Origin of the sequence: Mycolicibacterium pyrenivorans, from assembly GCF_025821625.1 — a bacterium.
GTDB classification, from domain to species: Bacteria; Actinomycetota; Actinomycetes; order Mycobacteriales; family Mycobacteriaceae; genus Mycobacterium; species Mycobacterium pyrenivorans.
The window spans coordinates 1-43638 of record NZ_JACKSH010000020.1 but is presented as its reverse complement, the minus strand read 5'-3'; the positions used below and the strand labels follow the sequence as shown (position 1 = coordinate 43638).

Sequence of the window (43638 nt, the reverse complement as noted above, 5' to 3'; positions counted from 1 at the left end):
TGACCCGCGAACACACCAAACCCGCCGTGGCACCCACGGCAACACCGACGCGCCCACACCCAGCGCACCTCACCTCTATTTTCGGATTAGCAGGAAAAGCGCGAGAGCGGGCCTGCTGGAATGCAATTCCGGCGGAAAGTCAGAGCCAGTTGTTGTGCCGGAATGTCCGGTACAACAGCGCGCACACGGTGACCATCAGCAGCAGCACGGCGGGGTAGCCCCACGCCCACTGCAATTCGGGCATGTGGTCGAAGTTCATCCCGTAGATGCCGGCCAACGCGGTGGGCACCGCGGCGATGGCGACCCACGCGGAGATCTTGCGCATGTCGACGTTCTGCTGCATCGCGACCTTGCCGAGCGCGGCCTGCACCAGGGAGCTGAGCAGTTCGTCGAAGCTGGCGATGCGGTCCGCGGCCTTGATGGTGTGATCGAGCACATCGCGCATGTACGTGCGGATCTCGATGTTGACGAGGTCGGCATGGTCGGTGCCGATGCGCTCGAGGTCGGTCGCCAGCGGGCTCACGGCGCGGCGCAGTTCCACGACCTCGCGCTTGAGGAGGTATATCGCCTCCATGTTGGTGTGCGACAGCGGCGAGAAGATGTCCTCCTCGATGCCGTCGATGTCGGTTTCGATGAGATCGGTGACGTCGAGATAGTTGTCCACCACGTTGTCGGCGATCGCGTGCATCACCGAGTACGGGCCGAGTCGAAGCGTCGACGGCGTGGCCTCGAGGCGTTTGCGTATCCCGGCCAGCCCGCCGTGCTCGCCGTGCCGCACGGTGACGACGAAGTCGGGTCCGACGAAGATCATGACCTCGCCGGTCTCCACGATCTCGCGGGCGTTGGCCATCGACTCGTGGTCGACGTATTTCACGGTCTTGAGCACCAGGAACAGCGTGCTGCCGTAGCGCTCGAGCTTGGGTCGCTGGTGGGCGTGCACGGCGTCCTCGACGGCGAGCGTGTGCAGGCCGAACACCTCGGCGACGGTCTGCATCTGGTGCTCGTCGGGTTCGTGCAGTCCGACCCAGACGAACGCGTCCCTGCCGTCGGCCTCGATCTCGTGCACCTTGTTCAGGGCCGCGGCGTGGGTGTACTTACCCGGCAGTCGGGTTCCGTCGCAGTAGACGCCGCAGTCGACCATCGCCCGGGCGACCGGAACGTGAATGCTCTTGGCGTCCGGGCCGCCGTGACGCAACCGCGACGGCGGCAGTGCGCGAAAAGACGGCATCTGCGGCCCTCCCTCCGGACGAGCTGGTCGATCGGGTCAGCCGATCGGTAGCAGGGATCGTACGCGCCTGGCCCGGTGCGGATTCCTCACCAAGGGGGAACCCATCGCTGTGAGTTTCGCCGGTCGGATAGATTGGCGGCGTGGCGGACAGTGTTGTTGATTCCTCGCGTGAGCGCTCGTCAGTGGCGCCCACAGCCCAGGTTGTCATCGAGAACAGCGAGATCTTCGAAGCCCATGAGGGCGGCAAGCTCTCGGTCGAGCTCAAGTCGCCACTGGACACCCAGCGGGCCTTGTCGATCGCGTACACGCCCGGGGTGGCGCAGGTCAGCCGTGCGATCGCCGGCGACGCCACCCTGGCGAAGCGGTACACGTGGGCCAACCGCCTGGTGGCGGTGATCAGCGACGGCACCGCCGTCCTCGGCCTCGGCGACATCGGGCCCGCGGCGTCGCTGCCGGTGATGGAGGGCAAGAGCGCGCTCTTCAAGACGTTCGGCGGACTGGACTCGATCCCGATCGTGCTCGACACCAAGGACACCGACGAGATCGTCGAGACGATCATCCGGCTGCGCCCGACGTTCGGCGCGGTCAACCTCGAGGACATCTCGGCGCCCCGCTGCTTCGAGATCGAGCGCCGCGTCATCGAGGCGCTGGACTGCCCGGTCATGCACGACGACCAGCACGGCACCGCGATCGTCGTGCTCGCCGCGCTGCTCGGCGCCAGCAAGGCGCTCGAGCGCGACATGCGCGCGCTCAAGATCGTCATCTCCGGCGCCGGCGCCGCCGGCATAGCCTGCGCGAACATCCTGCTGGCCGCGGGCGTCGGCGACATCACGGTACTCGACAGCAAGGGCATCGTCGGTGTGGGGCGCGACGACCTCAACGAGTTCAAGGCCGAGTTGGCCACCAGGACCAACCCGCGCGGGCTGACCGGCGGGCTCGCCGAAGCGCTGGCCGGTGCAGACGTGTTCATGGGTGTCTCGGCCGGCCTGGTCCCGGAGGAGTTGATCGCGACGATGGCGCCGGGAGGCATCGTGTTCGCGATGTCCAACCCCGACCCCGAGATCCATCCCGACCTGGCCCGCAAGTACGCGGCGGTGGTGGCCACCGGCCGCAGCGACTTCCCGAACCAGATCAACAACGTGCTGGCATTCCCCGGGGTGTTCCGCGGGGCGCTGGACGCCGGCGCACGTCGCATCACCGAGAAGATGAAGGTCGCCGCGGCCGAGGCGATCTTCTCCGTGGTCGGCGACGACCTCTCGGTCGACTACATCGTGCCGAGCGCGCTGGACCCGCGGGTGGGTCCCGCGGTGGCCGCCGCGGTCGCCGCAGCGTCCGAGGATTCAGTCGGCTGAGTCGCGCCCGTTTCGCGAGGCGCCTGGCATCCGTGCTGGTCGCCGCGCTGGTCGTCGCGGGTTGCGGCGGGCAGGATCCCGCGCCGTCGATCCCGGTCGGGGCGACCGCCGAGCCCGAGTCTCAATTGGTGGCCCACCTGTATGCGGCCGCGCTGCGGTTCTACGGCAACCCCGCCCATGTGACGACGGAAGAGGATCCGCTCGGTCGTCTCGACTCGGGCGAGACGCGGGTCGCACCGGGTTTCACCGGTCGACTTCTGCAGCGGTTCGATCCGGACACGCCGGCGAGATCCGATGTGCAGGTGTATCGCCGGTTGTTGTCGGTGTTGCCCGAGGGTGTCGCCGCGGGTGATTACACCACCTCAGCGGAGGACAAACCCGCGGTCGCAATCACCGAGAAGACGGCCGACAGCTGGGACGCCGCGGACGTGACAGCCCTGCTGCGACGGTGCGGAGACGTCGCGGTCGGTGCGGTCGACGGCACCGCGCCGCCGTCGCGGATCGGAACCTGCACGCTGCCCGCGGCGCGTGAATTCCCGGACGATGCAACGATGTTCGCGTCGCTGCGCGCCGGCGAGATCGACGTGGCGTGGACGACGACAGCGGCTCCGGATGTGCCGTCGGAGGTGGTGGTGCTGTCGGACAGGACCTCGCTGATCCGCGCCGAGAACCTGGTGCCGCTGTACCGGCGCAACGAGCTGACCGAGTCCCAGGTGCTCGCGCTCAACGAGGTCGCCGGGGTGCTCGACACCGGATCGCTGGCCGACATGCGTCGTGAGGTCGCCGAGGGCACCGACCCGGGCCTGGTGGCCGGACAGTGGCTCGACGCCCACCCGCTCGGCGTCGGCAACTAACCGCTGCGGCCGGCGCGCTCAGTGCGCCGGCGGAGTCAGCTTCGCGACGGCCTTCGGGAACAGCGACTGATAGTGCGCCCCGACGGCGCGGATCACGATGTCGAACACCTTGGCGTCGTTGCCCACCAACACCCTGGCCTTGTTCTTGCGGACCCCGTCGAGGATGATCTTGGCGGCCTTCTCCGGCGTGGTGCTGGCGAGCTTCTTGTCGAAGGTCTTGGCGAGTTCCTCGGCGTCCAGGCCTTCGGCTGCGGAGGCGTTGCGAGCGATCGCGGTCTTGATGCCGCCGGGATGCACACAGGTGACCTTCACCGTGTGATCGGCCAGCGCCATCTCCTGGCGCAGGGCCTCGGTGAAGCCGCGGACCGCGAACTTCGCCGCGTTGTAGGCGGCCTGGCCGGGCACCGCGAACAACCCGAAGACACTGGAGACGTTCACCACGTGGCCGTCCCCGGAGGCGATCAGGTGCGGGAGAAACGACTTGGTGCCGTTGACGACGCCCCAGAAGTCGACATCCATCACCCGTTCGATGTCCTTGTACTGGGAGACCTCGACGTCGCCGGTGAACGCGATGCCTGCGTTGTTGTAGATCTGGTTGACCTTGCCGAAGTGCCCGGCGACCCCGTCGGCGTACAGCTGGAAGGCTTCCCGCTCGGTGACGTTGAGGCGGTCGGTCTTGACCTGGGCGCCGATGGCCTTGAGGCGCTCCTCGGTGACGGCCAGCCCCTCGGTGTCGATGTCGCTGATCGCCACGTGGGCGCCGGAGCGTCCCAGCTCGACGGCCAGCGCCTGACCGATGCCCGAGCCGGCGCCGGTCACGACGGCCACCTTTCCGGCGAAGCCCTGCATATCCACTCCTCATGTCGGTTGAACCCGTGTCGAGGCTAACGGGTACCCGGGGTCCCGTGTATGTCAGGGCGGGTTCGGTACCCTCGCCGCGTAATACTGCGGGACCCGGGGACGACAGTCAGGTCATGAAGTTCATGTACCCGGCCGTTGCGGTGGCAGCGGTTGTCGCGGCGACGATGTCCGCGGCGCCCGCGCAGGCGGACACCGGAATCGACGTGTTCCTCGGGGCCCTCGACCACTACCGGCTCGGTGACATCGATCCGGCCACCGCGGTGCGGGTGGGTGAGTCCGTGTGTCCGATGCTCGCCGAACCCGGACAAGGCGTGGCCAACGTCGCCGCGCGCGTCGCCGACGAACTCGGCCGGCCGCTCGGGCCCGCGACGATGTTCACCGGCTTGGCGATCCAGATCCTGTGTCCGCGCGCGGTCGGGGCGCTGACCGACGGGCAGCCGTTCTCGTTCTTCTGACCGGGCCCCGCTCGCGGGGAATCAGCCGAACGCCTCGTCGATGATCTCCTGCTGCTCGACCGCGTGCACCTTCGACGAACCCGACGACGGCGCCGACATCGCCCGACGCGAGATGCGCTTGATACCGTCCAGCTTCTCGGGCAACACCTCGGGCAGCGTCAGGCCCAGCGTCGGCCACGCCCCCTGGTTGGCCGGCTCCTCCTGCACCCAGCGGTACTCGGTGGCCTTGGGATAGCGGTCCAGCGTCTCGGCCAGCCGCCGCTTCGGCAGCGGAGCCAGTTGCTCGAGCCGGATGATCGCGACGTCGTCGCGCTGCTCCTTGTTCTTGCGGGCAGCCAGCTCGTAGTACAGCTTGCCGCTGGTCAGCAGCACCCGCGTGACCTTGCTGCGGTCCCCGTCGCCGTCGGTGTAGGTGGGCTCCTCGAGCACCGACCGGAACTTCATCTCGGTGAAGTCCCGGATGTCGCTGACTGCTGCCTTGTTGCGCAGCATCGACTTCGGCGTGAAGACGATCAGCGGCCGGTGGATCCCGTCGAGGCCGTGACGGCGCAGCAGGTGGAAGTAGTTCGCCGGCGTCGACGGCATCGCGATCGTCATCGACCCCTCGGCCCACAGCAGCAGGAACCGTTCGATGCGGCCCGAGGTGTGGTCGGGACCCTGGCCCTCGTGGCCGTGCGGCAGCAGCAGCACCACGTCCGACAGCTGCCCCCACTTGGCCTCTCCGGAGCTGATGAACTCGTCGATGATCGACTGTGCCCCGTTGACGAAGTCGCCGAACTGCGCCTCCCACAGCACCAGCGCGTTCGGGTTGCCGACCGAGTATCCGTACTCGAACCCCACCGCCGCGAACTCCGACAGCGCGGAGTCGTAGACCATGAACTTGCCGCCGGTCGGGTTGCCGTCGGAGTCGACGGTCAGCAGGTCCAGCGGCGTGAATTCCTTGCCCGTCTTGCGGTCGATGATCACCGAGTGGCGCTGCGTGAACGTGCCGCGGCGGGTGTCCTGGCCGGTGAACCGGATGGTCTTGCCCTCGGCCAGGAAGGATCCCAGCGCCAGCAGCTCGCCGAACGCCCAGTCGACCTTGCCCTCGTAGGCCATCTCCCGGCGTTTCTCGAGCACGGGTTTGACGCGGGGGTGGACGTTGAAGTCCTCGCCGAAGGCCAGGTGTGCGTCACCGATGCGGGCCAGCAGCGACTTGTCCACGGCGGTGCTCATCCCGGCGGGCACCATCTGGTCGGACTCCACCGAGTGGCTGGGTTCGATCGCGTGCTTCTCCAGCTCGCGCACCTCGTTGAAGACCCGCTCGAGCTGGCCCTGATAGTCGCGCAGGGCGTCCTCGGCTTCCTTCATCGAGATGTCGCCGCGGCCGATCAGCGCCTCGGTGTAGGTCTTGCGCACGCCCCGCTTGGTGTCGATGACGTCGTACATGTTGGGCTGCGTCATCGACGGGTCGTCGCCCTCGTTGTGGCCCCGCCGCCGGTAGCAGAGCATGTCGATGATGACGTCCTTCTTGAACTTCTGCCGGAAGTCCATCGCCAGCTTGGCGACCCACACCGCGGCCTCGGGGTCGTCGCCGTTGACGTGGAAGATCGGCGCGCCGATCATCTTCGCGACGTCGGTGCAGTACTCCGAGGAGCGCGAGTCGCCCGGCGAGGTGGTGAACCCGATCTGGTTGTTGACGATGATGTGGATGGTCCCGCCGGTGCGGTATCCGCGCAGCAGCGCGAGGTTCAGCGTCTCGGCGACCACACCCTGACCGGCGAACGCGGCGTCGCCGTGCAGCATCATCGGCACGACGGTGAACCCGTCGGGTCCATTGCCCTTGTCGAGCAGGTCCTGCTTGGCGCGGACCAGACCCTCGAGCACCGGGTCCACCGCCTCGAGGTGGCTGGGGTTGGCGACGAGCGACACGTCGATGTCGTTGTCGCCGAACATCTGGATGTACGTCCCGGTCGCGCCGAGGTGGTACTTGACGTCGCCCGACCCGTGCGCCTGCGACGGGTTCAGGTTGCCCTCGAACTCGGTGAAGATCTGGCTGTACGGCTTGCCGACGATGTTGGCCAGCACGTTGAGCCGACCGCGGTGCGGCATCCCGATGACGACCTCGTCGAGGCCGTGTTCGGCCGCCTGATCGATCGCGGCGTCCATCATCGGGATGACGGTCTCGGCACCTTCGAGCGAGAACCGTTTCTGCCCAACGTATTTGGTCTGCAGGAAGGTCTCGAACGCCTCGGCCGCGTTGAGCTTGCTCAGGATGTACTTCTGCTCGGCGACTGTCGGCTTCTCGTGTTTGATCTCGATGCGCTCCTGCAGCCATTTCTGCTGCTCGGGTTCGAGGATGTGCGTGTACTCCACGCCGACGTGCCGGCAGTACGCGTCACGCAACAGGCCCAGGACGTCGCGCAGCTTCTTGTGGGTCTTGCCGGCGAAGCCGTTGACCTTGAACTCGCGATCCAGGTCCCACAGCGTCAGGCCGTGGGTGAGCACGTCGAGATCGGGGTGACTGCGGAAGCGGGTGCTGTCCAACCGCAGCGGATCGATGTCGGCCATCAGGTGACCGCGGTTGCGGTAGGCGGCGATGAGCTCGATGACGCGCGCGTTCTTGTCCTCGATGGAATCCGGGTTGTCGATGCGCCAGCGCACAGGTTCGTAGGGGATTCCGAGTTCGCGGAAGATCTCGTCGTAGAACTCGTCATCGAGCAGCAGTTGGTGGATGGTGCGCAGGAAGTCGCCCGACTCCGCGCCCTGGATGATGCGGTGGTCGTAGGTCGACGTCAGCGTGATGAGCTTGCCGACACCGAGCTCGGAGATGCGCTCGTCGCTGGCGCCCTGGAAATGCGCCGGGTATTCCATGGCGCCGACACCGATGATCGCGCCCTGCCCCTGCATCAGCCGCGGCACCGAGTGCACCGTGCCGATGGTGCCCGGGTTGGTCAACGAAATCGTCACGCCGCCAAAGTCTTCGGCGGTCAGCTTGCCGTCGCGGGCACGGCGGATGATGTCCTCGTAGGCGGCGATGAACTGACCGAAGCGCATCGTCTCGCAGTTCTTGATCGCCGCGACGACGAGCTGGCGCTTGCCGTCCTTGCCCTGGAGGTCGATGGCCAGGCCCAGGTTGGTGTGGGCGGGCGTGACGGTATTCGGCTTGCCGTCCACCACGGCGAAGTGGCGGTTCATGTTCGGGAACTTCTTGACCGCTTGCACGAGCGCGTAACCGAGCAGATGGGTGAACGAGATCTTGCCGCCGCGGGTGCGCTTGAGATGGTTGTTGATGACGATCCGGTTGTCGATCATCGCCTTGGCCGGGATGGCGCGCACGCTGGTCGCCGTCGGCACGTCCAGCGACGCCGACATGTTCTTCACCACGGCAGCCGCGGCGCCGCGCAGCACCTGGGTTTCGGCATCCTCGGCGACCGGGGTGGCGGGCTTGCTCTTGGCGGGCGCCTCGGGCTTGGCCTCAGGCTTCTTCTCCGGGGCCTTCTCCGACTTCTCGGGGGCCGGCGCCGTCGCGGCAGGCTTGTCGGCCTTGGCCGCCGCGCCGCCGGATTCGGCGTCCTTCGTCTTGGCGGCGCCGTTGCTGCTGGCGGGCTTCGGCGGTGGCGCCGGTGCGGGTTCGGGTGGCGTCGTCGGGGTGGCGGCGCGTTTTCCGTTACCTCTCGGGGTGAATTCGTTGGTGGGTTCGGGGGAGTAGTCGACGAGGAACTCGTGCCAGCTGGGATCGACCGACGAGGGATCCTCGCGGAACTTGCGGTACATCTCTTCGACCAACCACTCGTTCTGACCGAATGGTGAAGGTGAACTCACGGCTGCTCTCCGCCTCAATTCTTCGCTTCGTGCCGGCGCCGAGCGGCAGCCGGCCACCCAATTCAACCCCGGTGTGCGGTCACCCGCTCTTCTGCCCTATAAAGGCTAGCGCTTTCGACATCGGCCGGACCATGCAACGTGGTTATGGTCATTGCGGTCGCAGAAAAGAAGAGCCGAACGGCGCGGTTGCGTCGGTCAGCGGCCGTCCGGCCGTGATCAGGGGCGCGGCGCGGGCAACAGATGCAGCGGCGACGGCCAGCGCGCCGGCGGAGTGCCGAACGCCGCGTGGGCGTGGGCGACGATCTTCTTGCCCATCATCCGATTTCCCACCCCGCCGACAACCGCCCCGATGCCGACCGGCAGGAGTTTGCCGAACGCGATGGCGCCGCGCTTGAGGGTGTAGCGCTTGACGAAGTAGCGCAGCAGCCGGGAGTTCAGTTGTGACACCGCGGGCAGCGGCAGTGATGCGGCGCCGTCGGCCAGCCACGCCCCGCTGGTCCGTCCGGGGCCGACGAGGTCGGTCACGGCCTGCCTGCCGTCGTCGCCGACGAGCACCGCCAGCACCAGGGCGCGGCGCCGCTCGCGGTGTTCGGCCGGGATACCGTGCACCTCGGCCACCGCGAGCACGTACACGGCCGTCGCCTCGAGGAACACCACGGTCTCGCCCGCGACGGCGGACATGGCGACCAGCGTGCCGATACCGGGGAACGCCGCGGCGGATCCGACGGCTGCGCCGCTGGCCATCACCGCGGCCATGTAGTGCTTGTCCAGCTTCTCGACGATGTCGGCGGGGCTCGCCCCGGCGTTGTGCTCGCGCAGCCGTTCGACGTACGCCTTGACGGCCGGAGCCTGGACGCGTGCGCCGCGTTCGATGATCTGGGAGAGCACCTTGGCCAGCGTGCCCGGATCCTCGTCTTTGACGGCGGGCACTTGCTTCTTGGCGCGTGATCGGGCACTCATTCGGTGGCCCCTCCCTGTGCGATTCTGTCGAATCGACTTCCGGACCGCCTTCGGCGGATGCTCTCAGGCTAACGCGTGTCAAACGAACGGCGGCGTACATACCGTCCCCGAACGTGATCGCGGTCACTGTTGGTGATTCGGGGAAGAAATAATTGGAAAGCGACGCTAACCAATTCCATGGCAGTATCCGTGGACGTGGATGGGAAGCAACCGAAGTCTGACTTGGCGGCTCAGCCGCCGGGGTCTGACTTGCGGCTCAGCCGCCGAGCCGAACCAGGATGATCTTCGTCCTCGGACTCCTGGTGGCGCTCGGCCCGCTCACCATCGACATGTACCTGCCTGCGTTGCCGAAGATCGCCGACGAGCTGTCGGTGACCTCATCCGTCGCCCAGCTGACGCTGACCGGCACGCTCGCCGGTCTGGGTCTGGGCCAGCTGGTCATCGGCCCGCTGTCGGACTCCCTCGGCCGGCGTAAACCGCTGTTCGCCGGGATCGTGCTGCACATGCTCGCGTCACTGCTGTGCATGTTCGCCCCGAACATCGCCGTTCTCGGCATCGCCCGCGGGTTGCAGGGCGTCGGGGCGGCCGCCGGCATGGTCGTCGCGATCGCCGTCGTCGGTGATCTGTACAAGGACAACGTCGCAGCCACGGTGATGTCGCGGCTGATGCTGGTACTCGGCGTGGCGCCGGTGCTGGCACCGTCGCTCGGGGCGGCCGTGCTGCTGCACGGATCCTGGCATTGGGTTTTCGCCGCACTCGTCGTCGTGGCCGGGGCGCTGCTGCTGATGGCGGTCCTCGCGCTGCCCGAGACGTTACCCGCCGACCACCGGCGGCCGCTGAAGCTACGCGGTATCGGAGCGACCTACCTGGAACTGCTGCGCGACGTCCGGTTCGTGATCCTCGTCCTGGTCGCCGGGTTGGGCATGTCCGGTCTGTTCGCCTACATCTCCGGTGCGGCCTTCGTACTGCAGGGTCGCTTCGGGCTTGACCAGACGGCCTTCGCGCTCGTGTTCGGGGCGGGCGCCGTCGCGCTGATCGGCACCACGCAGTGCAATGTGGTGCTGCTCCGCCGGTTCGCCCCCCAGCAGATCATGGTGTGGGCGCTGGTCGCGGCATCGGTGTCCGGCGCGGTGTTCGTGGCGCTGGCGAGTGCCCGGGTCGGCGGGCTGGTCGGGTTCATCGTGCCGGTGTGGGCGATCCTCGCCGCGATGGGTCTGGTGATTCCGAATGCGCCCGCCGTCGCGCTGACGCGCCACACCGAGGCCGCGGGCACCGCAGCCTCGGTGTGCGATGCATAGCATCGCTCACCGTCCTGGCGACCGCTTGGCCGCGGCTCCACGGACAACCCAAGCGGACCCGCTCGCCCCCTGAGACGTCAGACCATCTCGGGCACCCGCAGGTGTGCCAGCACCAGGTCGAACTCGCATTCGTCGAGGATCTCGGCACCGCTGTCGCGGATCGTCGCGGCCTTGATCGCATCCGTGGCGATCCGGCTGTGCCTCATCGCCTCGGCGCTGTCGAAGGTCACCGACGCGACCCCGAAGCCGGAGTCGCGGTCGACCAGAAGGCTGGCGCTGCAGAATCCGTCGAGTTCCTCCAGCGCGGGAATGGTGGCGAGGCGGTAGCCGTCGACGGCGCGGTCGGCCAGTTCGGGCTCGACCCGGGCCCACGTCACCCGTACGCACGCCCCAGGGGCCGAGCGGTGGTCGCGGTGCAGTGCGGCGATCTCCCACTCGTCGACGGTGGGGCTGCCGCCGAGGATCTCCGCAGTGTGATCCCGGTACCCGGCGGTCACCGTGCGGCTGGCCCTCATCGCCTCCTCGGACTGCCAGGCCGTGGTCGCGATGCAGCGCCCGCTCTGGCGGTCCACGAGCAATGACAACCCGACGTAGCCGTCGAGGCCTGACAACCCGGGCCACACCTTGTCGTGGATGTAGGTGATCCCGGCGTCGATCGCCGAGGACCGTGCATGAATGGTGGAACTGCGTGCGTACATGCTCTGCCTCCATGGTCCGCGGCAGCGTCCCAGCGGCGCCGCCGGACCACTCCATCGTCCTCCGCGGCGTGGCCCAGAGCAATGGCCCCGCGATTCAGGAAAGAGCCTCAGCCGCCGAGACCACCTGCAGCGGCCCGGCAACCGATAACGCATCGGCGGATGTGGCTATTCGGTCGACTGGTACTCGCTCACGGCATCGTCGAGACGTTGCAGCGCTTCGCCGTACTGTGCGAAGTCACCGCTGCGCTGCGCTTCCTGCAGGGCGTCGAGGGCGGCGTTGACATCTTGCAACGCCGCGGATTTCGCTCCCGACAACTGGGTCGGACCCGCGGGCGGAACCGCCGTCGGCACCTCAGGCTGCGCCTCGGCGTTCTGACCCGGCCGGTTCGCGGGCGGTGTCGCCGCCTGCTGCTGGTTGCCCGGCGGGCGCGCCGTGGGCGGCTGTCCGGCGGGCGCGCCGGTGGGTTCCGGCCCGGTGGCGGTGGCGTCGGCACCGGGTCCGAACAGGTCGGTCAACGCGTCGCGCACGGTCGGCCCGTACCCGATCTTGTCGTTGTACATCATCGCGACCCGGATCAGGCGGGGGTACGACGATGCCGCGTCACTGGCGCCCGGGGACGCGAACACCGGGGCGACGTAGAGCAACCCACCCTCGGCGATCGGCAACGTCAACAGGTTGCCCCAGCGGATCCGGTTCTGGTTGTCGCGGCCGATGACGCCGAGGTCCTGGCTGACCGCGGTGTCGGTGCTGATCGCGTTGAACGCCAGCTTGGGTCCGTTCACCTGACCCGGGATCGTCAGCACGGTGATCCTGCCGTACGTCTCGGGGTCCGAGCTGGCGCTGATGTAGGCCGCGAGGAAGTCCCGTCGGAACCGGTTCATCGCACTGGTCAGCTGGAATGACGACGAACGGTCCTCCAGCGCAAGGTCTTTGGCGACGATGTAGTACGGCGGCTGGTAGCTGCTGGCCGTCGGGTTCGGGTCGAGCGGCACGTCCCAGAAGTCGGACGTCGAGAAGAACGTCACGGGGTCGTCGACGTGGTACTTGGCCAGCAGCGCGCGCTGCACCTTGAACAGGTCCTCGGGGTAGCGCAGGTGCTCCTGCAACTCCGGGGTGATGTCGCCCTTCGGCTTCACGGTGTCGGGGAAGACCTTCATCCACGCCTGCAGCACCGGGTCCTGCTCGTCCTGGGCGTACAGCGACACGGTGCCGTCATAGGCGTCGACGGTGGCCTTGACCGAGTTGCGGATGTAGGACACCTGCTTGTCGGGCTGCAGACGGTTCAGTGCCACCTCGTTGGAGTCGGTGGTCGCCGCCGACAGCGACATCAACTCCGAATAGGGGTAGTTGTCCAGCGTGGTGTAGCCGTCGACGATCCAGACGATCCGCTCGTTGACGATCGCCGGGTACATCGCGGTGTCCGTCGTCAGCCACGGCGCCACCGCCTTTACCCGCTCCGCGGGATCCCGGTTGAACAGGATCTTGCTGTCCTCGCCGATCACGTTGGAGAACAGGAAGTTACGCTCGGCGTACTTCGCAGCGAACACGCTGCGGGAGATCCAGTTGCCGATCGGCACACCGCCGGAACCGGTGTAGGTGTAATTCCTTGTGTCGGTGTTGGTTTCGTAGTCGTATTCGCGCGGTGCGCCGTTCTCGCCGACGATCGCGTAGTCGGCGGGCGTGTTGGCGATGACCGGGCCGTAGTAGATGCGCGGCTGGGCCAGCGGCGCAGGCCCGGGTGAGACCACCTCGCCGTTGGCGCCGACGACGCTGGCCAGGAACTCCGGGTAGCCGCCGTTCTGGTTGGGGTCGTTGGCCACCCCGCGCACCGTGTTGGCCGGCGAGGCGATGAACCCGTTGCCGTGGGTGAACACGGTGTGCCGGTTGATCCAGTCACGCTGGTTGTCGATCAACCGGTCCGGGTTCAGCTCCCGCACGGCCACCACGAAGTCACGCAGGTTGCCGTCCTCGTCGGGGTAGCGGTCCATGTTCAGCTGATCGGGGAAGTAGTAGAAGTTCTTGCCCTGCTGGAACTGCGTGAACGCCGGGCTGACGATGTTCGGGTCGAGCACCCGGATGTTCGAAGTCGTCGCCCGGTCCGCGGCCACCTGCTGCGCGGTCGCGGGGGCGTTGCCCGCGTAGTTGCGGTAGGTCACCGTCTCGTCGGTGAGGCCGTAGGCCTGCCGGGTCGCGGCGATGCTGCGGCTGATGTACTCGCTTTCCTTCTGCGCGGCGTTGGGCCGGACGCTGATCTGCTCGACGACCAACGGCCAGCCGGCGCCGACGATCAGCGACGACAGCAGCAGCAGGACCACGCCGATGGCGGGAATCCGCAGATCGCGAAGGAAGATCGCGGAGAAGACCGCGGCGGCACAGATGACCGCGATGGCCAGCAGGATCAGTTTGGCGGGCAGCACCGCGTTGATGTCGGTGTAGCCGGCGCCGGTGAACGGCTTCCCGCCGCGGGTGTGGCTGAGCAGCTCGTAGCGGTCGAACCAGTAGGCGACCGCCTTGAGCAGCATCAGGATGCCGACCATCGTGATCAGTTGGATGCGGGCCGCACGGCTGAGCGCACCGGCGCGACCCGACAGCCGGATGCCGCCGAACAGGTAATGGCCCAGCAGGTTCACGATGAAGGCCAGGAAGGTCGCGACGAACAGGTACGACAACACCAGCCGGTAAAACGGCAGATCGAAGGCGTAGAAACCGAGATCGATACCGAACTGCGGATCGGTGACGCCGAAGCTGCCACCGTGCAGGAACAACTGCACCCGGTCCCAGTAGCTCTGCGCCACGAAGCCCGACAGCACGCCGATGAACGCCGGCACCCCGATGCCCACCAGGCGCAGCCGCGCCATCACCGCGGTGCGGTAGCCCGCGATGGGATCGTTGGGACCGGCCGTCGGCACGAACACCGGCCTGGTGCGATACGCAAGGGCCATCGCAGCGAACACGACGGCCCCGATGAGGATCGCGACGACGAAGAAGATCACCAGCCGCGTGACGATCTGGGTCGTGAACACCGACCGGTAGCCGAGCTCGCCGAACCACAGCCAGCTGACGTAGGTGTCGATGAAGCGGGGCCCGATGAGCAGCAACAGCACCGCGGCGAGGGCAACCCCGATCAGAACCCGGCTTCGTCGTGTCAGTTTCGGCATTCTCGCCGCGGGACGCATCCCCACTCGATCACTCCAGTCTCGAACATTCCCAGCAGTTGCTCAGGTGCCCTAACTCTACGCACCCACCAGAAGCCGCCGCGTCAGCAGCGGGGAGGTTCGCCACCAGCGGAAAGGGTTCGCAGCGAGTCGATCGCCCCTTCGAGCGTGTGCACCTCGAGAAGTTCGATGCCGTCCTCGTCCGCGGTCTTGGCCTCGGCGCAGTTGTCGGCCGGTACCAGGAACACGGTGGCTCCTGCGTCCTTGGCCGACACGATCTTGTGGGTGATGCCGCCGATCGAGCCGACCTTCCCGTCGCCGGTGATGGTGCCGGATCCGGCCACGAACTTCGACCCGTTCAGGTCGCCGGTGGTCAGCTTGTCCACGACGGCGAGGCTGAACATCAGCCCCGCGGACGGTCCGCCCACGTTGGCCAGGTTGAAGTCGACGGTGAACGGCGCCCACGGCGCGTCGAGTACACCGACCCCGAGCAGGCCCTGGTCACCTTTGGGGTGCTTGCCCAGCGTGATCTCGGCGGTCCCGAGCGGGGCGTTCTTGCGCCGGTAGTCGACGACGAGCGTGTCCCCCGGTTTGGTGCCCTTGAGGATCTCCTGGAACTGCTCGAGGTTGGCCACCGGCTTGTTGTCGACGCCGTCGATGGCGTCGCCGGGCTGCAGCTTGCCGTCGGACGGACCGTCGGGGTCGACGCTCTCCACGGTGACGGCCATCGGGTACTTCAGGTAGTGCAGCGCGGCATACTCGGCGCTGTCCTCGGACTGCCGGAAGTCCGTGGTGTTCGCCTCGTCGATCTCTTCCTTCGACTTGTCGGGCGGGTACACGAGGTCGCGCGGTATCAATTGGTCCCGCCCCGAGGCCCAGAACACCAGCGCCTGCCCCAGCGTCAGACCGTCGCGCTGCGACACCGTAGTCATGTTGAGATGCCCGGTGGTGGGGTGAAGGTCGGCGCCCTCGATGTCCACGACCTGCTCGCCGTCGATCTCACCGAGCGTGTCGAACGTCGGGCCGGGGCCCAGCGCCACGTAGGGCACCGCCACCAACGTCAGCAGTATGCCGAACGCCAGGACCGGCACCAGCGCGACGATCAGGGTCGAAATCCTCCTGTTCACGCCGCCCACAGTAGAGGTTGCGACATCACGGTTCCGCGCACACGATGCCGCGGTCGTGTGGCGGCACGAGCGGTTCACTGACAGCGTGACCCGCATCGCCGCACGACGGCGGCACGGTGAGTACGGTTGAGGACATGGCTGACCCGCCTTTTGGCTTCTCCGCCGGGGACGACCCCGAGCGCGACAAACGCAAAGACCCCGGCTCCGGTGGCGACCCCTTCGGGGGTGCGTTCGGAGGCGGCGGCGAGTTCGACATGTCGCAGCTGGGTCAGATCTTCAGCAAGCTCGGTGAGATGTTCAGCGGGGCGGGCAACCCGACCGCAGGCGGGTCGACGTCCGGGCCCGTCAACTACGACCTGGCCCGCCAGCTCGCGTCGAGTTCCATCGGTTTCGTCGCCCCGGTGCCCGACCAGACCCGCACCGCCATCTCCGACGCGGTGCGCCTGGCCGAGACCTGGCTGGACGGGGCGACCCCGCTGCCCGCCGGAACCACCAGGACGGTGGCGTGGACACCGACCGAGTGGATCGACAACACGCTGGACACCTGGAAGCGACTGTGCGATCCGGTCGCCGAGCAGATCTCGACGATGTGGGCCTCGGCGCTGCCCGAGGAAGCCAAGGCGATGGCGGGCCCGCTGCTGTCGATGATGTCGCAGATGGGCGGCATGGCGTTCGGCTCGCAGCTGGGTCAGGCGTTGGGCAAGCTGTCCCGAGAGGTGTTGACCTCCACCGACATCGGGCTGCCGCTGGGACCCAAGGGGGTCGCGGCGCTGATGCCCGAGGCGGTCGAGGCGCTCGCGGAGGGCCTCGAGCATCCGCGCAGCGAGGTCGTCACCTTCCTCGCCGCCCGCGAGGCCGCGCACCACCGGTTGTTCAGCCATGTGCCGTGGCTGTCCAGCCAGCTGCTCAGCACCGTGGAAGCCTTCGCCAAGGGCACCAAGATCGACATGAGCGGCATCGAGGAGTTCGCGCGCGGATTCAACCCCGCGTCGTTGACCGACCCGACCGAGATGGAGCAGCTGCTCAATCAGGGCATCTTCGAACCGAAGGCCACCCCTGAACAGACCGTTGCGCTGGAACGGCTGGAGACGATGCTGGCCCTGATCGAGGGCTGGGTGCAGACCGTCGTCTCCGACGCCCTGGGCGACCGCATCCCGGGCACGCCTGCGCTCAGCGAGATGCTGCGCCGGCGGCGTGCCACCGGCGGTCCGGCCGAGCAGACGTTCGCCACCCTGGTGGGACTGGAACTGCGGCCCCGCAAGATGCGGGAGGCCGCGGCGCTGTGGGAGCGGCTCACCCAGGCTGTCGGCGCCGACGCGCGGGACGCGGTCTGGCAGCATCCCGACCTGTTGCCGAGCGCGTCGGACCTGGACGAGCCCGCGGGGTTCATCGACCGGATGGTCGGCGGAGACACCAACGGTATTTACAGCGCCATCGAGCAGGCCATCGCGGACATCGAGTGGGACCACGTCGAGCGCGGCATCGTCGACCCTGAGACCGGAGACGACGGAACCGCGGGCCCGAAGCAGTAGCGGGGCCTGTGGATAACTCGGCTCGGGGCCGCTGTCGCGTGCCAGTGTCGATCCATGACCCGATATGCCCTCAGCCCGTCGCGGCCGGTGCTTCGCCGACCCGACGAGACGATCCAGGTGGGTTGGGATCCGCGCCGTGCGGTCGTCGTGCATCCGCCACCGGGCCTGCCCGCAGCCGCCCTCGCCGACGTGCTGCGCGCCCTGCAGTCCACTGCGACGATCGCCGAACTCGAAGCGGTCGCGAGCGGTCACGGCGCCGACGCCTCCGGGGTCGCGGCGCTGGTCACCCGCCTGGTCGAGTCCGGCGTCGTCACCGGTCAGGCACCCCGACGCACCCGTGCGGCGTCGATCCGCATCCACGGCATCGGCCCGTTGACCGACCTGCTGACCGCGTCGCTGCACCGCTCCGGCGTGCGGGTCAGCCACAGCAGCAGGACCCATGCATGCACCGGCGGTGCCGACCTCACCGTGCTGACCGACTACCTGGTCGCCGACCCGCGGGTGGTGCGTGAACTGCACGACGCCGGGGTGCCGCACCTGCCGGTGCGGGTGCGTGACGGGGCCGGCCTGGTCGGCCCACTGGTGATCCCCGGCGTTACGAGCTGCCTGCGCTGCGCTGACCTGCACCGCAGCGACCGCGATGCCGCGTGGCCGGCGGTAGCCGCGCAGCTGTGTCAGACCGTGGGCACCGCCGACAGGGCGACCGTCCTCGCCACCGCCGCGCTGGCGCTCAACGAGGTCGACCACGTGGTGCGCGCGGTGACCGACGACTCCGGCCCCGACGATGGCGCCGCACGACCGTCTCCTCCCGTCACGATGAACACCACCCTCGAATTCGATGTCGCCACCGGCTCGATCACGGCCCGCAGGTGGCCGCGACACCCCGACTGCACGTGCTGAGCGCGCATTGTGACATCGCGCGTTTCCAACCAGTTGGTCGGAGCGCCATCCAGTCATGGATGATGGACTGGTGAGTGACATCAAGCGGGGGCGCGCTGCGCGCAACGCAAAGCTGGCGTCGCTGCCTGTGGGCATGGCCGGACGAGCCGCGCTGGGCTTCGGCAAGCGTCTGACCGGCAAGTCCAAGGACGACGTCAATGCCGAACTGATGGACAAGGCCGCCCAGCAGTTGTTCACGGTGCTCGGTGAACTCAAGGGCGGCGCGATGAAAGTCGGGCAGGCGCTCTCGGTCATGGAAGCCGCGATCCCCGAGCAGTACGGCAAGCCCTACCGGGAGGCGCTCACCAAGCTCCAGCGTGAAGCCCCGCCGCTGCCAGCGGCCAAGGTGCACCGGGTGCTCGACGGGCAACTGGGCACCAAATGGCGCGAACGGTTCCAGTCGTTCGACGACACCGCGATCGCCTCGGCAAGCATCGGCCAGGTACACAAGGCCGTCTGGGCCGACGGCCGCGAGGTCGCGGTCAAGATCCAGTACCCCGGCGCCGACGAGGCGCTGCGCGCGGACCTCAAGACGATGCAGCGGATGGTCGGCGTGCTCAAGCAGCTCTCCCCCGGCGCGGACGTCCAGGGTGTCGTCAACGAGCTGATCGAGCGCACCGAGATGGAGCTCGACTACCGGCTCGAGGCCGACAATCAGCGCGCGTTCGCCAAGGCCTATGAGGGCGACCCGAATTTCGTGGTGCCGCGGGTGGTCGCCAGCGCCCCGAAGGTCGTCATCCAGGAATGGATCGACGGCGTTCCGCTGTCGCAGATCATCCGGGAAGGCACCCAGGAGCAGCGCGATCTGATGGCCACCCGGATGTTCGAGTTCTGTGACGACGCGCCGACGCGCCTCGAGATGGTCCACGGTGACGCTCACCCCGGCAACTTCATGCTGATGACCGGAAACCGGATGGGCGTCATCGATTTCGGCGCGGTGGCGCCGATGCCCGGCGGCTGGCCCGTCGAGCTGGGGCAGCTGCTGCGCTACGGCGTGGACAAGAACTACGAAAAGCTGCTGCCCACCATGGAGAAGGTCGGGTTCATCCAGAAGGGTCAGCAGGTGTCGATCCGCGAGATCGACGACATGCTCAAGCAGTACGTCGAACCCCTGCAGGTCCCGGTGTTCCACTACACCCGCAAGTGGCTGCAGAAGATGACGTCGCTGGAACTCGACAAGGCGGCCAGCCAGATCAAGGCCGCCCGCCAGATGGACATCCCGCCGAAGCTGGCGATACCGATGCGGGTCATCGCGTCGATCGTCGCGATCTCCTGCCAGCTCGACGCGCACGTCGACACCCGGCGCATCGCCGAGGAGACGGTGCCGGGATTCGCCAACCCCGACGCGGTGTAGCGCGCCGGAGCCGGCTGAGAATCACGCGGCCACACGGTCTTTCGTGTCTTTGCGCGGCCGCCCGCGCGGTCGCTTGCGGGCGATGACGGTGCCCCGGTCGAGGATCTCACCGCCCCACACGCCCCACGGCTCCTGGCGTTCCAGTGCCGCGATCAGGCACTCGCGCCGGATCGGGCAGTCCGCGCACAGCGCCTTGGCCTGCTCGAGATCGCGCGGGTCCTCCGCGAACCACAGGTCCGGGTTGTCCCCATCACGACACGGCACCGCCAGCTTCGTTCTCTCACATGTCAGGGAAGACATGTCCGGTCCTCTGCTTCCTGGTCGTCTTGAAAACGTCGTTGTCAACTTCGGCCATCTGTCTTGGATGGATCTGCGACCAGGTGTTCGGTTCGAAAAGGATTCCGAAACGAATCTGGCCACGGATCCGGGTGATTGCGGGTCCGTGGCCTTCAGGCGTTTCGTGGGCTCTGCTAGATGGAGCCCCGATTCACGGACGCGGCAGTCGTGCCGGTTGCGGCGCGGCGCTTACGCGGCGCCGCAATGGCGGCGGTGGCGGGAATGGCGGCGGCGGGGTGCGCCCCGATGGGGGCATGGAGGGTCCGCGACATGCCGGCAACGCTTACGCCGGTGAAGTAGAAATTGCTTTCCATGATCGTGGCACCCTCCTTTCGCACATGGCCTTCGTCTGTGTGTTCTGAGGTTAGACGGTAGCAGCCGAAACCCTCAACCGATTTTCTGAGCTGCGGGTATGGCACGATTTTTACGAAGTTTGGCGGCCTTTGACCATCGCGAGCACATCCGGACCGAACTGTTCGAGCTTGCGGGCGCCGATGCCGGGGATGGCGACCAGTGCCGCGTCGTCGGTCGGCAGCGCCTCCGCGATCGCAATCAAGGTGTTGTCGGTGAACACCACGTAGGCCGGCACGCTCATCTCCTTGGAGATGCGTAGCCGCCAGTCCTTGAGTTCGCCGAGGAGTTGTTCGTCAAGATCGGACGGGCAGTCTTCGCAGCGGCGCAGCATGATCGCCGCCGGCGACGTCAGCGCCGCGTTGCAGACCCGGCAGCGCGGGGCCGGGCCGCGGGCTTTACGCGGCTTGCTCGGGCCCCCCGCTGCGCTGACGCGTTGCGACTGCGGCGCGATGCCGTTGAGGAAGCGCGACGGGCGCCGGCCCTGCCGCCCACCGGGAGCCCGGGCCAACGCCCAGCTGAGCGCCAAATGCACTCGCGCCCTTGTGATTCCGACGTACAGCAGCCGACGCTCCTCTTCCACCGGCTCGCTGTCGGGGCCGTGGGACAGTGCGTGGGAGATCGGCAGGGTGCCGTCGGCGAGCCCGACGAGGAACACCGCGTCCCACTCCAGGCCCTTGGCGGCGTGCAGCGACGCCAGCGTGACGCCCTGCACCACCGGGGGGTGGCGGGCGTCGGCGCGCTGGCGCAACTCGGTGACCAGGGCGCGCAGGTCGAGGTGCGGACGCTGCGCCACTTCTTCGTCGACGAGTTCGGCCAACGCGGCAAGCGCCTCCCAGCGCTCCCGCACCCGGGTGCCCGTCGGCGGCTCGGCCGTCAGTCCCAGCGGCTCAAGGACGGCGCGCACGATCTCCGGCAGTGCACCGTCGGCGTTCGCGGCGTCCCGTTCAGCGGCGCGCTGCAATGCCAGCAGGGCCTGCCGGATCTCCTGGCGGCTGAAGAAGCCCTCCCCGCCGCGCACCTGGAACGGGACGCCGACCTCGGTGAGCGCCTCTTCGTAGGCCTCCGACTGGGCGTTGATGCGGTAGAGCACCGCGATCTCGGAAGCGGCAGTACCGGATTCGAGCAACCTCTTGACGCCGCGCGCCACCGCGGTCGCCTCGGCGACCTCGTCGGGGTACTCGCTGAACGTCGGCTCGGGACCGGGTGGACGCTGGCCCACCAGGTGCAGCCTGCTGCCCGCCATCCGGCCACGTGCGGCGGCGATGACCCGGTTGGCCAGCGACACCACCTGCGGCGTGGAGCGGTAGTCGCGCTCCAGCCGCACGACCGCCGCCTCGGGGAAGCGCCGGGAGAAGTCGAGCAGGTAGCGCGGTGAGGCGCCGGTGAACGAGTAGATGGTCTGGTTGGCGTCCCCCACGACGGTGAGGTCGTCGCGGCTGCCCAGCCAGGCGTCCAGCACCCGCTGCTGCAACGGGGTGACGTCCTGATACTCGTCGACGACGAAGCAGCGGTAGCGGTCGCGGAACTCCTGGGCCACCGTGGCGTCGTTCTCGATCGCTGCGGCGGTGTGCAGCAGCAGGTCGTCGAAATCGAGAAGCGCCCTGCCGTCGTGGCGGGCCTTGAGCCCCTCGTAGGCCTCGTACACCGCGGCGATCTTGGCCGCGTCGAACGGGATGTCGCGTCCCGCCCGGGCGACGGTCGCCGCGTAGTCCTCCGGGCTGATCAGAGAGCCCTTGGCCCATTCGATCTCGCCGGCCAGGTCGCGCACGTCGTCGGTGCTGGTGGGCAACCCGCGGCGGTTGGCGGCCTGAGCGACGATCGAGAACTTGGTGTCCAGCAGCTGCCACTCGGTGTTGCCCACCACGCGGGGCCAGAAGTAGGCCAGCTGGCGGCGCGCCGCGGCGTGGAACGTCATCGCCTGCACCGTTTCCAGGGACGTCTCGGCCTCGTCGCTGCTGAGGGCACGCAACCGGCCGCGCATCTCGCCCGCCGCGCGTTGGGTGAACGTCACGGCCAGCACCTGGGAGGCGACGACGTGGCCTGCGCTCACCAGATGGGCGATCCGACGGGTGATGGTGCGGGTCTTCCCGGTCCCGGCGCCGGCCAGCACACAGACCGGTCCGCGGGCCGCGAGGACCGCCTCGCGCTGCTCCTCGTCGAGATCGCCCAGCAGCCGGTCACGCGAGGCTGTTGGGGACATGCCGACCATCATGTCAGCGCGGCCCGACAATCGCGGCCCGCGACGCGGGCATGACTCCGGCGTCGACTACGTTGAAGGCCTTATGAGCGCTGATCAAACCGCTGCGGTGACCATGTACACCACCACATGGTGTGGCTACTGCGTCCGTCTGAAGAAGGTCCTCAAGAACGAGGGCATCGCCTTCGCCGAGGTCGACATCGAGACCGACCCGGCCGCCGCCGACTTCGTGGCGTCGGCCAACGGCGGAAATCAGACCGTGCCGACGCTGAGGTTCGCCGACGGGTCGACGCTGACGAACCCGAGCGGGGCGCAGGTCAAGGCCAAGCTCGCCGGTTAGTCAGTCGTCCGAATCCCGCGCGTGCCTGCCGCGCGCCGGGGTGTCACGGTGACCGGCGACGGGTCCGCCCGGCGGAGGCGGTGCGTCGCCGTCGACGTGGAACCCGTTATGCGGTGCCCGCTTCGATTCCCGCGGTGCCGCTTCCGCCAGCAGCTGATCGAGGATGCTGCGCCATTCCTGTTGCGGCACAGCAGGTTCCGGCACCGACGTTGCCGGGGCCTCTCGCACCGGGCCGAGGACGTCGGTGTCGACGGTGTCGACTTTGTCGTCGGTGCCGACGGTTTCGTCCCGGTGCACGACGTACTCGACGTACTCGTCGTCGTCGAGGAACGGGCCGTCGTCCCACTCCTGGGGCACGTCGCCGGCGTGATCGGCGGCATCCGCCCGATGCGGATACGCCCTGGTCGTGGCGAACCCCAGCAGAAACAGCGCGGCGATCACCCCGAGCAGCGCGATGAACGCCGGCAGCAACATCGCCTGCGACATCGCCGCGGCGAACGGCGCGTGCAGGAAATCCGGCAGCCGGGAGACCGATCCGTCGGTCCGCGGCGTCGCGTCGGCCGCGCCCGGCATTTCGGCCGACAACCGCGACGCCATGAACGCGGCCATGCCCGCGCTGCCGAGCACCGACCCCACCTGACGGTTCGTGTTGTACACCCCGGAGCCCGCCCCGGCCAGTTGCGGAGGCAGGTTCCTGGTCGCGGTGGCGGCCAGCGGCGACCAGATGAACGCCATGCCCACCCCCATCGCCGTCAGCGGGAGGACCAGGCGCCAGACCGGAGTTGTCGGCGTCATCTCGATCGACAGCCAGGTCAGCCCGATCGCCATCACCGAGAAGCCGAACCCGACCACCGACCGCGGATGGGCCCGGTCGACGATCCGGCCGACAAGCGGCGCGAGCACCCCGGTGACCACAGCCATCGGAGCGGTCAGCAGGGCGGCCTGCGTCGGCGTCATCCCGCAGACCGCCTGGGCATAGAACATCAGCGGCAGGATCATCGCGGTGGCGACGAAGCCGATGGTCGCCACCCCGAGGTTCGACATGGAGAAGTCGCGATCGCGGAAGATGAGCAGCGGGATCAGCGGCTCGCCGGGGTTGATCGACTGCCAGTAGAGAAACGCGGCCATGACCGCGACGCCGATCGCGATGGACGCCCAGATCCACGGCGCCCAGTCGCGGGACTGGCCCTCCTGCAGCGCGAAGACGATCAGGAACATGCCGACGCCCGACAGAATCACCCCGGGCGTGTCGAACCCGTGTTTCTGCGTGGGCAGCACCGGCACCAACCAGACGGCCAACACAAGCCCGATGATGCCGACGGGCACGTTGACGATGAAGATCCACTGCCAGCCCAGGTGTTCCACCAGAACCCCACCGGCCAGTGGCCCGACGAGGGTGGCCACTCCCGCGGTGGCGCCCCAGACGCTCATCGCGACGCCGCGGCGATGCGCCGGGAAGGTTCGGGTGATCACCGACAGCGTCTGCGGCGTGAGCAGCGCCGCACCGACGCCCTGGACGACCCGGGCGGCGACCAGCGTGCCGATGCTGTCGGCCAGACCGCACCACAACGACGCCGCCGTGAAGACGGCGAGGCCGAGCAGGTAGACGTTCTTCGGCCCGTACCTGTCTCCCAGGCCGCCTGCCACCAGCAGCGGCACCGCGTACGCCAGCAGGTAGGCGCTGGTCACCCAGATCACCGCGTCGTAGTCGGCGCCCAGGCTCGTCATGATCGCCGGGTTGGCGACGGCCACGATCGTGGCGTCGACCAGGATCATGAAGAAGCCGACGAGCAACGCCCACAACGCATGCCACGGGTTGACGGCCCGGGCGCGGGGGGTCACGGTCTCGAACATGTGGTGATCGGCAGTCTCGTGGGGTCGGGGAAATCGGCGAGGATCGAGCTAGGTGTCGATGCATGGGGCAGGCGACGGCCCGACGCTACGTACCGACGAGAATCCCGACAAGTCCGCACCCGGAGCTCTCGCCGTCAGACAGGCTCGGCGACCGCCCCGTCAGGAATGGCGTCCGTCGCCGCGGACCGGTGCACGCCGGTCACCAACAGTGCCAGAAGTGCGATCATCACGCCCGCCGACATCACCACCGCCATGGAGAGTTCGTCGTTGCCCAACACACCCACCACGGGTGCGATGGCCGCGCCCAGCCCGAACTGGAACGCTCCCAGAACCGGACTTGGCGAAAGGCACTTCGATGACGACACCGACCGACCTGGCGCGCGCCGAGGCGCTGCACAGGTTGCGTGACCATGTTGCGACGCCCGTGGCGCTGAACGGGGAGCCCGGCTACGAGCGCTGCACCCCGTGGAACGTGGCGGCGCCCGTGAACCCCGCGGCGGTCGTGTTGGCTACGTCGCCAGAAGATATCGCGGGCACCGTCAGGTTCGCCGCGGCACACGGCTACACGGTCACCGTCCAGGCGACCGGACACGGCGCGGTCGGCGTGGGGCAGGACAGCATCCTCGTGCAGACCTCGGCGATGAAGCACTGCGCGGTGGATGTTCTCACCGCACGGCCCGGGTGGGTGCGGGCGCGCGGTGGCAGGACGTGCTCGACGCCGCCACCACGCACGGCCTGGCGCCGCTGTGTGGTTCGGCGCCCGGCGTCGGCGTGGTCGGGTACCTCACCGGCGGCGGGATCGGCCCGCTGGTGCGCACGGTGGGGCTGTCGTCGGATCACGTGAGGGCCTTCGACGTCGTCACCGGCGAGGGCACGCTGCTGCGCGCCACCCCCGAGGAGAACGCCGACCTGTTCTGGGGTCTGCGCGGCGGCAAGGCCACGCTCGGGATCGTCACCGCGGTCGAGATCGCTCTGCTGCCGATCTCTGAGTTCTACGGCGGCGCAGTGTATTTCGACGGCGACGACGCCGTCGCGACGCCGCGTTCTCGCTCGCGGTGATCGGCGCGCCCGTCCCGGAGATCGCGGACATGGTGGTCGGCCATGCGTCGGCGGTGACACGCGCGGTCGCGCCGTGGGCTACCGGCGCGCAGATGCCGAACTTCGCGCCGTCCTACGACCCGGCCCGACCGGCGCGCGTGTACCACGAGGACACGCTGCACCGGCTGGCCGCGCTGGCGGATCGGTACGACCCGGCCCGGGTGCTGGCCACCGGCCAGGTGATCCGCGCCACGTAGTCGCCCCGCGAGCTCGCGTGTCTGCACGCCGACGCGCCGCAAATCGTGTGCAAATGCGCGACCTCGCGACCCGCGAGGTCGCTTGAACAGGCGATTTGGATGCACATCGATTACATGGGTAACCTTGCGTTCACCATCGCGGGGTGGAGCAGCTCGGTAGCTCGCTGGGCTCATAACCCAGAGGTCGCAGGTTCGAATCCTGTCCCCGCTACCAGGTAAAACGGCCCCCGGAGATGGCTCCGGGGGCCGTTTTCATGCAGCGTGTGAACGGATTGTGAACATTAGCCTTGCTCATCATCTGATTCCTGGTCTGGTTCGGGTTCCCAGCCGTCCCCGATGAGGAACGACGCGGCCTGCTGGGCCGCCTCACGGTCGTCGTTCGTGATCACGTGGGCGTAGGTCTGGAGGAAGAATCCGACGTCCGCGTGTCCGATTCGTTCGCTGAGAATCTTCGGGCTGACACCGGCTTTCAGTGCGCCGGTGGCATACGAGTGGCGCAGATCGTGGAAGGTGATCCGCGAGAGCCTCGCGGCGGCGGCGAGGCGGTCGAATCGCTGTCTGATCGTGTCGGATGTGGTGGGCGCCCGTCCTCGAAGGTGAACACGTAGTCGCCGGGGTGATAGTCGGCGCCGAAGAACTCGCGCTCGCCGTCTTGATGCTCGCGCCATCTGCGCAGTGCCGCGACGGTGGCCCGATCGATCGATATCGTCTGGTCGGCATTCTCGGTTTTGCCACCCGCTTTGTCCCGCGCGTGGCCAGCGACGACGACCCGGTTGTCGTGCACGGTGATCTCGCCGGCGTCGAGGTCGACGGCTGACCACTTGAGACCACAAATCTGGCCCCGTTAGGATCCCGGTTGTCAGTTCGAGGAGGAAGAGCGGTGCGAACCGGTCGCGCTGCACCGACAGGAGGAAGGCTTGGATCGGGCGTCCACACCATGCGACGCTTTCGAGGCCGTTTGGGTGGTTTGATGTTGCTGGCCGGGTTGTAGGCGATGTACTGAAAGCGTCAAACGCCACGAAGAACAACTCCGCAATCACCAAACCACCACCCCGACGCTGAACCATTCCGCCCGAAACGCAGGTCCATGCGCCCCGATTAGCCGGTCAATGTTGGGATAACGCTGCAGCCGAATCGTTCTGGGCCACACCGAAAGTCGAGTTCTACGACCGATACCGGCGCCGGCACCACTCGGCCCTCGGTATGATCAGTCCGGTCGACTACGAGGGTCGATTCAATCAGACGGCAATAGCCGCCTGACCCTGTGTCCGCCAAACGGGGTCAAGCCCATCTCACCTCCTCCTTTCAACGCTCGTTGCTGTGACTGCAGGGCGCAGCCTTGACGCCTGCTATTTGCGGCCCTTACTATCGCCCTTCAGGTCAATGAGTTTGCTAATTAATCCAATACTTCAGCCCCGGCAGGCCACTGCCGCGCCGCCACACCAGGAGGGGGAGGAACATCGACTGATGGCCAACACCCAATCCGCCATCGCGGTGGTCAGTCGTCTGCAGCGGTGTTGCCAACGCAGTACGAATTCTCGTCTCGGACGGAAACCACGGATCGGCAATGCCGAGCGGCAAAGTAGGCGGGTTGCCCTTGCGGCACAAGCCCGCGAGTTCGCGGATGGTTCGGTTGCTGCTCACCTGGAACGACGCGTTGATGTAGTAGTCACCTGCGACGTCGTAGCCGACGAGATCGCCAAAGGCGCACCTGTGCGCGAATTACGGGCCGAGTACGTCGGCAAAGTCACCGATCCAGACATGCTCGCGGCTCGGCTCATGCATAATTGCGGGCTGAAAGTTGTCGTCAATATAACTGCGGCCGACGCTAACGGTCTGCCCCTTCCGCGGGAACGGTGCTTGCAACTGACCCGCTATTTGCTGCCGACAGACATCTGCGAGGGAGCTTCGTGAGTTTGCGCGACGATTTGTTACCGCGGCTCGATGAGGGGGGCCGTCCAACTCCGCCTTCCCACGGTGTCGTCCCAGGCAGAGGGCAGCACCGGCTGCAACCCACGCTGACGCGGGTTGCAGCCCAGGTGCGACGAGCCGCGCTGCGAGTCGTGATGACGCCCGTGGACAGCGTGGGGACGACCGGTCGCGGTCTTCTGCTCTTCGTATCCGTCGTGCGCTACGCAGTGGTCGATACCGTTCGAATAAGGCTCCCGGTCGGGGAACTCCTCTTCCAAGGGTGGAGTCTACTGAAGGTGACAGCGCTACCCGCGTTGCTGATGGCCATCCCGTTCGGGGCGATGGTGGCGGTCGTGACCTCTGGGCTTGTCAACCAGGTAGGCGCTAGCTCGCTAGTTGGCGCGGCAGGCGGAGTAGGGATTGTCCGGCAGGGGGCGCCGATCACTGCCGGGCTGTTGATGGGGGGCGCCGCAGCGGCCGCAGTTGCTTCGGATTTCGGGGCGCGGGCGATCCGTGAAGAACTCGACGCCATGCGGGTAATGGGGGTTGATCCCGTTCGCTCGTTGGTCGTACCACGCTGTATGGCACTGCTCTTAATATCGCCGTTGCTGTGCGTATACATCATCGCATCTGGGACTGCCGCTACCTTCGTCCTGTCGGTGACGGTGAGCGATGTGACACCCGGCAGCTTCTGGATGTCGTTTGGGACGTTCGCGAAGATGGTCGATGTTTGGTTTGCCATCGGTAAGACGGCGATTTTTGCAGCGATTGTGGGCGTAGTGTCATCTCTGCGCGGCATGGAGGCGAAAGGCGGCCCGCGTGGTGTAGCCGATGCGGTGAATTCCTCGGTCGTAATCAACGTCATCTGCATCATGGTCGCCAACCTTGCGATAACGCAGCTGCAGACGATGTTCTTTCCGACGGCGGTCGCATGATGGATTCGTCTCGAAGGTCTACCTCGCGCCCCTCCCAGTATTTCTTTGCCCGGCTGGCATCAGCGCGCCCACTGCGTAAACCGCTCCGCACAACCGGCCAATGGGCAGTGTTCATCGGCCAGGTCATCTGGACGCTTCCGTTGACAATCAGCAAGTATGGGCGAGAGACCCTGCGGGCTATGAACAGCCTTGCCTGGGGCAGGGGTTCGCTCATCGTTGACGGTGGTGTGATCAGCGTCCTAATAATCCTCGGTGTCGCGCTTGGGGCTTCCATTGCTGTTGAGTCGTTCGCCATCCTGGATATCATCGGGTTTGGTGCCATGTCGGGGATCGTCGCGGGCATCGGATTGGTTCGCGAGATCGGGCCCCTTGTGGCAGGGATCGCGTTCACCGCGCAGCCGGGCGCCCGGATGACTGCCGAGATCGGGGCTATGCGCATCAACGACGAGATTGACGCCGTCGAATCGATGGGGCTTAGGCCGATACCGTTCGTGGTGGGTACTCGGCTGGTTGGCGGCATGTTGTCTGTGATTCCGGGTTACGCACTGACGCTGATTGCGAGTTTCTGGGTCATGGAAATGGTGATACAGAATTTTCACAATCAGCCCGGCGGCACGTATGCCCACTACCTTCTTGAGTTCACTACCTCTACTGACCTTCTCTATTCATGCATCAAAGCATCTGCCTTCTGCATGGCGGCGACATTTATCCACTGCTATTACGGCTACTTCGTTTCGGGTGGTCCCGTCGGGGTAGGGGTGGCATCTGGACGCGCGGTGCGTGCAAGTCTGGTCACGATTATGGTGCTCGATTTTATTTTCACCGTTGCGCTGTGGGGTCTGCAGCCGGATTTCGTGTTCAAGGGCTAGGGGACTAGATGACGCTGTTACATACTTCGGACGAATCTGAGACGCGCACGTTGACAATAGTCGGCGTGGCGATCGCATTCTTGTGTGTGGTCGTCGCGGGATCGCTGTACGTGTTCGATCCCTTTGCAGGCCGGGCGGAAAGCGATATCTCGGTTTCGATCGACACGCCGTATGTCGGTCAAGGCGTCGCTACCGGCACAGCGTTGGTCATGCACGGGGTCACAGTGGGCCAGGTCACCGGCATCTTCAGCCTGCCCGAGGGCGGTGTTCGCCTAAACGCCGACCTGAACTCTAAATCGTCCCAGGGCTTAACCGACACCATGAAAGTCGATTACCGGCCCATCAACTATTTTGGTGTCACCGGTATCAATCTAAGCCCAGGTAGCGGTGGCCAAGCGCTCTTCGACGGGATCCGGATAAGTACGATACCGCGAGGAAACTTCACGCTTCAGACATTGCTCACTCGTCTCGGGGAAGTCACTACCGGGGTTGTGACGCCGCAACTTATCCAGGTAATAGACAGGGCGACTCGTTACACTGATGCGCTTAACCCCCTAGTCGAGACGATGCTGATCGCCGCAAATGCAGTGGCCGAAGTGCAAACTGTCTCCACCGAGCAGCTCTTGACCAACGCAACCGGAATCAGTGTCGCGTTTCCTGGATTTGTCAACTCGGCTGTCAAGGGCGGCGACAACTTCATATGGCCAGCTAATTACCTTAAGAGCCGGGACACCGCGATCAAGGATATTACGGAGGAACACTATCGCAGGAATTATGAGTTCCTCAAAGAGGCGAATGTCGGCCTTTTCCGCTCGCTCGGCCAGTTGCTGCGCACTCACTCGGCGGACCTTTTCCCGGTGACGGAGATCGTCAGAGCTCTGTTCGGGGTCGTGCCACCCTTGATCAGACCAGCGGACACCGCACAAATGATGGCCGAAATGCGAACGCGGTTTGAGAAAATGTATCAAGGCACCCCCGAACAGCGCGCCCTTCAGGTTCGAATCGTCTTGGACAGCCTGCCCGGCGTGGCTGCTCCCATCGCCGCTATCGGAGGCCAACAATGATGAGAGGGCGAGGTGCGCTGTGGCGCCTGGTTATCGCAACAGCGGTCGCGGTGATTCTGCTCATTGTGGTGTCGAATGCGATCAGGCAGCCAGTTGCGGCGGAGCAGCGCTCGTATACCGCCGAATTCACCGATGCTTCCGGGTTACATTTGGATGCCGACGTGCGCGTAAGGGGAGTGCGCGTCGGCAAAGTCAGCACAGTCGAACTGCGGCGGCGGGCCGGTCAAAGCGTGGCAGAAGTCACGTTCACGCTCGACCGACGATACGGCGTGGTCTCGGCCACTCGGCTTGGCATCAAATTCCAGGCGCTTACCGGCTTGCGCTACGTCGATGTGGTGAATCCGTCGGAGCAGTATTCAACGGCCGAGTTGGTGACTCAAGTGCCCACGAGGATGACCCAACCTTCCTTTGATGTCACTGCTCTATTCAATGGGCTGCAACCGGTATTCGCCACTTTGAGGCCCGAAGAAATCGACGCCTTCGCGGAGAACGCGGCGAATTACTTCACCGGCGATGGCAGCGGCTTGGAGCCGCTGCTGGACAGTATCCGCAAAATCGCGCAGTTCGCGTCGGATCGTCAGCAGGTGATAGCGACACTGCTGAACAATCTTTCGGCACTCGCCGATACCATGGGCGGCCATTCTAAAGATTTTATTCAGATCTTGGAATGGATTGAGCGGCCGGTTAACGCTGGCATGGACGTGATCGACGAGTTTCGAAAGTCGCAAATGTATGGCACCGGGTTCACAGAACCAGTGGTGAAACTGTTCCAGGGCCTGGGATTGCCATCCGTACCCAGCGCCGGTCTTGGCTTCGCCCGGGGGCCCGCCTTCTTCCCCGCCGAGCTTTCCGAGCGCGATGTCGACTCGGCGTTGGACCGTGCGTTCACCAGACTCGACGACTTTATGGACGCGTCCAAGCTTGTGCCCGTCTTCTGGGAAAACGCCCCGGGTCCGTCGGGTCAGTTCGGCACGCCGGCGCCGTGCTCGCAAGGCCAAGCCCAGTTACCCGAACAGATGGATATCTTGCTCAACGGGCAAAGGGTGGTCGTATGCAACCAATGAAAATGGCGCGAAGCCCCCTCATGTGGGGCACCGTGGCGTTCGCGTTGCTCACCATCGCGGCCCTCGTTGCGGCATTCGTCTACGTCAGCCCTCCGACGCAGCGATACGTGACCTTTTACACCGACGATGCCCAGTCGATACGCCCCGGCGACGACGTCCGAATCGCCGGCGTCACGGTCGGCAAAGTAAAAGACCTTGCGCTGGAGGCGAACCAGGTGCGGGCACGGTTATCGGTAGAACGCGACGCGTTTGTGGGCAACCAGTCCCAGATAGAGGTCCGCATGCTCACCGTCGTCGGTGGCTACTACGTCAACATCGTGTCATTGGGAGACACTCCTCTCGGCGACACCCCCATCTCCGTCGAGCGCACAACCATGCCCTACAGCCTCATGCGCACACTAGTCGACACGACGAAGGTCACCGAAAACGTCAACCCAAAGCCGTTCAACGAGTCGCTCGACCAACTCGAACAGGGACTTGCCGGCACAAACGTCGAAACGCTGGGCGCGATAGTCGATGCGGGTAACAAAGTGATGTCGACCATCGATAGGCAACGCGGACAGGTGACCGCTATCCTCAAACTCTCCGACGAATGGATTCAATCCCTCAACAATTTCGAGGGTACCCTCAGAGTGCTGGTACGACGCATTTCAATTCTGGAAGCAACGCTGAATATATACAGCGCTGGTTTCGGCGCCGGCATACAGGGGCTCAACGATCTCATAAACTCGCTCACGCCCGCGCTTCTTTTTTACCGACACCACCACGAAGAGATAATTGAAAGGCTCCGCCGGTCCATCGTAAAGGCGACCGATTGGACGAACCGCCAGGGTGCAATTACGCGATCGCTGCGGCTGATACGGAACAAAATTCAACGAGTCCTCGACGCGCAAAACGCGCCGCCCGAACTGCTGGCCACCGACCTGTGCTTCCCGACGCCGGGTTCTTCATGCTAGCGGGGTCGCGGCAGCGTCGCGCGCACCGCGCCATAGCAACCGCGCTCGTCGCCGCAGCGGTCGCCGCGAGCGGCGGCTCATGCGCGTCGAAAGACGCACCGGCACAGACAGAACGGGCCGACTATTGTGCACTGCTGCCGGACAGCATAGGGCTCTATCCGGGCAACCCAGTGACGCAGATGGGCTACCGGATCGGCATAGTGGACTCGGTCACGCCCAGTGCCAACGACGTACGGGTCGATTTCACACTGACTGAGCATCGTCCGTTGCCGGCCGCGGTCAAGGCTGTCGTCAGGTCGCCCTCGATCCTTGCAGACCGTGCGTTGGAACTGGTGGGGAACTATGAATCGGGTACGCAACTATCCGTCGGTGGTTGTATTCCGCTGGGCCGGTCGGCAACGCCGAAGAGCCTGTCCGAAGTGATCGGATCGGCAACGACGTTTATCAACTCGATCAACCCCGACGGATCAGAGAACCTCGGTCATGTTGTGCAAAGTGTCGACTCCGCGTTGCGCGGCAACGGTGCCGACATCAACCGACTGCTGACGACGTCGTCCGCGGTGCTCGATAGCCCTGACCAAGCAGTCAGCGATATCGGGTCCATCATTGCCAACACCAAGCACCTGACTTCGGTGCTGACTGAGCTGAGAGGTCCGCTCAAGCAGAGTCTTTTAGATGCGCAGAAGTCCACAGCAGATGTAGCCAGCGTTCTCTCTAATGGCGAGATTATCGGTGGCAATGTCGTCGCGATTCTAGGGATCGTCTCCGAGGTCGAAACGTTACTTGGTCCCGATCTCCAGGTTCTGCTCGACTCGGTATCCGTCGCATTGCGGAAGATCAGCGCTCACGCGCCGCGGGCGGCGAACCTGTTGAACCCGGTGCCATGGTGGATCAACTCGGCGGCCAACTCCATCAACAATCACCAATGGCAAACCATCAGATACCGGCCGCCCCTGTACCGTGTCCGGACCCCGGATGGCGTCGCGCTCTGCAACATCATGAACGCGTCGATGCCGGGCAGCTGCGCAAACGTACAGGGCATGCCATATGCAGTCGATACTGCTTTGCTGCAGTATGTGCTCACCCAGGCGGCGAAATGACGAACCGCAGGCCGTGGTTTCTTGCTACCGTAATTCCCGTGGTCCTCGCGCTGCCGTCGTGTACAGCGATAAATGTCAATGCAATACCGCAGCCTGGTGAGTCCTATCGTGGCGGCCACGACATCGTCATGGAATTCTCGAACGTGTTGAATCTGCCCGAGCGGGCAAAGGTGGTAATGGACGGCACGCGTGTTGGCGTCGTCACGAAGGTTGAGGTGTCCCAGGAAGCGGTTGACGTCACCGCGACCGTCGACCCGCTAATCAGTGTGCCATCGAACATCAATCCAGTGTTGCAGCAAGCCACCGTGCTGGGAGACCTCTATATCTCCCTCGAGCGGCCGAGAGACGGCCAAGCGGCACCCGCATTGGGCCCAGCTGCGAAGATCCCGTTGGCGCAGACCACGAGTCCGCCGCCGCTGGAAGCCACCATCGCGAATCTGGCGAACTTCGTATCGAGCGGATCCATCCAGCGCATCCAGAACACCATGATCGGCCTCAACCGAGTACAGCCGGCCGGAGGACAGCCTGCGCTGCGAAAACTTGTTTCCCAAGTGTCCGCCGATGTCGAGCAGCTCGGCGAAAACCTCGACACGGCGGATCAGTGGTTGCACGGCCTGTCGCAAACTACTCAATTGATGGAAGACAAAATCCCCACTTTTCAGTACTGGTTCTCGCCCACCGGCATGGCCGGGTTTGACCGCATGTTCGCGCTGGGGTCCATCATCGCGGCGCTTTTCCCCACGGTCGGCACCTACCTCTACAGCGGCGGATACTGGCTGGTGCCGTTGCTGGAAACTCTCTCCGACGGAGTTGGTGCGCTGCAACAGAACAAATGGGTTTTCGAAGACGAATACCCTGCCTGGCAACGATTATTTACGAATTACTTTCTTCCACAAGACAAACACCCCGCGATCAACATCACATCGATCGTGGGGCCTGACGGGCGCGAATTATCGGGCAATGTTCAAGATGTTCTGCGGATCCTAGGTGCGGCACCATGAGACTATTGCGAGGCTCGATATCGTTCATCGCATTCGGAGTAATGCTGGTACTCGCAGTCGCCTACTTCGGCGAACTCGGGGTTCGTGTCGGGTCGCCCGCCCACCGAACCAATCTGTCCATGCACGTAGACGACATCAACGGCCTGTTCGTCGATTCGAACGTGCTCCTGCGTGGCGTACCAGTCGGGAAGATCACCGATCTGTCCACCACTGTCGACGGGGCAACCATCGACTTCTACGTCGACCCGCGCTACCAAATACCCGTCGACGCCGACGTGAAGCTCGGGAACCTGTCCGCCCTCGGGGAAGCGTATGTACAGCTGGTCCCTCGGACCGACAGCGGACCCATGCTGCAAGACGGGCAGCGCATCGCAACAGAATCGGTCTCACAACCAATGTACGTATCGGACCTGGCGGCAAGTATGGGGCGAGTCCTCAACCAGCTCGATCCTGGCGCGTTGGAACGCATTGTCAATGAGGCGGACATCGCGATACCCCCGCCGGACGCCGTGTTGCCCAACCTGGTCCACACCAGTACGTTGCTCAAGAACGTCGCCGCGGATATGAATGGGCGCGGTGCCGCACTGCTCGACAACTTCCAAACACTTCTGCAAAACGCATCATGGGTGGGCCCCGTGCTCGCCGATCTCATCCCGTACCCGCCGAAGATCGGCTCAGGCATTCAGAACACCATCGGCGCCTTGACGATGGCTGACACATTGCACGCCGGGATGCCCGTCATGGTTTCATTTCGTCGCTTACTCGACCGGATACAAAGGCTGTTGGACACCAGCGGTAGCGATCTAAAGGTGATAGGTGAGCGTTTTTTGCCGCAAACTAAGGCCATCGCCGGGGCACTCATGAACTTTGATCCCAGTCAGATCATGGCCAACATCTTGGCAACACTTCCGGAGGACGGTGTGGTCACGTTGCACATGAATGTGCTTCCGCCGAATTAGCGTCGGCCACCTGAGCAATCGGATCGAGGGATGGACTGCTATGAGTCAAAGGAAGAAGGCTTTGATGGACGTGAATGTGAACTCCGATGCCCACGAACCCGATTCGGCGGAGAGCGACGCGGAGTCTCCGCTGCTCGTCGGCGAGTCCAAAGACAGCGAGCATGAGGGCCGGAAGCCCGATCCTGACGAACCCGCGGACAGGGAATCGGCAGGCAAGACACCCAAACGATGGCGAGTATCGGTTTCCCTACGCGGCTTGGTGCAAAGCGCGATCATCGTCGCCCTTGTCGCAACAATCAGCGTACTAGCCTGGCTGTACAGGGATGCGCACCATAAGATCGACCTACAAGCCCAGCAATCCGCGAACTACGCCCGTGCTGAGAAAATCGCTCTCGACTACGCGGCAAACGCCGCTGCAATGGATTTCCAACACCTCGATGAATGGAAGGGCAAACTCGTCGCAGGCACCACCCCGGAAATGAAGGACAAGCTGACCAGCGCGGCGACGTCAATGGAACAGATTCTGCTTCCGCTTGAATGGTCCTCGACGGCAAGTCCGCTCGCCGCGAAGGTTCGCTCGAATGCCGGAACGAGTTATGTCGTCGATGCATTTGTGAGCGTTCAAACTAAGACCGTGCAAGCCCCAGAACCCTTGCAGTCGACCGCCGCATACAGCCTCACGATCGATAGCGCCAAGGACTGGCAGATTAGCGATGTCGGGGGCATCGGGGCCATGGTCGCCGGAAAGTAGCTTCGAAAACGGTTGTGGCAAGGGAGAGAGCATGGCGATGACGATGGTAAGCCAGGTCAATAAGAAGTCGCGCCGTCGCCGCGGTATTGCCACGGCGTTGCTGCTCACGGCAATCACAATGCCGAACGTGATATTGCCGACCGCGGCGGCCGATCCGGACGGAACGGAGCCGGTACCGTATTACGATGAAGTCTACGATTACAACCCGGACGCATTCAACACCAACAATACCTACGACAAGCCGGTCACCCCGTTACCGGTTTTCGTTCCGACGCCATCGGACTGGCAACCAAAGTTCCCTTTCCCCTACGACCAGACGAAGGGGACCATCACCGATACCGACATCACTGCCCAGCGCGAAATGTGCCAATGGTTCAACGCTCAATACTACGAATTGAGACGTCAGATCGATAAGTTTCAGTTCGACCGGATCACCCCCAATGGACCCGGCCCGATAATCGGCTCTGGCAGTGACTGGGACTACAGCCGCGACGGTCTCCAGGAAGAGGCCGATATCGTCACAGCAAACATCGACCAATCGTTCGATTTCTTGGCGCCGCGCGTGAACGCGCTCACCCAAGCCACGAACCACACCAACGACTTGTACTTTCCTCTGTACCAAGGTGAGGCTTTTTTCCGATTGTGGCAACAACTGTCGAACGTGAGCGCAGGTATAAAAAGCCACCAGCCTGCCTGGTTCACCGGCCCATCGGTGCAGGTGGCGAAGAACTGGGGCACCAAGATCGAGCGTTCGCATGTATGTAGCTGACGGGAGGTGCGGACGCGTCCGCGACCCGATGCCCCGCCGGAGCGGACGATGGATCGGGTGGGTGGCGGCGATCGCGCTCGTCGTCCCAGCAGCGGTCACGCTTGCTGCACCCGCTTCCGCGGACCTGACGGCCAGTCTGCGAAGCGCGGTCGTGTCGGCGCGCGGAGGTGCCTGTCCGCTGCGCAGCAATCCTCTCGTCGAGCAGGTGAACCGGATTGCCAACGAATCAACAAGGACCTACAAGAACCGCGTGAGCCAAGGTGCGCAACCCGTTGACGATCCTGCGCCTGGGTTGAAGGCGCTCGGCTATAGCGGTACCAAGTCAAAGTTGTTGCGCGGCTGGGCTGACAACGAAGCCGATGCGATCAAGGCACTACTACTGCAGGGCGCAGTCGACGTCGAGCGGGACAGTAACCTCGATGTCCAAGACCGTCCCCCTTTCATCGCCGATTGCGCCTTCACAGACTATGGGGCAGATATGATTTATGACGAAATCTCCGGCTATTACACGTCAGTGATTCTCGCGGGGCCTTGATGTGAAGCGAACACAGTGAGCCGACCGCCTATGGATATCCTCGGGAGGCTATCGTGCGTATCCGCGCGATGATCGTAACGATTATCGTCAGCGTCGCAGCCGTGCTGCTCGCACCGGCCGCCAGGGCAGACGACAACGTGACGTACGAGGTCGTATCGGAGTCCGTCCGTGCAGCGAACATCGAGTATTTCGATCGATCGGAGCGGAGAGTAGTCGAGGGGGCCGTACTGCCGTGGCGCGTGGACGCGACCGTTATGGACGCGCACAGCCCATCGGCCCGGGGCGCCGAAATTCGCGCTGATTGGCGAGGCTACGTACCTGCGTCGCCGTTGCCCCCTGGGATCCCGATTGGTTACTGGCTGACTGTGCGCATTCTGTTGAACGGCAAAGTTCTGTGTCAAAGCACACTTGATGTCGGCAATGCGGCCTGCTTTGGCAACACCAATTTCAGCTCGTGAGATTGCGCTTCGTATCGATGGCTGACGTAAGGAGCAAGTAATGCATATCCTTGGCCGATATCTCACCGCGGTCGGATGCGCCATCGGATTGGCATTCGCCGTCGCTGCACCGGGATACGCAGACGACACGCCCGGTGGTGATGCTCCGCCGCAAGCCACTCCGTTCCCCGACGAGACTGTCATCACCGCCTTCTACACGAAGCAAAATGCAGAAGACTTCTTTCTGCCCGGCTCTCCCGGTGTCTGGTTCCTGTCACCCTCGGGGCTGAACTGTGGTATGTGGAACTGGGGGAGCTTTGGCTGCTCGGGTGATGTCCCGGGTGCCCCGCCCGGGGACAATCACATCGCGTGGTTCAACGGAAACCGCGCGGTGCACCACGGTTGGACGGCAGCCATCCAGTTCCCCGCCGGACAGGCGCAGCGGCCGTTGCCACCGCTGAGCTACGTGACTTATGAAGAAACGCTCTGCGCCACCACGCTGGAGGGCAACACTTACTGCGCGCATGGTCCCTTTGCACTGTTTGCCACACCGCAAGGGACGTGGTTCAAAGGTTGGGACGACAGACGGTCTTATGTCTGCAACAGTTACGGGACGTGTCCTGCTGGCTGAGCTGGGCAGAACGTATGCCCGGCTCAGTCCGATGTGTGACGGAGAAAATCATTAGCCACGTCAGCAGCCATCCTAGCGCCGTCAGGCGGGAATCTATGTCCGGTGGTGGGCGTCGCCGGTGCACGGATGTCGAGCGGCTCGAACAGACGCCAAGCGGCCCGAAAGGGGATTCAACTTGACGCGAGTGGGATTGTTGACGACGGCGTTGATGTTTGCCTGTACAAGCGTGGCAGTCTTCAACTCGACGGGAAGCGCCCAGGCTGCGCCTGACGTCGGCGGCGGCGTCGGGCGATGGTGTCCTGGGCAGGAATTACCGGTGAGCGGTTACCCACCCCACCCCAAGGTCTGGCGGATGGACGTGTGCCACGACTGGTACTCGATCTTCAACGTGGCCAACGGAACTTGGACGATTGTCGAAGGTAAACCTCCTTTCGCATGAGGCAATTGATCGGTACTTCCGCCCTAGCTGAGCCCCGCGGCAGGCGCCCGCCATGGGCTACTGAGGCTCGTATCACCACTCGAGTCCGCCGTGTGGCTGCACAAGATGCAATGGGCGTAAGACCGTGCGAAAACGGCACCGTGAAAGCGCGGCGCCAACGATTCACGGGTGCTGCGAGAGGACCCGGCTGGTAGAGAGGAGGACGCATGATTCGTGTGGGATGTGCGGCCACGTCGCTTGTCACGATTCTTGCCGCACTGGGGGTAGCTCCAGCCGCGCGCGCCGATGTCGGCGTCACGTACGAGGTTGTTTCAGGGTCCATACACTCTGTGAACCTCGAGTATTACGATGGCTCGCAGCCGATAGCGTTGAGTGGTGTGCCGCTGCCGTGGCGAACCAACGCGATGGTCTTGAACCCGAAGAGCCAGTTAACAGACGGCGCCAGACTGCGCGTGAACTGGCAGCCTCCGAAAGAGGCCTTTGGGTGGGTCACAATTCGGATCTTCGTCTTCGGATCGCTCATTTGTGAAAGTACTCAGACAAAGGGGATGGCGTCCTGCTACGGCGACCACCCTTCGCTTTCTGGCGATTTGCCGGCTCGCCGTGGGGGCTTCCCCGAAGAGAAGGTGCCGGACGCGCCCGCACCCTGAACCCCGCCCATGGGACAACGGTTACATCGAATCGTTCAATTCCTGAATGTAGTGCGCGACGGCCAGCGCGGTGAACACGATGGTCAGGTGTGCTTCGATGGCGTCGCGGGTGCGGTGGAACATCGGGTCGGGCGGGCCTCGAGGTCGGTCTTGGACATCCGAAACGAACGCTCGACGTGCCAGAGATCGTGGTACTTCGCGATGACCTCACCTACGGGCATCGTGGTGGCATCGAGGTTGGTGACATACCCCTTGAGCCGACCAATGACTGCGCCTGGCCTGGATGGCCTCATCGAGGGTGCGCCCGCCAGCGGTGGTCTTGACGAAACGAGTTGATTTGGCGGCCCGCTCACCGTTGATGACCGTTTTCGTCTTACGGCGTAGATGATGATCAGCTCGCGATGTGTTGCGGGATAGCTCGACTTAGCTTCACCTCGTGGCGGGGGCCGAAAACCCGTGCGACCGGCGACTACAAGAATGATCGGTCGTGAGACGGCGCCTCCTGTAAGAGGTAGCCGGGACGGGAGAGGGCTTGCAGTGATAAAGTGCAAGTGGTTATAACCGTTATGCAATTAGGTTGATCCGGGCTATGCTCGGGCCGAAGGTAATGAGACGTCTGAAGCCACGTGGAGGCGGCCGTGTACAAACTTGGATTCCCGGTGTTCGACGCTGACAACCATATGTACGAAACCCCCGACGCGGTCAGTCGGCACCTGCCCAAGGAGTACGACGGCGCCGTCGAGTTCATCCAGGTTCGAGGACGTACGCGCCTGGCCGTCAACGGCAAGATCGTTCACTACATTCCTAATCCGACTTTCGAGAGAGTCGCTCGTCCAGGCGCGCACATCGACTTTTACGCGGGCACAAATACTGATGGGCGCACAATTCGGCAGATGACGGGTGAGCCGATCGCCACGCCGGATTCGTTCCGCCGGCCTGACGCCCGCCTGAAACTCCTCGATGAGCAAGGCGTGCAGAACGCGTTGGTCTACCCGACGCTCGCGAACCTCGTTGAGCAGTCAGCCATGGATGATCCCGAACTCGTGCACGCACTTGTCCATGCGCTGAACCGGTGGATGGCAGAAGAATGGACGTTCGACTACGAAGAGCGCATCTTCGCCACGCCAGTGATTGCGCTGCCGCTCGTCGACGAAGCGGTCCGCGAACTCGAGTGGGTGCTCGAGCGTGGTGCTCGAGCCATCCTGATCAGGCCGGCTCCGGTTAACGGCCTGCGCGGCTATCGGTCGCCGGCGCTGCCCGAGTTTGATCCGTTCTGGCGCCGAGTGGAGGAAGCAAATATCCCAGTTCTCGTTCACGCCACGTTCACAATCCTTGGGGACTACGTAAAGATGTGGGAGCCGGGTAATCACCAGAATCCGTTCAAGGAAAACGCCTTTCGCAACCTGGTCGCCGGCCACCGCGACATACACGACTTGATTGGGAGCTTCATCTGTCACGGGACATTCACTCGTTTTCCGCGATTGAGAATGGCCTCAGTGGAGAACGGAACCGACTGGGTACGCCCACTTCTCCATGACCTGGCGCACATCTACGGCCAAATGCCCCAAATGTTCGAGGAAGAACCGCTCAAGGTCTTCGACCGCAACGTCTGGGTGAGTCCCTTCTGGGAAACCGACATCAACGAACTTCTCAAAATCGTCTCGCCAGACAAGTTGCTCTTCGGGTCGGACTACCCGCACCCAGAGGGTCTCGCCGACCCGCTGAGCTACTACGACTACGTAAAGGATCAGGATCCCGCTGTCATCCAAAAGGTAATGAGCGGCAATGCGTACGATCTCGTCGGTATGCATGCTCCGATATCCGCCTGATGGGCCATGATGACGGTCTGGCACGACGGTTCTTACACGTCTGCCTGAATATCCGCGACTTCGACCGCAGTCGGAGATTCTACGGCGACGCACTAGGTCTGCGGCTCGCAATGCAAACCGACGCTGCTCGCAGCGAAGACGCCGCTGTGCTCGGTATTGCCGGTCCTACTAGCTCTCGCGCGAGCTTTATGTACGACTGGCGCGGCCCGCGATCATCTTCGGCGCTCGAGTTGGTGGAGTGGATGGATCCGCCCACCGAAGGCCGGCCATACGACGATGTTTCCATTCCAGGCTTGCATGCGTTCGCGGTTAGTGTGCCATCTCTGAAGGGCATGTCGGACCGCATCGTCGCTGCCGGTGGAACGGTCCTGAGAGAGCGTGGTGCTTCCGTTTTCGCCACCAACAGCGCGGACGCGATCCTATTGCGTGACCCCGACGGCGCGAATGTCGAAGTGGTGGAGGATGACTGCCCGACGTCGACCGTCCTGGGCATTCGGGCAACCTGTGCCGATCTCGATAGTTCGATCGCGTTCTACGAAACAATCGGGTTCAAAATCGTGAACAATCCACGAGTCGGTGAATTCATCTGGGGCACTGGAAAAGCCGTTACTCTCGGCCTGCCCGAGGACGACGGCGGCTTCGCGCTTTGTCTGACCCAGCCGGATGGCTCGGCGCGCCAAGGCGACTCGTACAAGTCTGCTTATCACAGCGGATTCACCCGGATGGCTCTGCGCGTGGACGATGCTGAGGAGACCCGGAGCCAAATGGTTTCGAAAGGACTTGCCCTTCGAGGTCCGTTCCCAGTGAGCTTGGGCGGCACTGCAGTCCAGGATTTACGAATAAGCGGCGTCGATGATCCAGATGGCACTCTCGTGGAGTTCGTCGACCGGCCGAAGGAGTTCTTTCGACCACCGCCTGAACATCCCGCTGACATCGGCCCGAGATAGCCCTAAGCCGTCACGGCGAGGACGTCTACTTATTGGGTGCCGCTATTGCGAAGGAACGCATGGATACCGCAATCACTGACCATCTGTTGACAACTACTCGCGCAGTGCGCCGGCGATTGGACCTTAACCGTCAAGTTCCGACGGATGTTCTTTTGGAGTGTGTCAGCGTTGCCCAGCAGGCGCCCACTGGAAGTAACCTGCAGGGGTGGAGATTCGTTGTCGTACAGGACGCCGCAAAACGCGCCGCGCTCGCCGAGATATACCGGCGGTCAATCGACCAACATCGGGCTGTCCAACCCGATTCGTTCTCGCCGAACGATAGTCAGACGAAGCGGGTCTACGATTCCGCCGATTACCTGGTCGAGGTGATGGACCAAGTGCCGACACTGGTGGTGCCATGTATCAAAGGCCGGCCCGAAAGTCTCCCGCATGCTTATGCATCCGTGCTCTACGCTTCTATCTGCCCTGCGGTTTGGAGTTTTATGCTTGCGCTACGATCGCGGGGAGTGGGCTCCTCGTGGACCACTATGCATCTACTGAACGAGCCTGAAGTTGCCGAGCTGCTTGGCATCCCGAAGAAGTTCACGCAGGTTGCGTTGATCCCTGTCGCGTACTACACGGGAACGGACTTCCGGCCGGCATCGCGCCCGCCGGCGGAAACGATCACCTACTTCGACAGTTGGGGAGAAGCGCGCAACGGCTAGGAGCGTGGGTCAGTAACGCTTCGAGGGGGTCGGGGCGTCGAATGTGCACATAGATCGCGTTCGAGGTGATTTGCGTGATCTGTGTGCACGCTG

General features: G+C 64.7%; 39 protein-coding genes, 1 tRNA gene and 3 pseudogenes. 29 read left to right on the top strand and 14 right to left on the bottom strand.

From position 1 onward, the window contains the following. Window positions 1-139: 139 nt before the first annotated feature. Window positions 140-1228, bottom strand: a complete 1089-nt coding sequence (gene corA / locus H7I57_RS02490; protein WP_264021692.1) for a magnesium/cobalt transporter CorA — start codon at window positions 1226-1228, stop codon at window positions 140-142. Window positions 1229-1368: 140 nt separating this feature from the next. Here corA and H7I57_RS02485 point away from each other — a divergent pair, with 140 nt between their 5' ends. Next, entirely contained in the window at window positions 1369-2580 is a 1212-nt protein-coding gene (locus tag H7I57_RS02485; protein WP_372510102.1) for an NAD(P)-dependent malic enzyme, read from the top strand. Window positions 2581-2603: 23 nt separating this feature from the next. After that, window positions 2604-3434, top strand: a complete 831-nt coding sequence (locus H7I57_RS02480) for a glycine betaine ABC transporter substrate-binding protein (protein ID WP_264021696.1) — start codon at window positions 2604-2606, stop codon at window positions 3432-3434. An 18-nt stretch (window positions 3435-3452) separates the two neighbouring features. On the opposite strand, the gene H7I57_RS02475 is transcribed toward H7I57_RS02480, so the two are convergent. Continuing rightward, the gene (locus H7I57_RS02475) at window positions 3453-4283 is read right to left on the bottom strand and encodes an SDR family NAD(P)-dependent oxidoreductase (protein ID WP_264021691.1); all 831 of its coding nucleotides are present in this window, start codon (window positions 4281-4283) and stop codon (window positions 3453-3455) included. A gap of 125 nt (window positions 4284-4408) precedes the next feature. On the opposite strand from H7I57_RS02475, the gene H7I57_RS02470 reads away from it, so the two are divergent. Then, on the top strand, window positions 4409-4750 hold the full coding sequence (locus H7I57_RS02470) for a DUF732 domain-containing protein (protein WP_264021690.1): 342 nt from the start codon (window positions 4409-4411) through the stop codon (window positions 4748-4750). 21 nt (window positions 4751-4771) lie between these two features. Here H7I57_RS02470 and H7I57_RS02465 read toward each other — a convergent pair whose 3' ends face one another. Both H7I57_RS02465 and H7I57_RS02460 read right to left on the bottom strand, forming a co-directional pair. After that, on the bottom strand, window positions 4772-8506 hold the full coding sequence (locus tag H7I57_RS02465) for a multifunctional oxoglutarate decarboxylase/oxoglutarate dehydrogenase thiamine pyrophosphate-binding subunit/dihydrolipoyllysine-residue succinyltransferase subunit (protein WP_372510105.1): 3735 nt from the start codon (window positions 8504-8506) through the stop codon (window positions 4772-4774). Window positions 8507-8770: 264 nt separating this feature from the next. Continuing rightward, window positions 8771-9514 (bottom strand): hypothetical protein, encoded by a 744-nt coding sequence (locus tag H7I57_RS02460; protein WP_264021686.1) that lies wholly within the window; start codon window positions 9512-9514, stop codon window positions 8771-8773. A gap of 278 nt (window positions 9515-9792) precedes the next feature. Here H7I57_RS02460 and H7I57_RS02455 point away from each other — a divergent pair. Further along, window positions 9793-10809: pseudogene (locus H7I57_RS02455) on the top strand (multidrug effflux MFS transporter); the annotation flags it as partial. Between the two features lie 80 nt (window positions 10810-10889). Here the strand turns inward: H7I57_RS02455 and H7I57_RS02450 are convergent. The 3 genes from H7I57_RS02450 to H7I57_RS02440 form a co-directional block, all read right to left on the bottom strand. Next, a complete protein-coding gene (locus tag H7I57_RS02450; protein WP_264021682.1) occupies window positions 10890-11510 on the bottom strand; it encodes a hypothetical protein in 621 nt (206 codons plus the stop codon). Window positions 11511-11675: 165 nt separating this feature from the next. Continuing rightward, on the bottom strand, window positions 11676-14693 hold the full coding sequence (locus H7I57_RS02445; RefSeq protein ID WP_264021680.1) for a UPF0182 family protein: 3018 nt from the start codon (window positions 14691-14693) through the stop codon (window positions 11676-11678). A gap of 77 nt (window positions 14694-14770) precedes the next feature. Next, window positions 14771-15793, bottom strand: coding sequence for a YlbL family protein (locus H7I57_RS02440; RefSeq protein ID WP_264021679.1), 1023 nt, complete (start codon window positions 15791-15793; stop codon window positions 14771-14773). A 134-nt stretch (window positions 15794-15927) separates the two neighbouring features. On the opposite strand from H7I57_RS02440, the gene H7I57_RS02435 reads away from it, so the two are divergent. The 3 genes from H7I57_RS02435 to H7I57_RS02425 are packed head-to-tail and all read left to right on the top strand — an operon-like array spanning window position 15928 to window position 19618. Next, on the top strand, window positions 15928-17325 hold the full coding sequence (locus tag H7I57_RS02435) for a zinc-dependent metalloprotease (protein ID WP_264021678.1): 1398 nt from the start codon (window positions 15928-15930) through the stop codon (window positions 17323-17325). A gap of 54 nt (window positions 17326-17379) precedes the next feature. Next, the gene (locus H7I57_RS02430) at window positions 17380-18225 is read left to right on the top strand and encodes a bacteriocin biosynthesis cyclodehydratase domain-containing protein (protein WP_264021677.1); all 846 of its coding nucleotides are present in this window, start codon (window positions 17380-17382) and stop codon (window positions 18223-18225) included. 55 nt (window positions 18226-18280) lie between these two features. After that, complete coding sequence (locus tag H7I57_RS02425) at window positions 18281-19618, top strand: macrolide-binding ATPase MABP-1 (RefSeq protein WP_264021676.1); 1338 nt, start codon at window positions 18281-18283, stop codon at window positions 19616-19618. Between the two features lie 21 nt (window positions 19619-19639). On the opposite strand, the gene H7I57_RS02420 is transcribed toward H7I57_RS02425, so the two are convergent. The 3 genes from H7I57_RS02420 to H7I57_RS02410 all read right to left on the bottom strand — a co-directional run bounded on the left by H7I57_RS02420 (window position 19640) and on the right by H7I57_RS02410 (window position 22520). Further along, window positions 19640-19918 (bottom strand): WhiB family transcriptional regulator, encoded by a 279-nt coding sequence (locus tag H7I57_RS02420; protein WP_264021675.1) that lies wholly within the window; start codon window positions 19916-19918, stop codon window positions 19640-19642. A 170-nt stretch (window positions 19919-20088) separates the two neighbouring features. Next, window positions 20089-20268 carry a hypothetical protein gene (locus H7I57_RS02415; RefSeq protein ID WP_264021674.1) on the bottom strand — a complete coding sequence of 60 codons (180 nt, stop codon included), beginning with the start codon at window positions 20266-20268 and terminating at the stop codon, window positions 20089-20091. A gap of 110 nt (window positions 20269-20378) precedes the next feature. Continuing rightward, window positions 20379-22520, bottom strand: a complete 2142-nt coding sequence (locus H7I57_RS02410; RefSeq protein WP_275080805.1) for an ATP-dependent DNA helicase UvrD2 — start codon at window positions 22518-22520, stop codon at window positions 20379-20381. A 70-nt stretch (window positions 22521-22590) separates the two neighbouring features. Here H7I57_RS02410 and H7I57_RS02405 point away from each other — a divergent pair, with 70 nt between their 5' ends. Beyond that, window positions 22591-22845: a mycoredoxin gene (locus tag H7I57_RS02405; RefSeq protein ID WP_264021672.1), complete on the top strand. Its 255-nt coding sequence runs from the start codon at window positions 22591-22593 to the stop codon at window positions 22843-22845. Here H7I57_RS02405 and H7I57_RS02400 read toward each other — a convergent pair whose 3' ends face one another. Together H7I57_RS02400 and H7I57_RS02395 are read right to left on the bottom strand one after the other, a co-directional pair. Continuing rightward, window positions 22846-24699 (bottom strand): MFS transporter, encoded by a 1854-nt coding sequence (locus tag H7I57_RS02400; protein ID WP_264021671.1) that lies wholly within the window; start codon window positions 24697-24699, stop codon window positions 22846-22848. Between the two features lie 134 nt (window positions 24700-24833). Further along, window positions 24834-25064, bottom strand: a complete 231-nt coding sequence (locus tag H7I57_RS02395) for a hypothetical protein (RefSeq protein ID WP_308204302.1) — start codon at window positions 25062-25064, stop codon at window positions 24834-24836. Between H7I57_RS02395 and H7I57_RS02390 the strand changes: the two are divergent. Next, window positions 25055-25994: pseudogene (locus H7I57_RS02390) on the top strand (FAD-binding oxidoreductase). The gene H7I57_RS02395 and the pseudogene H7I57_RS02390 sit on opposite strands and share 10 nt — an antisense overlap. Before the next feature lie 137 nt (window positions 25995-26131). After that, window positions 26132-26208, top strand: a tRNA-Met gene (locus H7I57_RS02385). A 67-nt stretch (window positions 26209-26275) separates the two neighbouring features. On the opposite strand, the gene H7I57_RS34040 is transcribed toward H7I57_RS02385, so the two are convergent. Beyond that, a complete protein-coding gene (locus tag H7I57_RS34040; protein ID WP_275080804.1) occupies window positions 26276-26662 on the bottom strand; it encodes a tyrosine-type recombinase/integrase in 387 nt (128 codons plus the stop codon). Here H7I57_RS34040 and H7I57_RS02375 point away from each other — a divergent pair. The 16 genes from H7I57_RS02375 (at window position 26566) to H7I57_RS02300 (ending at window position 40065) form a co-directional block, all read left to right on the top strand. Continuing rightward, complete coding sequence (locus H7I57_RS02375; protein WP_264021698.1) at window positions 26566-26811, top strand: hypothetical protein; 246 nt, start codon at window positions 26566-26568, stop codon at window positions 26809-26811. The genes H7I57_RS34040 and H7I57_RS02375 overlap by 97 nt on opposite strands. A 650-nt stretch (window positions 26812-27461) precedes the next feature. After that, window positions 27462-27908 carry a hypothetical protein gene (locus tag H7I57_RS02370; RefSeq protein WP_264021670.1) on the top strand — a complete coding sequence of 149 codons (447 nt, stop codon included), beginning with the start codon at window positions 27462-27464 and terminating at the stop codon, window positions 27906-27908. Between the two features lie 125 nt (window positions 27909-28033). Further along, window positions 28034-28840: an MlaE family ABC transporter permease gene (locus H7I57_RS02365; protein WP_264021694.1), complete on the top strand. Its 807-nt coding sequence runs from the start codon at window positions 28034-28036 to the stop codon at window positions 28838-28840. Next, the gene (locus H7I57_RS02360) at window positions 28840-29709 is read left to right on the top strand and encodes an MlaE family ABC transporter permease (RefSeq protein WP_372510104.1); all 870 of its coding nucleotides are present in this window, start codon (window positions 28840-28842) and stop codon (window positions 29707-29709) included. The genes H7I57_RS02365 and H7I57_RS02360 overlap by 1 nt, the downstream gene beginning before the upstream one ends. 8 nt (window positions 29710-29717) lie before the next feature. Beyond that, window positions 29718-30773, top strand: a complete 1056-nt coding sequence (locus H7I57_RS02355; protein ID WP_264021668.1) for an MlaD family protein — start codon at window positions 29718-29720, stop codon at window positions 30771-30773. Beyond that, window positions 30770-31837, top strand: a complete 1068-nt coding sequence (locus H7I57_RS02350; RefSeq protein WP_264021667.1) for an MlaD family protein — start codon at window positions 30770-30772, stop codon at window positions 31835-31837. The genes H7I57_RS02355 and H7I57_RS02350 overlap by 4 nt, the downstream gene beginning before the upstream one ends. Next, complete coding sequence (locus H7I57_RS02345; protein WP_264021693.1) at window positions 31834-32793, top strand: MlaD family protein; 960 nt, start codon at window positions 31834-31836, stop codon at window positions 32791-32793. The genes H7I57_RS02350 and H7I57_RS02345 overlap by 4 nt, the downstream gene beginning before the upstream one ends. After that, the gene (locus H7I57_RS02340) at window positions 32763-33893 is read left to right on the top strand and encodes an MlaD family protein (RefSeq protein ID WP_264021666.1); all 1131 of its coding nucleotides are present in this window, start codon (window positions 32763-32765) and stop codon (window positions 33891-33893) included. The genes H7I57_RS02345 and H7I57_RS02340 overlap by 31 nt, the downstream gene beginning before the upstream one ends. After that, on the top strand, window positions 33890-34894 hold the full coding sequence (locus tag H7I57_RS02335; RefSeq protein WP_264021665.1) for an MlaD family protein: 1005 nt from the start codon (window positions 33890-33892) through the stop codon (window positions 34892-34894). The genes H7I57_RS02340 and H7I57_RS02335 overlap by 4 nt, the downstream gene beginning before the upstream one ends. Next, window positions 34891-35853, top strand: a complete 963-nt coding sequence (locus H7I57_RS02330; RefSeq protein ID WP_264021664.1) for an MlaD family protein — start codon at window positions 34891-34893, stop codon at window positions 35851-35853. The genes H7I57_RS02335 and H7I57_RS02330 overlap by 4 nt, the downstream gene beginning before the upstream one ends. 64 nt (window positions 35854-35917) lie before the next feature. Beyond that, window positions 35918-36604, top strand: a complete 687-nt coding sequence (locus tag H7I57_RS02325; RefSeq protein WP_264021663.1) for a hypothetical protein — start codon at window positions 35918-35920, stop codon at window positions 36602-36604. A 31-nt stretch (window positions 36605-36635) separates the two neighbouring features. Further along, a complete protein-coding gene (locus H7I57_RS02320; protein ID WP_264021662.1) occupies window positions 36636-37373 on the top strand; it encodes a hypothetical protein in 738 nt (245 codons plus the stop codon). A gap of 61 nt (window positions 37374-37434) precedes the next feature. Continuing rightward, the gene (locus H7I57_RS02315) at window positions 37435-37908 is read left to right on the top strand and encodes a hypothetical protein (RefSeq protein WP_264021661.1); all 474 of its coding nucleotides are present in this window, start codon (window positions 37435-37437) and stop codon (window positions 37906-37908) included. A 53-nt stretch (window positions 37909-37961) separates the two neighbouring features. Beyond that, on the top strand, window positions 37962-38366 hold the full coding sequence (locus tag H7I57_RS02310; protein ID WP_264021660.1) for an MmpS family transport accessory protein: 405 nt from the start codon (window positions 37962-37964) through the stop codon (window positions 38364-38366). Between the two features lie 40 nt (window positions 38367-38406). Next, a complete protein-coding gene (locus H7I57_RS02305; RefSeq protein ID WP_264021659.1) occupies window positions 38407-38976 on the top strand; it encodes a hypothetical protein in 570 nt (189 codons plus the stop codon). A gap of 645 nt (window positions 38977-39621) precedes the next feature. After that, window positions 39622-40065, top strand: a complete 444-nt coding sequence (locus tag H7I57_RS02300) for a hypothetical protein (RefSeq protein WP_264021658.1) — start codon at window positions 39622-39624, stop codon at window positions 40063-40065. Window positions 40066-40107: 42 nt separating this feature from the next. Here H7I57_RS02300 and H7I57_RS02295 read toward each other — a convergent pair. Then, window positions 40108-40440 (bottom strand): annotated as a pseudogene (locus tag H7I57_RS02295) (transposase); the annotation flags it as partial. 305 nt (window positions 40441-40745) lie between these two features. Here H7I57_RS02295 and H7I57_RS02290 point away from each other — a divergent pair. Genes H7I57_RS02290 through H7I57_RS02280 form a run of 3 tightly spaced genes read left to right on the top strand, consistent with a single transcriptional unit; the run spans window position 40746 to window position 43545 of the window. Next, window positions 40746-41894, top strand: a complete 1149-nt coding sequence (locus H7I57_RS02290) for an amidohydrolase family protein (protein WP_372510103.1) — start codon at window positions 40746-40748, stop codon at window positions 41892-41894. Continuing rightward, complete coding sequence (locus tag H7I57_RS02285) at window positions 41894-42841, top strand: VOC family protein (RefSeq protein ID WP_264021656.1); 948 nt, start codon at window positions 41894-41896, stop codon at window positions 42839-42841. Before H7I57_RS02290 ends, H7I57_RS02285 begins: the two co-directional genes overlap by 1 nt. A gap of 59 nt (window positions 42842-42900) precedes the next feature. Beyond that, window positions 42901-43545 (top strand): nitroreductase family protein, encoded by a 645-nt coding sequence (locus H7I57_RS02280; protein ID WP_264021655.1) that lies wholly within the window; start codon window positions 42901-42903, stop codon window positions 43543-43545. Window positions 43546-43638: the final 93 nt, after the last annotated feature.

What these genes read in the sequence shown, in the direction of transcription:
- corA (WP_264021692.1), bottom strand. Translation starts at nt 1,228, where the DNA reads ATGCCGTCTTTTCGCGCACTGCCGCCGTCGCGGTTGCGTCACGGCGGC.
- H7I57_RS02475 (WP_264021691.1), bottom strand. Translation starts at nt 4,283, where the DNA reads ATGCAGGGCTTCGCCGGAAAGGTGGCCGTCGTGACCGGCGCCGGCTCG.
- H7I57_RS02470 (WP_264021690.1), top strand. Translation starts at nt 4,409, where the DNA reads ATGAAGTTCATGTACCCGGCCGTTGCGGTGGCAGCGGTTGTCGCGGCG.
- H7I57_RS02465 (WP_372510105.1), bottom strand. Translation starts at nt 8,506, where the DNA reads ATGTACCGCAAGTTCCGCGAGGATCCCTCGTCGGTCGATCCCAGCTGG.
- H7I57_RS02460 (WP_264021686.1), bottom strand. Translation starts at nt 9,514, where the DNA reads ATGAGTGCCCGATCACGCGCCAAGAAGCAAGTGCCCGCCGTCAAAGAC.
- H7I57_RS02450 (WP_264021682.1), bottom strand. Translation starts at nt 11,510, where the DNA reads ATGTACGCACGCAGTTCCACCATTCATGCACGGTCCTCGGCGATCGAC.
- H7I57_RS02435 (WP_264021678.1), top strand. Translation starts at nt 15,928, where the DNA reads ATGGCTGACCCGCCTTTTGGCTTCTCCGCCGGGGACGACCCCGAGCGC.
- H7I57_RS02430 (WP_264021677.1), top strand. Translation starts at nt 17,380, where the DNA reads ATGACCCGATATGCCCTCAGCCCGTCGCGGCCGGTGCTTCGCCGACCC.
- H7I57_RS02425 (WP_264021676.1), top strand. Translation starts at nt 18,281, where the DNA reads ATGGATGATGGACTGGTGAGTGACATCAAGCGGGGGCGCGCTGCGCGC.
- H7I57_RS02420 (WP_264021675.1), bottom strand. Translation starts at nt 19,918, where the DNA reads ATGTCTTCCCTGACATGTGAGAGAACGAAGCTGGCGGTGCCGTGTCGT.
- H7I57_RS02415 (WP_264021674.1), bottom strand. Translation starts at nt 20,268, where the DNA reads ATGGAAAGCAATTTCTACTTCACCGGCGTAAGCGTTGCCGGCATGTCG.
- H7I57_RS02410 (WP_275080805.1), bottom strand. Translation starts at nt 22,520, where the DNA reads ATGATGGTCGGCATGTCCCCAACAGCCTCGCGTGACCGGCTGCTGGGC.
- H7I57_RS02405 (WP_264021672.1), top strand. Translation starts at nt 22,591, where the DNA reads ATGAGCGCTGATCAAACCGCTGCGGTGACCATGTACACCACCACATGG.
- H7I57_RS02400 (WP_264021671.1), bottom strand. Translation starts at nt 24,699, where the DNA reads ATGTTCGAGACCGTGACCCCCCGCGCCCGGGCCGTCAACCCGTGGCAT.
- H7I57_RS02375 (WP_264021698.1), top strand. Translation starts at nt 26,566, where the DNA reads ATGTGGTGGGCGCCCGTCCTCGAAGGTGAACACGTAGTCGCCGGGGTG.
- H7I57_RS34040 (WP_275080804.1), bottom strand. Translation starts at nt 26,662, where the DNA reads ATGGCGCGAGCATCAAGACGGCGAGCGCGAGTTCTTCGGCGCCGACTA.
- H7I57_RS02370 (WP_264021670.1), top strand. Translation starts at nt 27,462, where the DNA reads ATGGCCAACACCCAATCCGCCATCGCGGTGGTCAGTCGTCTGCAGCGG.
- H7I57_RS02360 (WP_372510104.1), top strand. Translation starts at nt 28,840, where the DNA reads ATGGATTCGTCTCGAAGGTCTACCTCGCGCCCCTCCCAGTATTTCTTT.
- H7I57_RS02355 (WP_264021668.1), top strand. Translation starts at nt 29,718, where the DNA reads ATGACGCTGTTACATACTTCGGACGAATCTGAGACGCGCACGTTGACA.
- H7I57_RS02350 (WP_264021667.1), top strand. Translation starts at nt 30,770, where the DNA reads ATGATGAGAGGGCGAGGTGCGCTGTGGCGCCTGGTTATCGCAACAGCG.
- H7I57_RS02345 (WP_264021693.1), top strand. Translation starts at nt 31,834, where the DNA reads ATGAAAATGGCGCGAAGCCCCCTCATGTGGGGCACCGTGGCGTTCGCG.
- H7I57_RS02335 (WP_264021665.1), top strand. Translation starts at nt 33,890, where the DNA reads ATGACGAACCGCAGGCCGTGGTTTCTTGCTACCGTAATTCCCGTGGTC.
- H7I57_RS02330 (WP_264021664.1), top strand. Translation starts at nt 34,891, where the DNA reads ATGAGACTATTGCGAGGCTCGATATCGTTCATCGCATTCGGAGTAATG.
- H7I57_RS02325 (WP_264021663.1), top strand. Translation starts at nt 35,918, where the DNA reads ATGGACGTGAATGTGAACTCCGATGCCCACGAACCCGATTCGGCGGAG.
- H7I57_RS02320 (WP_264021662.1), top strand. Translation starts at nt 36,636, where the DNA reads ATGGCGATGACGATGGTAAGCCAGGTCAATAAGAAGTCGCGCCGTCGC.
- H7I57_RS02305 (WP_264021659.1), top strand. Translation starts at nt 38,407, where the DNA reads ATGCATATCCTTGGCCGATATCTCACCGCGGTCGGATGCGCCATCGGA.
- H7I57_RS02300 (WP_264021658.1), top strand. Translation starts at nt 39,622, where the DNA reads ATGATTCGTGTGGGATGTGCGGCCACGTCGCTTGTCACGATTCTTGCC.
- H7I57_RS02290 (WP_372510103.1), top strand. Translation starts at nt 40,746, where the DNA reads ATGTACGAAACCCCCGACGCGGTCAGTCGGCACCTGCCCAAGGAGTAC.
- H7I57_RS02285 (WP_264021656.1), top strand. Translation starts at nt 41,894, where the DNA reads ATGGGCCATGATGACGGTCTGGCACGACGGTTCTTACACGTCTGCCTG.
- H7I57_RS02280 (WP_264021655.1), top strand. Translation starts at nt 42,901, where the DNA reads ATGGATACCGCAATCACTGACCATCTGTTGACAACTACTCGCGCAGTG.